Origin of the sequence: Pseudomonas sp. Irchel 3A7 (genome assembly GCF_900187565.1) — a bacterium.
Taxonomy (GTDB): domain Bacteria; phylum Pseudomonadota; class Gammaproteobacteria; order Pseudomonadales; family Pseudomonadaceae; genus Aquipseudomonas.
Window position 1 is genome coordinate 141398 of sequence record NZ_FYED01000003.1, and the last position, 57671, is coordinate 199068.

Here is a 57671-nt window from a genome sequence, read left to right on the forward strand (position 1 = left end):
CCCTTACGGCGACTCACTTTTTTGACAAACGCCTCAAAAAAGTAAGCAAAAAAACGCTCGCCCCGGCGTCCGGCCCCTCGCCAAGGCTCGGGGTTCCTTCGCTCCGGCATTCATCCGGGGGCATCGCCCTCCGGTTGGCTTCGCTGGCACCTACATGCGATGGGTTCGACTGCGTCGAACGGCGCTGCGCGCCAATCCCCGGATGAACGCCTCCACTCAGCCTCCCGAAGGGGCGGGTGGATCAAGATCAAAAGCTGAAGGCGAGCTAACGCTCGACCTGATGAGTGGTGAAGAGCGGGGCGGGTGTTCACCGATTTGCTTTTGCTCTTCTGTGGGAGCGGGCTTGCCCGCGATGGCGGCCTGACAGCCGACCAATATCTCTCGGACATTCGCCGGATCCAACTGTGGGAGCGAGCCTGCTCGCGAAAGCGATCTACCTGATTGCATAGATGTTGAATGTGAAATCGCCTTCGCGACAGGCTCGTTCCCACAAGGGCTCAGACAATCAATTCGCCACCCGCGCCCCCGCCAGGCTGCCGCTCAGTTCGTAAGCCGCCAATTCCGCCTGATGCGCCGCCAACAGCTCCGGCAACGATCCACGCAGGTATTCCACCCAGGTCTTGATTTTCGCATCCAGGTACTGGCGCGACGGGTAGATCGCGTACAGGTTCAGCTCCTGCGAGCGGTATTTGGGCATGACGCGCACCAGCGAGCCGTTGCGCAGGCCGTCAATCGCCGCATACAGCGGCAGTACGCCAACGCCCATGCCGCTGGTGATCGCGGTTTTCATCGCGTCGGCCGAGTTCACCAGGAACGGTGAGCTGTTGATGGTGACCATTTCCTGGCCATCGGGGCCGTCGAAGGCCCATTTTTCCAGGGGGATGACGGGGCTGACCAGGCGCAGGCAGGCGTGGTTGAGCAGGTCGCTGGGTTTTTGTGCGCAGCCGTTGGCTTTGACGTAGGCGGGGGAGGCGCAAACGATGCTGTAGGTGATGCCAAGGCGTTGGGAAACGAAGCCCGAGTCCGGCAGTTCGCTGGCGAGCACGATGGAAACGTCGTAACCCTCGTCCAGCAGGTCCGGCACGCGGTTGGCCATGGTCAGGTCAAAGGTCACGTCCGGGTGGGTCTTGCGGTAGCGGGCGATGGCGTCGATCACGAAGTGCTGGCCGATGCCGGTCATGGTGTGCACTTTCAGCTGGCCGGCCGGCCGCGCATGGGCGTCGCTGGCTTCGGCCTCGGCTTCTTCGACATAAGCCAGGATTTGCTCGCAGCGCAGCAGGTAGCGTTTGCCGGCTTCGGTCAGGGCAATGCGTCGGGTCGTTCGGTTGAGCAGACGGGTTTGCAGGTGGGCTTCCAGGTTGGAGACCGCGCGCGAGACGTTGGCCGTGGTGGTGTCCAGTTGCACGGCGGCAGCGGTGAAGCTGCCGGCCTCGGCCACGTAACTGAAGGCGCGCATGTTTTGCAAAGTGTCCATGGGGTGCTCTCGGGTTCGATGGCAAATTGTGACACGAAGTTTCAGGATCTGAGACCCCAGACTTAAGGATTATCGCGTTAACGGTAACAAAGATTCACAGGAATCCCAGCTTATCGCCATTCCGGTCGCCCCATAGAATTGCGCCGATCGTTGTACCTCCCCTCCTCAGGAATCTTCAGCAGTGCCGCGTCGCATCAGCAGAGCGCTTGAGCCGCTCAGTATTCTGGCTTTAACCCTGGTCATCAGCGGCTGCATCGGAACCGGAGGTATTGCCCCGCAGGGCAAGACGCTGGAGGCCGATTCCCTGGCCACCGACGAGGCCATCCAGAGCGCCGCGCAGGATGCTCATTGGCCCACCGCCCAATGGTGGCAGGCTTATGGCGACCCGCAACTGAACCATTGGATCGAACTCGCCGTGCAAGGCAGCCCGTCCCTGGCCATGGCCGCTGCGCGGGTACGGCAGGCCAAGGCCATGGCCGGTGTCGCCAAAGCGGCCGAAGCGTTGCAGATCAACGGTCAATCCACGCTCAAGCGCCACAACTGGCCCACCGATCAGTTCTATGGTCCGGGTGATCTGGCCAACAGCACCACCTGGGATAACAACGCCGCGCTGGGTTTCAGTTACGCCCTCGATCTCTGGGGGCGCGAAAGCAACACCACCGAACGCGCCGTGGACATGGCCCACATGACCGTCGCCGAAGCGCGCCAGGCGCAGCTCGAATTGCAGAACAACATCGTGCGCGTCTACATCGAGCTCTCGCTGCATTACGCGCAGCGGGACATTGTCGAGGCGACCCTCAAGCAGCAACAGCAGATCCTTGATCTGGCGCAAAAACGCTTGAACGGCGGCATCGGCACCCATTTCGAGGTCAGCCAGGCCGAAACGCCTTTACCGGAAACCCACCGGCAGATCGATGCACTGGATGAAGAAATTGCCTTGAGCCGCAATCAGCTGGCTGCGCTTGCGGGCAAGGGACCGGGGGAGGGCGCGAAATTGCAGCGGCCGACGCTGTCGCTGGGCGCGGCGCTGAAGCTGCCGTCGTCATTGCCGGCGCAGTTGCTCGGTCAACGGCCGGACGTGGTCGCCAGCCGCTGGCAAGTGGCGGCCCAGGCCCGGGGCATCGATGTGGCGCATGCCGGTTTCTACCCCAATGTCGACCTGGTCGGCAGCCTCGGCTACATGGCCACCGGCGGCGGGGCATTGGAGTTTTTGACTGGCAGGAAACTCAACTACAGCGTGGGACCGGCGATTTCCCTGCCGATTTTCGACGGCGGCCGGTTGCGTGCGCAGCTGGGCGAAGCCTCGGCCGGTTATGACATCGCGGTGGCCAGGTACAACCAGACCCTGATCAATGCGCTGAAAGACATCTCCGATCAGTTGATCCGTCGCGAGTCCATGGACAAGCAGCAAACCTTCGCGGCCGAGTCGGTGGCTACCGCGCAGAAAACCTATGACATCGCGATGATCGCCTACCAGCGCGGGCTCACCGATTACCTCAACGTACTCAACGCCCAGAACCTGCTGTTCAAGCAGCAGCAAGTTCAGCAGCAGGTCCAGGCCGCGCGGCTGAGTGCCCATGCCGGGCTGGTGACGGCGCTCGGTGGCGGGCTCGGTGCAGGCTACGACGTGCCCGAAGACCGCCAGACCGCAGCACCGAAAACCCCGGTTCTTTTACGTTGAACACAATCCCTGTGGGAGCGAGCCTGCTCGCGAAGAGGCCTTATCAGTCAATGATGATGTCGCCTGGCACGCCGCTTTCGCGAGCAGGCTCGCTCCCACAAGGTCCAATTCGTCGCACACTTTTCGACCAATGAGCAGGATTTCATGATGCCCTTGCCCGCACCTTTGCGCTGGCTGTATTCCCTTGAATGGCGCCGGGGTTTCTTCGACTGGACGCGCAGCGACGGCGTGACCTGGGTGTACATTTTCAAGGTACTGATTGCGGCGTTCCTCACGCTCTGGCTGGCCATGCGCCTGGAGTTGCCGCAACCGCGCACGGCGATGATCACCGTGTTCATCGTCATGCAGCCGCAAAGCGGCCAGGTGTTCGCCAAGAGTTTCTATCGCTTCCTTGGCACCCTGGCCGGCTCAGCGGTGATGGTGGCGCTGATTGCCTTGTTCGCGCAGAACACCGAGCTGTTTCTCGGCTCGCTGGCGATCTGGGTCGGCATTTGCTCGGCGGGCGCGGCGCGCAGTCGCAACTTCCGCGCCTACGGTTTTGTACTGGCCGGTTACACCGCGGCGATGGTCGGATTGCCGGCGCTGGCGCATCCCGATGGCGCGTTCATGATGGCGGTCTGGCGGGTGCTGGAAATCTCCCTGGGGATTCTCTGCTCGACCCTGGTCAGCGCCGCGATCCTGCCGCAAACCGCCAGTGCCGCGATGCGCAACGCTTTGTACCAGCGCTTCGGTGTGTTCGCCTTGTTCGTGACGGACGGCTTGCGCGGCCGCAGTAAACGCGAGGCATTCGAAGCCAGCAACGTGCGCTTCATCGCTGAGACGGTGGGTCTGGAAAGCTTGCGCAGTGTCACCGTGTTTGAAGACCCGCATATGCGTCGACGCAACGGTCGGCTCAGTCGCCTTAACAGCGAGTTCATGGGCATTACCACCCGCTTTAATGCCTTGCATCAGTTGCTCGAGCGCCTGCGCAGCAACGGTGCCGATCACGTGGAGGGTGCGATCAAACCGGGTTTGCAGGATCTGGCCGAGTTGCTCGACGGCTACAGCGGTCGTGCCCTCACCAGCGCCGATGCAGCACGACTGGTCACGGCCCTGACGGCCTACAAGCAAGGTTTGCCGGCGCGGGTGCGCAGTCTGCGGGCGGTTTTCCAGGAGAACAATCCGAGCGACGCTGAGCAACTGGATTTTCACACCGCCTACGAATTGCTCTATCGCTTCGTCGACGACTTGCACAGTTATGCACAGACCCACGCGTCCCTGGCGGATCACAGCCATGAGCGCGAGCGTTGGGACGAACCGTTCACCCCGCAAACCAACTGGCTGGCGGCCGCGGCGTCGGGGATTCGTGCGTCTTTCATTCTGCTGGTGCTGGGCAGCTACTGGGTGGCCACGGCGTGGCCGAGCGGGGCGACCATGACCCTGATCGCCGCCGCCACCGTGGGCCTGTCCGCCGCGACGCCGAATCCCAAGCGCATGGCGTTCCAGATGGCTTGCGGCACCTTGCTCGGGGCCGTGATCGGTTTCGTCGAGATGTTCTTCATCTTCCCGTGGATCGACGGCTTCCCCTTGCTGTGTGTGATGCTCGCGCCGGTCTTCGTGCTCGGCGCGTTTCTCGCATCGCGCCCGCAATATGCCGGGGTCGGGGTGGGCTTGCTGATCTTCTTCAGTATCGGTTCGGTGCCGGACAATCTCACGGTCTACAACCCCTACACCTTTATCAACGACTACATCGCCATGGTGCTGGGCATGCTGGTGTGCGCGGCGGCGGGGGCGATCATTCTGCCGCCCAACAGCCGCTGGTTATGGCGGCGGCTGGAGCAGGACCTGCGCGGCCAGGTGGTGTATGCCATCAGCGGCAAACTCAAGGGCCTGGCGTCGAGTTTCGAAAGCCGCACCCGCGACCTGGTGCATCAGGCCTACGGCTTCGCGGCGGGGCAGCCGCAGGTGCAGCGTGATCTGCTGCGCTGGATGTTCGTGGTGCTGGAAGTCGGCCACGCCATCATCGAGTTGCGCAAGGAACAAGCGATTCTGCCGGTGCACCCTGCCTATGCCCAATCCCAGCCATGGCGCCAGTCGATCCGCGTCATGGGCCGCGCGCTGGTGCGGCTGTTTCTGCAGCCGGGACAGAGCAATCTGGAACGCGCATTGATCGCGGTCGACCACGCGATCAGCCGTGTGCAGGCCACCGACGAACCCTTTGCCCCGCACTTCGATACTTCGGCATTGCGTCGGGTGAAAAGCTATCTGCACTTCATCCGCACCTCGCTGCTGGACCCGCAGTCGCCGTTGTCCAGCTATGCCCCCGTCACCGCCCGGCCCCAAGGACTTGACCATGCCCCGTGAAATCGCCTTCCACGGCGTGTACATGCCCACCATGACCCTGATGTTTCTGATAGCCGCGGCACTGGCCTGGGCGCTTGACCGGTTTTTCTCCGGGTTCGACCTGTACCGCTTCTTCTGGCACCCGGCACTGCTTCGCCTGAGTCTGTTTACCTGTCTGTTCGGCGCTTTGGCGCTGACTGTCTACCACTGAGAATGCCCTGATGAAAAAGCTTTTCAGCCTGCTCGCCACCCTGCTGGTATTGGCCCTGGCGATATGGATCGGCCGCACCCTCTGGGTGCATTACATGCAGACGCCGTGGACCCGTGACGGTCGGGTACGCGCCGATATCATCAACGTCGCCGCCGACGTCACCGGCGAAGTGGTAAACGTGCCGGTGCGTGACAACCAGTTGGTGAAGAAGGGCGACCTGTTGATGCAGATCGACCCCGAGCACTACCGCCTCGCGGTCAAACAGGCACAGTCGCTGGTGGCCTCGCGCAAGGCCACATGGGAGATGCGCAAGGTCAACGCCCATCGCCGCGCGGACCTGGACAATCTGGTGATCTCCAAAGAAAACCGCGACGACGCCAGCAACATCGCCGACTCGGCGCTGGCCGATTACCAACAGGCCCAGGCGCAACTCGAAGCCGCCGAACTCAACCTCAGGCGCACTGAAGTCCGTGCGGCGGTGGACGGTTACGTGACCAACCTCAACGTCCATCGCGGCGACTATGCACGTATCGGCGAAGCGAAAATGGCCGTGGTCGACATGAATTCGTTCTGGGTCTACGGCTTCTTCGAAGAAACCAAACTGCCCTACGTGCGCGTCGGCGACAAGGCTGACATGCAACTGATGAGCGGCGAAGTGCTCAAGGGGCATGTGGAAAGCATTTCACGGGGGATCTACGACCGTGACAATCCAGAAAGCCGCGAACTGATCGCCGACGTGAATCCGACGTTCAACTGGGTGCGTCTGGCGCAGCGGGTGCCGGTGCGGATTCACATTGATGAAGTGCCGGAAGGCGTGCTCCTGGCGGCGGGGATCACATGTACGGTGGTGGTCAAGACTGCGGCTGGCGAGTAGAGAATGCTCTTGTTCTGCCCACGTCAACAGACACCTCTATCCGGGCGGATAGAGGTGTTTTTCGTGGGGGCTCAGCGTGGATAGGCCACGAGATTTGGAAGGGTGCGCAATGCGGGGTCCTGCCCCGCTGCCAACGGATAGAGAAGTTGAATGGAGACATTCAAATCCTTGCCTGGCTCCAGCAGATACCGGTCACCTGCTGGTGTGTACAGTTCAATCACGCCTTCGGAACCGTCATGCGCCACCTCCAGCCAGGGATTGGCATGAATTTTCGTGCCCAACGGCAAACCGGCGCAGGAAAATTTCCACTGAGTGAACGGATGCCTGGTTGCCCTGAGGACAACGTCATAACTGTAAATCCAGGCTCCGGTCAGATGATCCTGCCACTCACCCTTGAACACCTGGGAGGCTTGAATATCCTGCTCCTCAATGTTCATTGCCAGGACCGGGCAGTAGAAGTCTTCCTCATAGGTGGGTTGGTAATAAACAATCCCGCATAAATCTGCGATCGATGATCCGGGCAGGTTTTTATCGGACGTCAATGTCACCGTACGTTCAGGATTCCATCCCTGTGTTTGTGCCTGCGTAATTGTCAGGGTGCTGAACCCTGAATGGGGGGGCTTGATCATTTGCGCTCCACTGACCGGCATGGAGGCGTGCAGCAGGGTCACATCCGCATAGGTCCGGAATTGCAGGCGTGATCCGACGGGAGGTGGAGCACCATCGGTTTCAAGGGTGAAGCCGAGCGTCACAGGCACACCTTTCTTGATCCCGTTTACAACGTTGTGCATTTTGATATTCAGAAGTTTCGTCATTTCAAATTCCTTTTGAAAAAGAACTGATCCCATGTTCGCTGCCGGGACCGATCAACCCCGATAGCCGTAAACATGACCGACCGCACCACCCACTCCCAGCGTGTTGCCTGCCAGCAGTACCCGCCTGTTGGCCTGTATCTGAAGCTGGGCCGGAGTCGTGACCAGTTCGGCGTCTTCCACGATGGCGCCGTATTGGCCGAAACTGCGGTCGATCAAACCGTCGGCCTGATAGCGTGCGGCGTAAAGGCGCTTGGAGCCTCCGGCAGCGAGAATTTTTCCGTCGACCTGTCGATGGCCACAGACCCATTCGTTGCCATGTTCAGGATCGAATAACGTCAGCACCGGCCGGCCACTATTGAATGCCGGGTGTGGATTTCCGGTAGATTCCAGACCCACCAACAGCCCCCAGTTTCTTTGTGCGGTGCTGGCCTGCCCAACGCCGACGACCTTGCCTTCGCCAGTGTCGATCAGATCATGAACGATCACCGTGCCAGTCGGAATTGTCAGCGTCGAGAAACCTGGAGTCTCCAGGCTGCCGTAGTTGCTATCAAGTTCGCCTGTGTGCGAATAACGTGCGATATAACCAAGTGTTTCGCAAGTTGCTGAGCGTGCACTTCCAGCGACCAGAATAGCGTCCTGCTGCACTAGCAGAGCATTGGCCGAGGTCTCGGAAAAAGATGGGTGTTTAATTTGCAGCCTGCCACTTTCGTTGAAGCTTTTATCGAGGTTGCCCTTGCTGTCCACGAGTATTATCTCGCCGGTTGAAGTCTCTCCATTGTGGTAAGTGGCGCTGACAAGCATTTTACCGCCCTCGAGTAATTGCAGGTTACTGGAGTCGCTGACCAGTTCGCCCAGGGAACTGTTGTCGATAATTACGCATCCCTGCCCGCCAAAGCTTTGGTCAATCGTGCCCTGCTGGTCGAAGCGGATGATCACCAGGCGCTTGGGGCTGAAGACGTCTGTTTTTCGTGACCAACCCAGCATCAGGATGGATCCGTCGGCCTGTATCGCCAGCTTGCCACCGGCTGAGTCGTAGCCATTGGGGAAGTTGCCATGTACCAGACCGTTGTCTGCGAAGGAGGTGTCAAGGCTGCCATCCGGGTTGAATCGTGCCAGGCCATAAAGGCCCTTCAAGTCACGGGCGAGCCATGCGCCGACCAGTATTTTGTCGTCTGCGAGCACATGAATGCCTTTTACATGCCGATCGTGGTCAAGTTCGTGGTCAAGTTTATATAAGTTGATGACACCGTTTTCGCCAAACGCGGGGTCACGATCTCCAGGCACTGAAAAAGAGAATTGGTTGTGAGTGATAACGTCCATATTGTTGCCTTTCTATAATTTGGTAGTCAGAAAGTTCAAGCCCATTTCTTTATGGGCTGGCAGGCAAGTTATAGGGCAGGTAATGGCTTGGCGAGAGGCGGGTGGGCATTGAATATTTGAGCATGTTTCTATTGCCCTGTAAGGGAGCGACATACAAAGTTAATCTTACAGGGCAGGGAAAACTTTAAAGGTTGGCGGCTTTGGGGGTGGGGACATTCAGCTGCAGAAAGTCTCCTGCAAATGCCGCCAAAGCACCTTGCCATCCGCCTGCTTCTCGAACACCACGGTCGAGCGGCGGTCCGAATGCAACCCCGTGGCGTCGGTCTGTTGTTCCCGATAACTGACCGTCGCGCCGCCGTTGTGCAATGCGAGGCCGCGTAACTCGCTGAGTTGGATGCGAAACCCGAGCTTCTTGCCGCCGGCCAGCATGAACAGCTGTTCAAGCGCGTCGAAGTCCAGCACCCGGCCCAGGGGCGAGACCATGGAAAACTGCGGCGAAAAACGGGTCAGCAGGCGCTCGAGTTCGGATGCATCCTGCTCCTCGGCCAGCCATTTTTCGATGGCTACGTGGGCCTGGATCACTTCGTCAAAGTATTCGCTGAAGTCGGTCATGTTGTTTCCTGAAATTCAGTAGTGCCTGTTTCGACGCCTTCGCGAGCAGGCTCGCTCCCACATTGGAAATGCGCTTCCCTGTGGGAATGAGCCTGCTCGCGAAGGTGTCGACTCGGTCTCAAAGTTGCCCTCGCAACCCGAACCGCTTCATCAATGCCGATTCCAGCAAGCCTTTAGGCAACAACCCCGCCATCAACGGCAACGCCCGACTGCCATTACCCAACCGTACCAGCCGCGGCGGCTTGCTCTGCTGCACGGCCTTGAGCAGAGCGGCGGCGAATTCGCTGGCCGGGGTCGGGTTGTCCTGGGACGCCTTGGCCCGCGCGCGAATGCCTTCACGCAGCGCAAACCACGGCGACTGTTCGCTGATCAGCTGCTCGGCCTCAAAGCCGGCGTTCTTGGCGAAACTGGAGGCAATCGCGCCGGGCTGAACTTCCATGACCCGCACGCCAAACGGCGCCAGTTCCATGCGCAAGGCATCGCTCAAGGCATGCACGGCGGCTTTGGACGCGCAGTAGGCGCCAGCGAACGGCGTGACCAGCACCCCCGACACGCTGCCGATGTTTACCACGATCCCTTTGGCCCGGCGCAGCACCGGAAACAACGCGCGGGTCACGCCAACGATGGAAAAGACATTGGTTTCGAACTGGCGCTGCATCGCCTGCACGCCACCATCGAGCAACGGCCCCATGGCGCCGTAACCGGCGTTGTTGATCAGCACATCGAGGCCACCAAGCTGCTGGCTGATCCGTTCGCTCAACTGTTCAAGGGCCTGGCCGTCGTTGACGTCAAGTCGCACGCCGGTGAAGCCGGCAGCGCTCAGCACCGCCACGTCTTCAGCCTTGCGCGCAGTGGCCCAGACCTCGTATCCAGCGCTTTTGAATGCCTCGGCGAGGGCGCGGCCGATGCCGCTGGAACATCCGGTAATCAATGCAACAGGCATGGCGCGGTCCTTGTGCAATCAGTGGGAAAAGCGGGTTGGGGAAAGCTCAGTCAGAAAAACTACCCTGTAAACGCTCGGCGCGAAACTCCAGGGTTTCCGGGCGGTAGCCAGGGCGTAGCGGCGGTAGCGGCAAGCAGTCTTCCCAGCTGCCACCAGCCAGCAATTCGCCCGGTCCACGGTAGCGGGGGGCAGCGTATTGATTGTCGGCGAGGTTGACCGTATCGCCGGGCGCATAAGCGGCTACCCGCCAACGCAATTCGGTCAGCGGTACGTCGTTGCCGTTGTTCATGGTCAATTGCAGCGGGCGGTCGGCGGGGCAGTGTTGCGGCGCGTAGCTGATGCGCAGCTCCAGGCGTTGGAGTTGCTTGAGTTCGCGGTGGTCCATCCAGATGACCCAGGTGGCGACGATGCCCAGCCCCACGGCGGCGGCCATGGACACGGGCAGGGCTTTGGCCGGATAGCGCAGCAACAGGATCAGCCAGGTGATGACCAGCAGGACGCCGATGAACATGACGCGCAAACCTCGGGAATGGAAGGACCATCGTACCTAAGCGCGGGGCAGGTTGGCGATGGGCGAGAGTTTGTGGCGAATGTTATGGCCCCTTCGCGAGCAGGCTCGCTCCCACAGTTGATCTGTGGCGTTCACAAAACCACTGTGGGAGCGAGCCTGCTCGCGAAGGGGCCAGCCGAAGCAACACAAAACTCAGACAAAAAAAGCCCCCGACCACCCCACTGCGGATAGGGAACGCAGCGGGCTGGGCGGGGGCTTTTGTTTTGCTTGAGGCTTACTGCGCGATGGTCTTCACCGAAACCCCACGTTCGATTGGCGTCGTACGCCCGTAGATATCCTCGAACCGCTCGATATCGTCCTCACCCAGGTAGCTGCCCGATTGCACTTCGATGATCTCGAGTGGAATCTTGCCCGGGTTGCGCAAGCGGTGAACCGAAGCAATCGGAATGTAGGTCGACTGGTTTTCGGTCAGCAGGAACACGTTCTCGTCGCAGGTCACTTCGGCGGTGCCGCTGACGACGATCCAGTGCTCGGCACGGTGGTGGTGCATCTGCAGCGACAGGCACGCGCCCGGTTTGACCGAGATGTGCTTGACCTGGAAGCGCCCGCCCATGTCCACCGAGTCGTAGGAGCCCCACGGACGATAGACTTCGCAATGGTTCTGGGTTTCGCTGCGACCCTGTTCGTTGAGGGTGTTGACCATCTGTTTCACGCCTTGGACCTTATCCTTGTGCGCAATCATCATGGCGTCCTTGGTTTCGACGACGACGATGTTTTCCAGGCCGATCACCGATACCAGTTTGCCGTTGCCGTGGATCATGCAGTTGCGGCTGTCCTGGACCACCACATCGCCTTTGGTGACGTTGCCGTTGGCGTCTTTTTCATTCACTTCCCACAGCGAGGACCAGCAGCCGACGTCGCTCCAGCCCGCGGTCAGCGGCACCACGCAGGCGCGCCGGGTTTTTTCCATCACCGAATAGTCGATGGAGTTGTCCGGGCAGCAGGCGAAGGTGGCTTCGTCGATGCTGACGCTGTCGGCATCTTGCTGGCTGCGTTCCAGGGTCAGCAGGCAGGTGTCGTAGATGTCCGGATCGTGCTTTTTCAGTTCTTCGAGGAAGCGGCTGGCGCGGAACAGGAACATGCCGCTGTTCCAGAAGTAGCCGCCGGACTGGACGAACTCGGTGGCACGTTTCACGTCGGGTTTTTCGACGAAGTGCGAGACACGGCTGACGCCTTCAGGCAACAGCGAATCGTTGGTCGACTTGATGTAGCCGTAGCCGGTTTCCGGTTTGGTGGCCGGTACGCCGAACAACACCATTTCACCGTTTTCGGCGGCAACGGTGGCCAGGGCCAGGGCACGTTGCAGGGCTTTCTGGTCTTCCAGCACGTGGTCGGCCGGCAGTACCAGCATCAACTCGTCGCGACCTTCATTGACCAGCATCATCGCGGTCAGGGCCACGGCCGGCGCGGTGTTGCGGCCGAACGGTTCCATCAGGATGCGCTGGGTTTCCAGCTTGCGGGCGGTCAGTTGTTCGTTGACGATGAAACGGTGGTCCTTGTTGCAGACCACGATCGGGGTGTCCATGCCTTCGAAGACCAGGCGCTCCAGGGTTTGCTGGAACAGCGTGTGCTCGCCGGTCAGGGCCAGGAACTGCTTAGGGAACTGCTTGCGGGAAAGCGGCCAAAGACGTGAGCCGCTACCACCTGACAAGATCACCGGAATCATGTTGTTACTCCTTGAAAATCGTTTGGTTAGAGCTACGAACGCTGTGTCGTTTCACTCTTGTTTTTGTTCCGTGTCCGGACTGACGACCCGGTCCTTGTGGGAGCTGGCTTGCCTGCGATGGCGGTCTCAAGGGCCTCATCGCGGGCAAGCCCGCTCCCACAGGGATAGGGGTCAATCAGGTAAATGTGTTAGCGCGTCGACACCGGGCGTTTCACCCAGACTGGCGACAGGCTGCTGCCGTTACCGGTGACGTACAGCACCGCCGCTTCACCGCGCTCCAGGGCGACCGGCTTCACGTCGCCGACTTTCTTGTCGCCATCGTATAGCGCCAGGCTGACTTTCACCGGGTTGATTTCACGTTCGCCACGGCCCTTGGCGGCCACGTTCGGCACTACGTCGGTCTTGCCATCGGCGGTCTTCAGGGTCAGTGCCTTGTCGCTGAGGTTCTGCACGCGGACCAGGGATTTCTGTTTGTTCTTGAACGGCGGCTCTTCGATCAGTTGCGGCGCGCCGCCGGCGTTGTTGACCAGGGTGTAATAGTGATCGCCGGCCAGTTTCACCGGCAGGGTCTGGCTGCCGACCTTGGCGCTGTAGTCGCCGCCCGGCATGAAGCTGAAGTCAGTGCTGGACAGTGGCGCGACTTCGCTCAGGTTGGTGCTGCCGACGGTGGCGCTGACTTCAGCGTTGGCGGCGTTGTAGACACGCACGAAGGTCGAGCCTTTCGGGGCGGTCGGGCCGTACAGCGCGGAGTCGCCAGCGGCGAAGGCCTGCATCGAGAGCACACTCATACCAGCAACCAGTGCAAAGGTCTTGGCGAGACGACGAGGAGTAGTAGTGAAAGTCATGGTAGTACCTCTCTCTTTCAGTTTTGCGCCCGGTCGGGCGTCTCGGATTTAGTGTTTGCGGCTACGTTTTGTTGGCGGGCGCCGGCTTGTTTAAGCTCTGCGACCCACTGCGGGTCGGCGTCGCCGATTTCGTTGTTCACAGGCAGATAGCGTTCAGGAAACTCCCAGATCAGCACCTGTGGCGGGCTGTTCTTGAAAGCGTCGCTTTTGAGGTAGCTGAGCATCGGCAGTACCGGGCCGTGGCCGTCTTCGGCGTAACTGACCACGTCACTGCGCAGGGCTTGTTTCAGCGCGCCCACAAAATTCCAGTTGGGGTTGGCGCTGTAGCTGGTGCCGATCAGCGCGACCGGCACTTCGGTGTTGGCGAACAGCGCGTCGTCACCGGCCGGTTGGTCACCAGCGGCTATGGTGTTGCGCTTTTGCAGTGGCTCTTGCGCCGGCATCAGGTTTTCGAACAGCGGGTCCAGCGGCAGGAACAGACGCAGGTCGCCCTTGTGGGTAATTTTTTCCGCAGGTTCGGTGACGAAGTCTTGCGGGTCACCGCTCAAGGGGAACTTGTCGGCAATGGTCTTGGCCAGGCGATTGGCGGCGATCTCGGCACCTTCCGGAGTCCAGTGGGTGTCGGTGCGCAGGAACACTTGCTTGCCGTCGCGTTTGGCCGCTTGCAATGGCCCCAGCAAATCAGGAGCAGGAATCCGGTCGGCGGCCAGGCGCTGGTGGAAATCCTTGTAGAGGTTGGCGTGGATGCTGGCCGGTTTAACCTCGCCCAGGTGTTCCGGGTACAGGCGTACCTTGGCCGGCACCACTGCCATCACCAGTTGCACGCCTTGCTTTTTCAGGGTCTGGCGCACGCCTTCGACCAGCGCGTAATTGCCTTGCAGGTTCAGCTCTTCGTTGACGATCGGGTGGAACTCTTCATCGCTGTACAACCATTGGTCGCGACCGAGCACCACGCCCGGACGACCTTCGTTGAACAGTTTGAAGTCCAGCGCCGCCCAGAGGTTGGTGCCCAGGCGCTTGATCGGGAACTCGTCGTCGTAGTGCGTTTCCACGGCCTTGGTCCAGCGGCCGTTAAGCACCGTCGCATCGGCGTTGGTACTGAAGCCCAGGAAGCTGCGAACCGACCACAGGCCCAGGGCCAGCAGGGTCACCAGGAACAGGGCGATGTAGAAGATGCGTAATGAGCGGGTCATGGTCAGATCCCTCAGAACTGGAAGTAAAGGAACGGCGAGAAGCTTTGCGCCGAGAGTTTGAGAATCGAGGCGATGAACAACAGCAGGACCAGGGCGCGCATCACGTAGCGCGACCAGTCAGCGGTCCAGTAGGCCGGTTGCACCTGGGCTTCGACGCCGACGGTGTAGCCAGGCTGGTGGATGCTGGCCGGGTTATCCCCAGGCACGGCCTTGATCGTTCCGGCTGTTGCGGCAGCCGGGCCATCCGCATCGACATTCACCGCAGGCTTGGTCTTCTCTGGCTGTTGATTGCTGTAGAAGTCGCGCAGGCCGAAGAACGCCAGGGTCACGTAGGCCACGATCAGCGTCGCCACTTGCAGGCCAGTGAGGCTGGCCTGGTTGAGTTCCGACAGCGACCAGTCGCCGAAGCTGAACATCGCGCCGTACATGCGACCGGCCACGTGCAGGTTTTCCGCACGGAAAATCACCCAGCCCATGACCACCAGCAGGAAGGTCAGCGCCCAGCGGATCGGGTTGAAGCTGCGCGGCGAAGTGTTCAGACCGATGGCTTTCTCAATGGCCAGCCACATGCCGTGCCACGCACCCCAGACGATGTAGGTGATGTTCGCACCGTGCCACAGGCCACCGAGCAGCATGGTCAGGAACAGGTTGCGATAGGTCGTCAGCGTGCCTTTGCGGTTGCCGCCCAGGGTGATGTACAGGTAGTCGCGCAGCCAGGTCGACAGGCTGATGTGCCAGCGCCGCCAGAACTCGGTGATCGACTGGCTGATGTACGGCTGCTTGAAGTTTTCCATGAAGCGGAAACCCATCATCAAGCCCAGGCCGATGGCCATGTCGCTGTAGCCGGAGAAGTCGAAGTACAGCTGCGCGGTGTACGCCAGTGCGCCAAGCCAGGCATCGCCCGTGGTCGGGTTTTGCAGGGCGAAGCAATGGTCGGCCACCACCGCGAGGGTGTCGGCGATGAACACCTTCTTGATGAAACCCTGCATGAACCGTGTGCAGCCCTCGGAGAATTTGTCGAGGGTGTGGGTACGGTTGTTGAACTGATCGGCGAGGTCGCGAAAACGCAACACGGGGCCGGCGATCAGGTGCGGGAAGATCGCCACGAACGCCGCGAAATCGATCAGGTTGCGGGTCGCCGGGGTGTCACCACGGTAGACGTCGATGATGTAGCTGATGGACTCGAAGATGTAGAACGAGATCCCGATCGGCAACAGCACGTGGGTCAGGATGAACGGCTCCAGGCCCACCGAGGTCATCATGGCGTTGATGCTGTCGACACCGAAGTTGGCGTACTTGAAGTAGCCGAGGATGCACAGGTCGACGACCACGCCGAGCAGCAGCCAGCGCTGGGCCGGTTTGGTCCTGACCCCGGCGGCGCCGACTTTCAGGCCGATCCAGTAGTTCCACAGCGTGACGGCGGCGAACAGCGCCAGGAAGTCCACACGCCACCAGGCGTAGAACATGTAGCTGGCGATCAGCAGCAGCAAATTGCGATAGCGTTGCCCGCTCAGGTAGTACAAGCCGAGAAAGATCGGCAAGAACAAAAACAGGAACACGTTGGACGAAAAAACCATCCCGATCTCTCCTTGTTTGAATCAACAGTCAAGGGCCAACGGCCCCCCCAAACCCCCCACAGTAATCTGGAGGGCAAACATCACTTCACTGTGGGAGCGAGCCTGCTCGCGAAAGCGTTGTGCCAGTCGACATTTTTGGTGAATGACAGACCGCATTCGCGAGCAGGCTCGCTCCCACAAGGGATTGCATTTGTCTTACGAGCCTTTGCCTTTTTCGTTTGCCGGGTCGTAGACCTTGGTCAGGTCACCCCCGAGGCGGAAGGTCTTGAACGGTTGCATCTCGTGCTTCTTCTCCAGCACCTGCGGCGAGCAGGTGTAGAGCGTGCAGAACGGTTCGAGCCAGGCAAATTTGGAGTCGACCTTCAGGTCGGTCATGTCCTGTTCCTTGCCGTTCTTCTTCTCGAACGCGTCCGGGTCTTTCACCCCCGCCAGCACGCGATCACCCAGGCGCTTGAGGGCGCCGTTGTTTTCCTGGCGCAGATCCACACCGTTGACCTGGGCGAAACTGGCGATCATCGCCAGCGGTGGCAGGGCGTAGTTGTGGTAGGCGAGGGCGCGTTGCTGACGCTTGAGTTCGTTGGGCAAGAAGCCCTGGGCGTCGACCTGATTGACGCCGACCTTGTATTCCTTCACCGCCCAATCGAACAGGTCGCGGCGGTTAGTGGCGATGGACGTTGCCATCACCGACCAGGCAGCCCAGTACGAATGGTTGTTGGTTTTGTCCAGCGGCAGGTTGTCCCAGTCGCTGACCACCTGATCGGCCATCTTGCTGAACCAGGCTTCGATCAGTTGCGACTCCTGCTGATGGTTGGCCAGCGGATGGGAGTCGGAGAACTTCAGGCGAATGTACGACGACGCCATGCTGCCCAACGCCCATTTGCGCATGGACTTGCCGGTGTGGTTGAAGTCCTTGGACATCAACGCATCGGCCTTGGCCCAGGCGGTCAGCCAATTCAAGGTGCACTCCAGCTGTTCCGGACGACCGTCACGCATGAACTGCATCACGCGCTTGCTGGTGCCGCGCTCGATTTTGGTGATGTCGGCGGTGCTGTCGCGGAAGGCTTTTTCCGATTGCACGTTCAGTGTCGAACGGGCCTTGTCCGAGCCTTCGTACTTGCTGCGAAACTGCAGCGAACCGGTGTACGGCGTCGGCATGGCATCACAGCCTTCGCTCTTGTCGCCGGTTTTGACTTTCTCGATCGGCGCGAAGTAGCCCTGAGGCGGACGCAATGGCGCGGCCGCTTGAGTCGCGCCGGCGAACATCGCCAGGCTCAAAAGCGTCAGTGTTGCAAGTTTCGGATTTCGCATAGCAGACCTCATTGCCCGGCTGAAGCGGTACGTTGCTCAGCGCCCGGGAATACGTTGCGTTTGCAGATTTTCGCTTCGACTTTCTGCGGCGCGGCACCTGCTTTTTCAGGTCCCTGGATTTCGACGGCCAGCAGATTCTGCGAGGCCCAGTCTTCGTCCGTGCGCAACTCGAAGGCGAAACGCCCGTCGGTGTCGGAGGTTTCCGGTTTGTCGATCTTGATGTCCTCGTGGCGCCCGTTCATGTACCAGAGGGTGGCTTGCAGGGTTTTCACCGAGGTATCGGCGAAGCGGATGTCGACCTGGTGACTGCTGTTACGCAGGTCGAGGTTTTTGCTGTTGACCATCAATTCGTTTTTGCCCGGTTTCAAGGTGGTGCTGCCGGACATCTGTGCGGCCTTGCCTTCGCAACCGTTGTCCAGCAGCGCCATCATCTGGCGGTAGATGGTTTCCTGGTCGAGGCGATAGAGCGGCGAGAATTCCCAGATGAGAATTTTCGGCGGGTTCTTCTGGAACTCGTCGCTGCCCAGGTATTGCAGCATCGAACCTTCCAGGCCGCCGCCGGGGAACGCCACGTTGAGAATGTCGGCGCCGATGGCCTCTTCGAGGAAACCGGCGAAGTTGTAGTTCTTGCCGCTGTGGCTGGTGCCGACCAGGGTGATTTCCGGATTGCCGGAATCGCCGAACAGATCGCCATCGCCCGCTTCGCCCTTGGGCTCGGTGGTGAATTGATCCATGTACTGGATCGCGTAGCTGGTGCCACAGAGTTGACCGGCCATGTTGTGCAATGTTCCGGTCTTGCCCATGCGACCCGACTTATGGGTCTCGAATTCGCGCTTGGGAATGTCGGCGAAGGCCGGGATCTGCTTGACCTTTTCGGCGACGACTTTTGCCGTGCGCTGGGCGCCATACGGAGTCCAGTGCTGGTCGCCGCGGAAGTAGAAGTCGTGGGCGGGCAGGGTCTCAGGCAGTTGTTCGTTGGTCAGCGGCGACAGGTCCGGCACTACATAACCCATCTGCGCGAAACGGCCGAGCATGGTCTTGTAGTTCTTCAGAGCCTTGTCGAAATCGAAGCTGGCCTTTTCGGCCGGGTTGAGCTTGTTGCGGTTCACCAGGCCACGGGTCGGCTGGTAGACGATCACCAGTTCCACGCCTTTGCTCTTGAACGCATCGTGCAATTGCTTCATGCGTTTGTAGCCGGCGGGGGTGGTGTCGAACTCGGTGCGCAAGTCCTCTTGCGTACGGAACAGCCAGTCACCCTGAGCCTGCACCAGCGTGGTGAAGTTCTGCTGGTAGCGGGTGGTGTAATTCTTCGGGTCGTGGGCGGCCGGGCACAGGCTGCAGCACGGTTCGGCCGAGAATTTCGGCGCCTGGGGTTCATCGGCACGCGCGCCGGTGCTGGCGGCGAGAATGCCGGCCGTCAGGGCCGACAGGCTGAGTAATTTGATCAAGTGTGGGTGCATAAAATTATCCTCAGTCCCGCATTTCGGTCTGGCGTTCGACAGGGTCGATCAGCACGGCTTTCTGCTGGCGCACCAGCAGGTCGAGAATTTCATCCTGGCGCTCGCCGAGAATTCCCGAGAAGCTGATGCCGCTGGATTTGGTCGGCGCGAGCATGGACACGCGATACAGCTCGACACTCAGTGGCGAGTCGATGGACAGCGGGCCGCTGCCGTTGGCCGCGAGTTCACCACCGACCACGATCAGCGACACCTGGGCGTCGAACGGATCGAGCTTGATGTCGCGGTCGGTATTGGTCAGGTCCTTGATGTGGCCGTAGACACCGGTCAGGCCGTTGGCCATGGCGACGTTTTCGTAGAGGCGAATGTTCACGCTGTTACGAATGCGGATACCGTGGCGACGGTTGCTGAGCACCTTGTTGCCCCACAACAGGTTGTCGGCACTCTCGTAGAGGGTGATGCCGTCGGTGTGGTTCTGGTAGATCTCGTTGTAGGCAATGATGTTGTTGACGCTGTTACGGTCGATCACGATGCCGGACAACTTGTTGTCGTAGCTGCGGTTGTTGAAGATGAAGCTGTCGTTGACCTCACGGGAAATAATGATCCCGTGCTTCTTCTTGGTACCAAACACCGTGTTGTCGGCGATGACCAGGCCATGGGAGCGGTCATGGGGGTCGATGCCGTAGACGATGTTGTCTTTGTAGGTGTTGCCCTTGACCACGAAGTCGCGGGTTTCGTAGCAGTAGAAGCCGTACCACATGTCCGAGAATTCGGAGCCGACGATCCAGCCGGTCGGTTCAGGACGCTTGAGCACCTTGGCCATGTTCGGCGTGTACTGGGAAATACTCACGCCGTAGGACTTACTGTTGGCGTAGCCGAAGCTGGCCATCTTGCTGTTGGCGATGTAGGTCTGGGTACCGCCCCAGGCCAGCAGGAACGGACGGAATTCATTCGGCGAACGAAAGGTTGCAGGACCGTTGTCCTTCTCGCGCCAGCCGGTGATTTTGGTGTCGCGCACAAACAACTGGCCATCGTTGACCAGGAACGAACCGGCCTCCTGGGACAGACGCAGTTCCTGGGTCTGCTTGTCGATTTCCAGGATGCCTTTCTCACCTACTACGATCGGCAATTTGGCAAGGAACACCCCCGGCGAGGTTTCGCTGAAATACTGCTTGGGCAGTTTTTTCGCCAGGTCCTTGAGGTTCATGTAGCCGTCGTCGATGAAGATCGCCTGCGGGATGCCGTGCTGACGCACCACCCACTCGGCCATCTTGTTGTCGCCGCCGATGAAGTCCTTCAGGGCGTTCTCTTGCATCATCCGGCGCACACTGATTTTGCCGGCCTTGCTGCGCACGATTTTCGCGGCGACGGCCTCGGCGGTGTAGCCCGAGACGTCCGGCAGTTTTGGCTGGGCCAGCTCCAGCGGCGCTGTCGGTGCGCTGCTGACGGTGTAGGTCTTGGCCTGTTGCAGTTCTTTGGCCATGGTTGCCGGCTTGCCCTGTTGAGGGGCAGCCGGCTCCACATTGGCGAAGGCGCTCGCGCTGGCCAGCAGCATCGCGCCGGCCAACAGGCTGATCGAGCCTTTTCGGGCTTGATGATTCATCTGGGAGACTCCCTTCGCAATGTGCATCAGAAGCGCCAGATCACGTCGATGAACGCGCGGTGCATATACGAATCGACTTCCTTGCCGTAGGCATCGCCCGGCTTGAACACACCACCACGCAAACGCACCAGGGCGGAAGGCTCGTCGATCGACTGGCTCAACCCTGCCGGCAACAGGCCTTGCTTGAAGTACTTGGTGACCACCAGGTCCATTTCCTGACCCATGTCTTTTTCGCCATCGGCCAGCGGCAGCGAGGTGCTGGACAGCACGGCACCGGTGATGTCGTCGGTGTCGTTCTGCACGGCATCGATGCCGTTGCTGCCGACTGGCTTGTTGCCGTCGACACGCCAGAATTTGTGGTAGATCAGGCTGGCGTCGTATTCGTCGTTGAGCATCCACGAACCGAACAAGGTCGCGGTTTGCAAGTTGTTCATTTCGCCGCGGAAGGCCTCGCCGAAACGGTGTACCCGCGAGCGTGTACCGGTGAAGTTCGAGCGGTTGCTTTCCAGGCCGTTCTGTTCGTAATCGGCGCTGGCACGGGCGTACGCCGCACCGACTTGCCATTGCGGATCGAGGCGCAGGCGCACGCCCAGGTCAGTGGCCCAGCCGTCGACATCACCGCTGCGCTTGGCTTGTGCGGGCGCGGTGCCATCGGCGTTCAGCGGGTTGACCGTGTCGCGGTCGCCGCTCATGCCGGTGATGCTGCCCCAGTAGTTGAGGGTATTGGTGTTGCGCCAGTTGTAGGCATCGCTGTCGGCGGTAAGGCCGAGCCAGCTGATGTCGCCGTTCTGTTTCTTGTCCAGCGAGTCGCCGGGTTCACCCGGCGTCGGGTAATCGAGCTTGCCGTCATCGTGGGTGTGATGACCCCGAATGCCGACCCAGTTGCCTGGCGTCCACTGATACGCGGTATCGGCGTAGACGTGCAGGCGATCCTTGTCTTTCGGCGCCAGTTCTTTGAGGTCGGTGCGGTACTCGCTGAAGCGTTCGGCGATACCGGCGTTGGCCCGCAGCAGGGTGGTGTCGAAGGTCCAGTTCAAGGCTTCGATGTTGGTATCGCGCCATTGGCCGTCGTCGTTGCGCAGGCGCTGGCGACCGAACTTCAGGATCTCGCCGGGGTAGGGCGTGAAGCCGCTGTAGCCGACCCAGAACTCGCGCATCGCCAGGTAGTTTTTCTTGGTCTTGCGATCACCGTTGTCGGTGGTCTGGGTACCGTCGTTATCGGACTCCTGCAGCGTGTCGGTCTCGATGATGTCGGTGGACGTCACGGCCTGCCCCATGGCGTAGGCACTCCACGCGCCGCTCTCGCCATAGACCCACGGACGCAGGTCGAGACCCAGGCCATTGACGTCGCCACCGCTCTGGGTGCCCAGGTCACGGTCGTCTTCGGACTGGCCGGTGATTTTCACGTCCAGGCCGTAGTTCTTGGTTTCTTCAGTCATCGCCGCCAGTGTCGGGCACGACCAGATAAGCGCGAACGTCAGGCCGATGCCGGCCTTCATGAATGGATTCAATTTCATAGGGATTCCTCGCCGTCTTCTTGCAGGGCCTGCAGTTGCGGAGTGTTCTGGCTCAAGGCACCACGGGTCGCCTGTTCCTGTTTCAACAGACGCTGGGCCTCGGCCAGCTGCGCAGGCGGCAGTTGGGCTTCGAGTGTTTGCGCAAGCTCGGTGGCTTGCGGGGTGTTCTGGGCTTTGGCGAGCTGGCTGAACACGTACGCGTTGAGCGGGTCAGGCTTGGTGCCTTTGCCTTGGGAAAACAGTTGGGCGATGGCGAAGTCGGCGCTGTTCTGGCCGTTGCGCGCAGCGGTCAGCAGATGGTCGAGAGCCTTCTGTGGATAGACCTTGCCCAGGTAGCCACGGCGATAGATCTGGCCGAGGTAGTAATCGGCGGCGACTTCGCGGCCGACGGCTTTCTGGAAATGCTCTTCGGCGACCTTGGCGTCCGCCGGGACCATCTTGCCTTCGTAGTACAGCTTGCCCAGCAGCAGTTCCGCGCGCGGCTGGTCGGCGGCGCGGCCGTTGTCCAGGTACTCCATCATCTGGTCGACGTCGCCCAGTTCGGGGAAGTCGTAGATCAGCTGTGCGAGGGTGACCCACGACGCCGGGTAGCCCGGGGCGATGGGTTCGAGCAGCGACTGCGCGGTTTTTTCGTCGGTCTGTCCCAGGGTCGAATCGGCCAGTACGCGGGCGACGCTGTCGACTCGCTGAGCCGAGACGGTGCCGCGAGCGTGCGCTGCCTGCATCTGCTTGATCAGCTCGGCCTGTTGTTCCGGCTGGGCCTTTTTCTGATAGACCGTGGCCAGTTCGACATAGCAGATGTCGGTGGTGTTGAGCGCGGCCTTGCAGACCTTTTCCACGTCATCCAGATGCTGGTCGTAGGTGCCCTGGGTGCGGTACAGCAGCACTTGCGCCAGACCCGCTTCCGCCTTGCCTTCGGCGCGCCATTGGCTGATCTGCTGTTGCGCGTTGACGTTGGGGAAGCTGTGCGGGTATTGCAGGTACAGCATCGCCAACGGGATCAGGGTGTTGCCTTCACCGGCGGCGGAGGCTTTTTTCAGCAGACCTTCGGCTTCTTGATGTTCGGCTTCGGTGGCACCGGGCTTGGCCACCAGCAGACGACCGAGACGCGCCTGGGCACGAGGCGAAACACTCGCCGCTGCACGGTAGGTGGCTTCGGCTTGTTTCATCTGCGCCGGGTCGCGGCTGTCGACCTGAAGGTCGGCCAGACCAACCTGGGCTTCGCTGTAGCCCAGGTCCGCCAGTTGCTGATAGTTCGCGGCGGCGGTGGCGGTGTCACCACGCTTGAGGGCTTCGTTGGCCAGGCGCTGATCGGGCAAGCCGGCGCAACCGGCGAGGCTGACTGCCAATGCCACTGCACACAGAGACCCCATGTGGGAGCGAGCCTGCTCGCGAAGCAGGCGGCGCGGTGCATCAGACAAACCGAGTTGACCGCTTCGCGAGCAGGCTCGCACCCACAGGGGCGGCGGTGTATTGAGGGTAGGAATACTCACAGGCATGTCCTCCGGTTACAGACCAGCTGCCATGGCTTTTTCGATCAGCCAGTTCAGGTTCGGGCCGCGGTCGCTGTTTACTTCCACCGGGCGACCGGCGAGGGTACTGTCCAGTGCTTCGTCCGGCTGGATCAGCACGCGGATGTCGGACGACAGGTCGGCGCTTTTCAGGCTGGTGCTGCTGACGATCTTGCCGGTGCGGGTCTTGTCTTCACCGGCGATCTGGAAGCGCACGGCGGTGCCTGGCAGCACGTCGCCAAACTGGCGGTAGGAGAAGCGGGCTTCGACATTGGCTTCGGTGTTGCGCGGCACCAGTTGGAAGATCACATCGCCCTTGCTGGCGTATTGGCCGTCGGCAACCATTTGCTGCGACACGGTGCAATCGCATGGCGAAGTCAGGGTGCCGGTCATTTGCTTGCCGAACAGTTCTTCAACCTTGGCCGGTGCCAGTTGATCGTCTTCCAGATGGCCCTTGAGCACGTCGAGCATGCTGGTGCTGAAGGTCGCCAGCGGCGCGCCTTTGGCAGCCACGCCGTCGGCTTTCACCAGGCTTTGTACGGTGCCGTCGCGGGGCATGGTGATGTTCACGCCTGGCACGCTGACCAGGCCGGCCTGGGCGTGGCTCACGAAGTACATGCCGTACACCGACTTGAAAATGAACCCGAATGCGGCCAGGCCGACGACGAAAATCCCCAGGCTGAAGGTCACGGCTTTCAGGCGCCCGAATGGGGTCATGCCATGGCCGCCGTCCTTGTTCTTGCGCGCCTTGGTGAAGTTGTCGCGCTGCAGGGTCGCCAGCACTTCGCCGATGCTGACGATGTCGCCGGCCAGGTGAGAGGTGATCAAGTGACGCAGGGTCGAGATGTCCTGCGGTTCCAGGTTCTGGAACTGGCAGCCGGCACGACCGGTCTGGCGATCGTAGGAGCGCACCAGCAGCTCCACGTCCATGGCCAGGCCAAGGTTGTCGATGACGAATTGCAGGCGAGCCTTGTACTTATCGCCGATATTCAGCGGCAGTTGCCCGGCGTTGAAGGCCAGGCCACCGGCGGAAAGGTCGATCACTCGCGCTTCGACCGGTGTCCGGTCGGGGCCGAAGAAACGCAGCTTGGCCGGGATTTTCACGCGGGCGTGCTGGCGCTGGGCTTCGGATTCATGCACTACGTTGGCGTTGACGGCGGTATTCATAAGGGCGGTTTCCTAGTTAATTCAGGCGAGTTCGGTCAGACCATCATCAACAGCACGGCGACGAAAATGCTGCCGGCGGAGAAGGTCATGGTCCGAGACGACCAGGTGTTGAACCAACGTTGAAAGCTGGCGAGATCACGGGATAGAGACGTGGGTTGGCGAGTCCAGGACTGTTGGTCGAGGCGGAAGAACACGTAGATCTTCACCAGCGCGCCGACGATCTGGTTGTAATAGAGAATCGCCGGGTAGGCCGGGCCGATCCGGTGGCCGGAGCACGACAGCAACAGGGTCAGGATCAGGCGGGTAATGCCGATCCACAGCAGGTACACCAGGATGAACGCGGTGCCGTACTTGAAGGTGGCGATCAACGCCACGGTCAGGCCCAGCAGGGAGGTCCACATCGACACGCGTTGATCGAACAGCACCACCGAGGTGAATGCACCGAGGCGCTTGATCCCCAGGCCCAGGGCGCGGGAGTTCTGCCGCAGGTTGTTGCCGTACCAGCGGAACATCAGCTTGCGACTGGCCTTGATGAAGCTCTTTTCCGGTGGATGCTCGACAGTGTTGATCGCTGCATCGGGCACGTAGAAGGTGTCATAGCCCAGACGCATCAGGCTGAACCAGCTGGACTTGTCGTCGCCGGTGAGGAACTTGAAACGACCCAGGCGCCAGTGTTGCAGCGAGTCGCTTTCCACGTCGGCGATGAATTCCGGGTTGGTGACCACGGTGGCACGGAACACCGACATCCGCCCGGTCATGGTCAGCACGCGCTTGGACAGGGCCATCGAGCACATGTTGATGTGACGCTGGGCGAAACGCAGCTTGTGCCATTCGCTCATGATGTAGCCGCCGCGCACTTCGCAGAATTCGTTGGTGGTCAGGCCGCCGACGTTGCCGAACAGTTGGAACCAGGGCACGGTCTTGCGCACAACGCCTTCGCCGAGCACGGTGTCGCCATCGATCACCGCCACCACGGCGCGGTCATCCGGCAGGTGACGGGAGATGGCACGGAAACCGAAGGCCAGGCCATCGCGTTTGCCGGTACCGGGAATGCGCACGAAGTCGAGCTTCACGTGGGCCGGTGGGTTCATCCGGCTCCACAGGCTTTTCACCAGCAGCTCATCGGACATTTCCACGATGGAGCAGACCACGGTGGTCGGCAGGCCGCACTCCATGGCTTCGCGGATCACCGAGCTGTAGACCTGCGCGGTGGTCAGCGCATCGATACGGAAACTGGTGACCATCAGAAACACGTGGGACGGGTCCGCCGCCTTGCCCAGCTTGCGCACTTTGCGCCGCAGGTGCGGGTAGACCACGTACAGAAACAGCATGCCGCGCAGAAAGTGCGTGGCACCCATCGAGTAACGCCAGATACCGACGATACCGATCAGGAAAATGAAGTCCTTCGACTCGGAGTCGAACGTGGACACAGGCAACGCCATGGCGATGCCCATCAGTAAACTTAAATAAAACAGCCAACCGGCGGCCTGAAGTAGGCCGTGCTTTAGCCTGTGCATAATCGGAATCCTGAAGTCAGTTGCCTGAAGGCAGCTGCTAGCTTCAAGCCGCAAGCTGCAAGTGAAGAGCGGTTTACTTGCAGCTTGAAGCTTGAAGCTTGAAGCTTGTTGCTGCTTTACCAGCAGATCCCTTCAGCGCGGCCAGCCGTGCTGGTGGCCTTGGACATGAAGCCAACCAGGTCGATCACCTGCTTGCCGTGTGGAACGTCCTTGACCAGTGCACGGAATTTCTCATCACGGTTGCCGAGGATGATCACGTCGGAGTTGTTGATCACGTCGTCGAAGTCAGCGTTGAGCAAGGACGAGACGTGGGGGATCTTCGACTCGATGTAGTCCTTGTTCGCACCGTGGACACGGGCGTATTCGACGTTGCTGTCGTAGATTTTCAGGTCGAAACCCTTGCCGATCAGCATTTCCGCCAGATCAACCAGCGGGCTTTCGCGCAGGTCATCGGTACCGGCCTTGAAGCTCAGGCCCAGCAGGGCGACTTTGCGTTTCTCGTGGCTGGAGACGATGTCGAAGGCGTTCTGCACCTGGGATTCGTTGCTGCGCATCAGCGAGTTGAGCAGCGGCGCTTCCACGTCCAGGGAACCGGCGCGATAGGTCAGGGCACGCACGTCTTTTGGCAGGCAGGAACCGCCGAAGGCGAAGCCTGGGCGCATGTAGTACTGGGACAGGTTCAGGGTTTTGTCCTGGCAGACCACGTCCATCACTTCACGACCGTCGACGCCGACCGCCTTGGCGATGTTGCCGATCTCGTTGGCGAAGGTCACCTTGGTGGCGTGCCACACGTTGCAGGTGTACTTGATCATCTCGGCGACAGCGATGTCCTTGCGGATGATTGGTGCGTCAAGCTCTTCGTACAGCGATTGCAGGACATCGCCCGATGCCTTGTCGAATTCGCCGATGACCGTCATGGGTGGCTGGTCGTAGTCGGCGATGGCCGTACTTTCGCGCAGGAACTCAGGGTTTACGGCAACGCCGAAATCGACACCGGCCTTCTTGCCGGAGCAGTCTTCGAGAATCGGGATGACAACGTTTGCGACAGTGCCCGGCAGAACGGTACTGCGCACCACGATGGTGTGGCGGGTGGATTTGTCACGCAGGACAAAACCGATCTCGCGGCACACGGCTTCGATGTAGTTCAGTTCCAGGTCGCCGTTCTTTTTGCTCGGCGTGCCGACACAGATCATCGACAGATCGGTGTCGCGAATCGCCTCGGCGAAGTTGGTGGTACCGCGCAGGCGGCCCGTCTGAATACCTTGCGCCAGAAGTTCGCCCAGGCCCGGTTCAACGATGGGCGATTTACCTGCGTTGATCATATCGATCTTGTCTTTGGCAACATCAACGCCAACGACGTCATGGCCCCGTGCAGACAGGCAACCGGCACATACAGCGCCAACGTAACCCAAACCAAATATGCTGATGCGCATCGCAAATTACCTCTGTGTTTATCAAGCCATTAGATGGCCGGAGTTAATGGTGTTCAGCGGTGATAGTGCACTCGCAAGTGCGCCTGACAGGCGCAGCAATACCTTGTGCTGGCATTAAAGTTCCGAGTGTCTAAATAAGTGCACTCAAGGTGTGCGCAACTTGGGCTTGTTGTTGTGACTTGCCCTGTTATGCAGCCGATCCTCTGTTCCGAAGATATTCGTGCAATGTTCCTGCGCGCCCGATTTCAGGCCGTAAGCCCGTGGATCAAGCGGTTGAGTGCTCGGGTGAGCACGTTATAGGGGCGCTGCCTTGGCCCTGTAGGGGATAGTTCTCATCGGTTATCTCCTGTCCTTACTATGTTGCCCAAATCAGGGATTAGTCCGCGAAAGTTGATGTGACAACTTTGCTACTTGGATCTCTGTTCTGCGTAAGTCATCTCCTACAAGATCTGTGAGAATCGTTACCGGTGGTATGAGCGGTGCATTCGATTGAAGTTCCGGCCCGCCCATCGCGATTTCTGAAATTTCTTGAAATATTGAAAAAGATGGCACTGCTCTCATATTGATAGCACTTGCCGTTTCGCCCTTTATATATAGGCGGATTATTGAAAGGGATAGTTTTTTGCCACTACCGATAAAAATTTTCAGTGCCACTACTGAAAAAAAAGATCGAAGTCGAATGAAACTAAAGTTAAAAACTCGAATGATGTATTTTTGGCGCCATAAAAATGGCGATGTGGGCGGGAAAAGTGGCGTCAATCAATGGTCGGCGCAGGCGGGATTTGCATGCCATGCGCCGACCGGGTGGATCACTCGGGGGCGTGATCGCGCAGGAACACCAGATTGTCCGGTTTAGACTGCTCGGCGCTGTAGCGATAGCCCTGGACGTCGAACTGTTTCAGGGCAGCAGGATCGTTGATGCGCTCCTCGATGACGAAGCGACTCATCATGCCCCGGGCTTTTTTCGCGTAGAAGCTGATGATCTTGTACTGACCGTTCTTCAGGTCCTTGAACTCGGTATTGATGATGCGTGCGTTCAGGGCATTGCGCTTGACCGCCGAGAAGTACTCATTGGAGGCCAGGTTCAGCAGCACGTCATCGCCCTGATCGGCCAGGGCTTCGTTCAGCCATTCGCTGATGCGCGAGCCCCAGAACGCATACAGGTCCTTGCCCCGCGCGTTGGCCAGTTTGGTGCCCATTTCCAGGCGGTAGGGTTGCATCAGGTCCAGCGGACGCAGCAGGCCGTAGAGGCCCGAGAGCATGCGCAAGTGTTGCTGGGCGTAATCGAAGTCGGCTTCGCTGAAGGTTTGCGCGTTCAGCCCGGTGTACACGTCACCCTTGAATGCCAGCAAGGCCTGTTTGGCATTTTCCGGAGTGAATGCCGGGGTCCAGCTACCGAAGCGCGCGGCATTGAGGCCGCCGATCTTGTCGGAGACGTGCATCAACTCACTGATCTGTGCCGGCGTCAGGTCACGCAATTGCAGGATCAGCTCCTGGGAATGGTCGAGGTACTGCGGCTGGGTAAAGCGCTGGGTCGCCGGCGGTGTTTCGTAATCGAGGGTCTTGGCGGGTGAAATCACCATCAGCATGAAGTCGTCTCCTTTAATCGTGGGGGCGATTCTAGGGGGTTGTCCGTGTTGACTCCAGCTATAGGGGTAATAGGTGATCGGTGGCTATCCACAATTCCCCTGTGGGAGCGAGCCTGCTCGCGAAAGCGGCCTGCCTGTTGGCATTGTTGGGGGCTGACGCACCGCATTCGCGAGCAGGCTCGCTCCCACAGGACTTTGGTGCGGCTGCGGTAATAAGGGTTGGATCGGCTATAGTGCCGCGCGGGTTTTGTTATGGAGACATCCCATTGCGTATCGTTCTTTTATTCTCTGTGTGGCTTCTGAGCTTTGGCGCCATGGCGGCGCCGGGCGACGTGGCGACGCTTGATCGCGGCACCTGGCCGGAAAAGCTCAACAACCCGACGCTGTTCGACGTGGCATCACGCGCCGAAATCCTCATGTTCGCCCGGGTGCTGCTGGCCAGCGAATCCCTGGATGAGCGCGCGCTGGCTCAGCGCCTGGGCCTGCGCACAGTCAATATGGAATCGGTCAACCGCGTTCGCCAGCGCATGTGGCAACGCTTGCTGGCCAACTTCGAATTCGCCCAACAGAGTTGCGATCAGGATGCGTCCTTCTGTTTTCTGGTAGAGGACATGCCCACCTTGCGTGAGCAGGCCGGAAAATTCCAGATCAGCGAGGACAGCTACTACATCAAGTGGGCCGAACCGGGCCGGCTGTTTCATGCCCAGTACCTGGACGAGCAGTTGCGCAAGGCTGCGCTGTTTCCGCAAGCCAGCAGCGAAGTCGATCATTTTGGCGACTACGAACGCAATGGTGACGCCATGCATGACCGGCTGTTTCTGCTGACCTTCGACAGCGCCGCCAATGCCGTCCCTGACAACACGACCTGGATCACCGAGTACCTGCGCAAGGCGAACATGAGCGGCACCTTCTTCGTCCTTGGCAAGGACATCCAGGCGCGACTGGCGCAAGGTCCGGTCGCCAGTCTGCAATCGACCTATTCAAGTCAGTGCATCGGCGTGCAAGGCTGGGAGTTCCGCTCGCACAGTCACTGGCAGGACTGGCAGGATTCGGTACGGCGCAGCGTCGATCTGGTCAAAAGCAAATTACCGGAAAACTACGTGCCGTTGTTCCGTCCGCCCGATGGCCAGCGACGGTCGGATGCCGAAGCCTTTTTCAAGTCCCAGGGCTTACAGGTGGCGCTGTGGGACATCGATGCCCAGGACGGTGCCGGCAAGCTCAAGGCCAGCCAGAGCGCGCAGCGGGTATTGACCCTGATGCTGCTGTGGCGTCATGGCGTGATCAATTTCAATGTGAAGCAGGAGGGGGTTAAAACGGCGCTGCCCTGGCTGATGACGCAAACATCACAGAGCGGAATCGGTTGGGAGGATTGTCAGAACGGTTTTCGATGAAAGTGCCGAAAGCCCATGAACATTGGGCGAAGAGCGATTTTTGGAGGGTTTTTGCTGCAGGTTGATCTCCGACTGTAAACGGGTGATGGCAGTCCGCCAAGGGCTTTTCGTCACTCTGCAAAATAAACTTCAAAAAAGCGTCAAAGTACTTTTTTCTGTCACACGTTTTGGAGTATTAGGAAGACAGACCGCCGAAACCTGCAACACAGGTGGCGTCTTCCAAGACCCGTTTGTTTGCAGTCACTTAAGTCTCCGTAGGTGAGATCGGCGGCCACTTCGAGGCGCAGCACCGCCAAGGTATTGCGTCCACTGGCTCTGACAAAGGTGACCGAGTATGGATGATCACGGACGTAGCTCTTCTTCCAACCAGCCAATCCTTTATGTACTCGATACCAACGTATTGATTCACGATCCAAACGCGCTGCTCAACTTCGAAGAACACCACGTCGCCATTCCGATGACCGTGCTGGAAGAGCTCGACAAGCTCAAGGGCGGGCATCACAGCGTTGCCGCCGAATGTCGTCAAGCCATTCGCCTGATCGACAAGACCCTGGGCGATGCCTCTCCCGAGGACGTTGAGCAGGGCGTGCCGATCCAGCGCGGCAAGAGTGGGCCGAAAGGTTTGCTGTCAATTTTGATGAGCAAGCAGGCTGAGCCTCACCTCGTTCTGCCCGAACATCTGAACGACAACAAAATCATCAATCAGTTGATCGACCTGCACACCCGCGATCCGAAGAAGCCAGTAGTGCTGGTCACCAAAGACATCAATATGCGCCTCAAGGCCCGCGCTTGTGGGATCGCGGCCGAGGACTACAGCACCGACCAACTGGTCGACGACGTATCGCTGCTGCCCAATGGCTACCACGAGATGAAGGGCTCGTTCTGGGACCTCGTGAGCAAGGTCGAGACCCGTCAGGGTCATGGTCGCACCTGGCATCAGGTGAAGTTGATAGACAACTTGCCGGCGGTGCACATCAACGAGTTCATCATCGACGAACAGGGCTTCGTCGGCTGGATCAAAGAGATCGAGAACGACCAGCTGCTGATCCTCGACCTGCACCAGGAACCGCTGCTGCATCAGGAAGCCTGGGGTCTGAAGCCGCGTGACATCTATCAGAGCCTGGCGTTGTTTGCCTTGCTCGATCCGGACATCCACCTGGTCAACCTCTCCGGTGCCGCCGGTTCCGGTAAAACCATCCTGGCCCTGGCGGCGGCCATTGAACAAACCATGGTCAGCAAACGCTACCGGCGGATCATCGCTACCCGCAGCGTGCAGGGTCTGGATCAGGAAATCGGCTTCCTGCCCGGCACTGAAGCGGAAAAAATGGAGCCTTGGCTGGGCGCCATCACCGACAACCTCGAAGCCTTGCACATGGATGACGAAAGCACCCATGGCAGCGTCGACTACATCCTCAGCAAAGTGCCGTTGCAGTTCAAATCCCTCAACTACATCCGGGGCCGCAGCTTCCAGCAGAGCCTGATCCTGATCGATGAATGCCAGAACCTGACACCGCACCAGATGAAAACCATCATCACCCGTGCCGGTGCCGGCTCCAAAGTGGTGTGCCTGGGCAACCTGGCACAGATCGACACTCCCTACCTGTCCGCAACCAGCTCGGGACTTACGTACCTGACCGAACGCTTCAAGGATTTCCCCAACGGCGTGCACATCACCCTGCAAGGGGTGCCACGGTCGATTCTGGCCGAATACGCCGAATCGCATCTGTAAACCTTCACCCAAACCGGGCGGCCTCACAACCGCCCGGTTTTTTCATGCCTGACCCTTAACCCCCTGTGGGAGCGAGCCTGCTCGCGAATGCGGTATGCCAGTAACGGTGATATTGGCTGGCACACCGCTTTCGCGAGCAGGCTCGCTCCCACAGGGGAATGTGCTGATCGGATAATCTTGCGTGCGGAAAATTGACCCGCAGGTTTACAATCGATGCTCCTGATCAGGAGTAATCCCGTGCTGACACATCTCGATTCCCAAGGTCGCGCCAACATGGTCGACGTTACCGAAAAAGCCGTGACGTTTCGTGAGGCGACGGCCCAAGCGCTGGTGCGCATGCTGCCCGAAACCCTGCAGATGATTGTCAGCGGCGGTCACCCCAAGGGTGATGTGTTTGCCGTGGCACGTATTGCCGGCATTCAGGCGGCGAAGAAAACCAGTGATCTGATTCCGCTGTGCCATCCGCTGATGCTCACGGGCGTCAAGGTCGAACTCAGTGCCGAAGGCGACGACAGCGTGCGCATTGTGGCGCGCTGCAAATTGTCCGGGCAGACCGGTGTGGAAATGGAAGCGCTGACCGCCGCCAGTGTCGCCGCGCTGACCATCTACGACATGTGCAAGGCTGTCGATCGCGGCATGACCATTGAAAGCGTACGGCTGCTGGAAAAGGTCGGCGGCAAGAGCGGTCATTTCCAGGCGGATCAACCATGAATGTCACCGTAAAGTTTTTTGCCCGTTATCGTGAAGCGCTGGGTGTGGATTCGGTGAAGGTCGAAGGCCAATTCGCCACCGTCGACGACGTGCGGGCGTTGCTGGCGCAACGTGAGGGGGCTGACGTGCTCCGCGAACAGAACCTGATGTGCGCGCGCAACGAAGACCTGTGCCAACTCGACGAGCCGGTGAGCGATGGCGATGAAGTGGCGTTTTTTCCGACCGTGACCGGGGGCTGATCATGGCGATTCGCGTGCAGTCCACGGCGTTCGATCCGGGTGCCGAAGTCAACGCCATGCACGCCGCCAATGTCGGTGTCGGTGCGGTGGTGAGTTTTGTCGGCTACGTGCGTGATTTCAATGACGGGCTCGACGTGGCCGGGATGTTCCTCGAGCACTATCCGGGCATGACCGAAAAGGCTCTTGGCAAAATTGCCACCGAGGCCGAGCAGCGCTGGCCGCTGCTCAAGCTGGAAGTGTTGCATCGTATCGGTGCGCTGGAGCCCGGCGAACCGATCGTCTTCGTTGGCGCCGCCAGCGCCCACCGCCAGGCAGCGTTCGATGCCTGCGCCTTTGTCATGGACTACCTGAAAACCCGCGCACCGTTCTGGAAAAAGGAAAATACCGCCGATGGCCCGCGTTGGGTCGAGGGGCGGGACAGCGATCATGCGGCGGCGGATCGCTGGAAACAGTAATTTCTGCATTGCTCACGAGTACGCCATCGCGGGCAAGCCTGCGATGGCGTCAAACCAACAATCTTGTTGACTCACCTCCCGACCATTGGCTGGGCACAATCCCCTTTGCCCGATTGACGATCTATACATAAAAGTCCAGTATGGAATTATAAGTACAAAAAAGGCTTTCCCCGTTTCTGCTTTTTCTTCTGTCTTGCCAAACCAACAACAAACCCGCGAGAGAACGAATATGAAGAAGTTCCCCCTCATCACCGGTCTGGCCCTGAGCCTGTTGGCGTGCAGTAGCCTGTTTGCCGCCGAGAAAACCTTGCGCATCGGTATCGAGGCGGCTTATCCGCCATTTGCCTCCAAAACCGAAAAAGGCGAGATCGTCGGTTTCGACTATGACATCGGCAACGCGTTGTGCGCGCAGATGCAAGTCAAGTGTGTGTGGGTCGAAAGTGAATTCGACGGTCTGATTCCTTCCCTGAAAGTGAAGAAAATCGACATGGCGCTGTCGTCCATGACGATCAACGAAGACCGCAAGAAGTCGGTGGATTTCACCCACAAGTACTACTTCACCTCATCGCGCCTGGTGATGAAGGAAGGCGCGGTGGTGGATGACCAGTACGCCAGCCTCAAGGGCAAGACCATAGGCGTGCAGCGTGCGACCACCACCGACCGTTATGCCACTGAGGTGTTCGAACCCAAGGGTATCAACGTCAAGCGTTACGGTAACAATGAAGAGATCTACATGGACCTGGCGGCCGGTCGCCTGGACGCGATTTTTGCTGACACCATTCCGCTCAATGACTTCCTGTCGATGCCGCGCGGCAAAGGCTATGCGTTTGTCGGACCGGAATTGAAGGATCCGAAATACGTGGGCGAGGGTGCCGGGATTGCCGTGCGCAAAGGCAACACCGAGTTGGTCAGCCAGTTGAATTCGGCCATCGATGGCATTCGTGCCAGTGGTGAGTACCAGAAGATTTCCGAGAAGTACTTCAAGTCGGACATCTACGGCGACTGATATACCGCCTTCGCGAGCAGGCTCGCTCCCACAGGGGAATGCATTTAACTGTGGGAGCGAGCCTGCTCGCGAAGAGGCCGGATCAGCCAATGCAACATCTGAAGGCTCAGTCCTTCAATTCCTTCAAATGCTTGTACACCGTCGCCCGCCCCATGTTCAGCACATTGGCCACATAGTTCGATGCGCTCTTGCCTTTGAATGCGCCCTCGGCGTGCAGCGCCAACACCAGTTCGCGTTTGTGATCGCGGGTCAGCAGGTTCAGGCTCAGCTGGCGCTCGCGCAGCCAGGCGTGGAGGAAGGTGTTGATCCGCTCCTGCCAGTCATCGCGGAACAGTGAATCCGGTTGCGGGATCAATTTGGTCGGCGACAGGAACAGATCCAGCGCAGCCTTGGCATTCTCGAACAGCGAAATATTCAGATTGATGCACAGCACACCCAGCGGATGACCTTCGCTGTCGCGCAGCACGGTGCTTACGCTGCGAATATTCTGACCATCCCAATTGAGTTTTTCGTACGGCCCGATATTTCGTTCGCTGACATCTTCGCTGAGCATGTCTTCCAGCGACGAGTCATCGCCGATCTCCCGTTTCGACAGGTTGTTGGCGATGTAGTCGACCTTTTGCGTGCGCAGGTCATGCAGCACCACCTCAGCGTGAGGGAAGAACAGCGTAGCGATGGCATCGGCGATCGCCCGAAAGTTATCCAGGGAGGCGTCGTTTTGGGCCGGGTCTTTTTCGGGGGCATTCATACAGTGGGGCTATTCATACGGTGGGGCTCCGGGGCGGCTTCAGTGCCCCGTAGAACGGGGCTCTGAAAGTGTGACGCAATCGTGGAGGCGCGTCACCTGAAGACAATGTCAGCCCAGGCGGGCAGGGGAGAGCATGTCGGCGCTCAGGCCGAAGCGGGTGAGTTGCTCGGGCAGTGCCTCGCCGCGTACCAGGGCGGCGCTGGCCTGACCCATGGCCGGCGACGTCTGGATGCCGTAGCCGCCCTGTGCCGCAACCCAGAACAGTCCCGGCACCTGTGGATCGAAGCCGGACAGCAAGTCGCCGTCGCTGACGAAACTGCGCAGGCCGGCCCAGGTACGGGTCGGGCGGCGGATGGTCAGGGTCGTGGCTTCTTCGATCTGGTAAATGCCCATGGCGATGTCCAGCTCTTCGGGCTGCACGTCGTGGGGTTCCACCGGGTCGGCGTTGGCGGGCGAGCCGAGGAACATCCCGGCGTCGGGTTTCATATAGAAGGATTCGTCGAGGCTGACCAGCATCGGCCAGTGATGGATGTCCACGTCTTCGGGGCCGGCGAAAATGAAGGCCGCGCGACGCTTGGGTTGCAGGCCCAATGGTTTGGCGCCGGCCAGCTCACCGATCTTGTCGGCCCAGGCGCCCGCGGCATTGATGACGACCGGCGCCTTGAAGGTCTGCGTGTTGGTCTGTACCTGCCAGATACCTTCGGCGTCACGGCTCAGGCCCTGTACTTCGCAGTCGGTGTGCACTTCGCCTTTGTTGCGGCGGATGCCGCGCAGGTAGCCCTGGTGCAGGGCGTCGGTATCGATGTCGCTGGCGGTCGGGTCGTAGATCGCGCCGTGGACTTTCTCCCGGCGCAGAATCGGCAGGCGGGCGCAGGCTTCTTCGGCGCTGAGCAGTTGCATCTCTGGCACTGTGGCTTTCGCGCTCAGGTATTGGTTTTGTAATTCAGCCGGGTCGCCGCTGAAGTCCACAGTCATCTCGCCACGCGGGGTCAGCAACGGGTGTTCGCAGAATCCACTTGGCGGGGCGTCGAAAAAATCGCGGCTGGCCTGGGTCAGGGCGCGAACCTGAGGCGTGCCATAGGCGGCGGTGAACAGCGCGGCTGAGCGTCCGGTGGAGTGATAGGCCGGATGGGATTCGCGTTCGAGCACGATCACGCGCCCATGCTGCGACAGCCAGAAACCGGTGGAAGCGCCGGCAATCCCGCCGCCGATGATGATGAAGTCTGCCTGGCTCATGAACGTCTCCTGATCAAGCGAAAATACCAATGTCTTAGAGATTTTCTGTGGGAGCGAGCCTGCTCGCGAAAGCGTCGGATCAGTCACTATCTATGTTGAATGAAAGATCGTATTCGCGAGCAGGCTCGCTCCCACAGGTGAATTGAGGTGTTAGTGCTGCAGGCGATAGATGGCATTGGCCAGCGCAATGTCTTCCAGGCCCAGGCCGATGGAGCGGAAGAACACGTGGCGGTTGTAGTCGGGGCGCTGCACCTTGTTGCTGAGCAGGTCCGGCAGGTCGCCGACGATCGCGTTTTTATTCCAGCCATGTTGTTCGCCAGCGATCAGCATTTCGCCGGCCGAACCCGGGGTGGTCTGACGATAATCGCAGAACACCTGCATGTCGTTGAGGCTCTGGGGTGGCACTTCGTGGGCGCGCGGGGCGTTGGTGCTGATGGAGGTGATCAGCGCCGGTTTGCTCAAGTCAGACGGGTCGATCACGGGACCTGCGGACGAGGTGCAAAGCATGATCACATCGGCGTCAGCAATGGCCGCTTCGCGAGTGTTCGCCAGGGTCAGGCGCGGGTCGAGGCTTTTCAGCAGGTTTGCGGTTTGCGCATCTTCGCTCAGGCTTGGCGAGTACAGGCTGATGCTCTGCCAGTCGCGCAGGTTTTTCACGTAATGCAAGTGCGCCTGGGCCACTTTGCCGCTGCCGATGATCGCCAGGCGAGTCGCTTTCAGCGGGGCGAGTGCATCGACGGCCACGGCGGTGGTCGCGGCGGTGCGTGCCGTTGTCAGCTCACCGGCATCACAGAGCAGCAGCGGTTGGCCGGTCTGCATCGACATCAGCAAGGTCCAGGCGGTCACCAGCGGCCCTTGTTCGCGCACAATATACGGCGAAGTCTTGACCCCGTACACGCCATCTTCGGCCAGCACACCCAGGTAGTTGATGAAATCGCCGGCCCCCTGTGGAAACTCCACCAGCTGTTGCGCCGGTTGTACCGCTTGCCCGGCAGCCAGGTCGCGGAACAGTTTGCGCAGGATCTGCGGCACGTCGACTTGCGTCAGCAGCTCGCGGGCCTGGGGTTGGGTGATCACGTAAGGGGTGCTGGACATGGTCGGCTCCGGGAGGGGCAGGTAAACTATTTTGTCTATTATGGACTTTTAGATATGTCTAGCAAGCTCTTCACGACGAAAAGACAGACGAAAAAAAAGCGCAGTCCGTTTCCGGCTGCGCCTCTTTCTGCACATCGTCAGTTAGTGACGTTTGCGCTCTACCGCCCGCAATAGATGCGTCGGTGGTGTTTCGCAGCTGATTTTGCGACCCAGCAACGCCTCGATGGACGGTAGCTGGTAGGAGTCGTCTTCGCCGGCGAAACTGATGGACACGCCATCGGCGCCGGCGCGACCGGTACGACCAATGCGGTGCACGTAATCGTCCGGGACTTCCGGCAGGGTGAAGTTGATCACATGGCTGATGCCGTCGATGTGGATGCCGCGACCGGCGACATCGGTGGCCACCAGCACGCGGATCTTGCCTTCGCGGAAACCTTCCAGGGTCTTGATGCGCTTGTGCTGCGGCACGTCGCCGGACAGCTGCGCGGCGTTGATGCCATCGCGCACCAGGCGTTCTTCGATGCGTCGCACTTCATCCTTGCGGTTGGCAAAGACGATGACCCGCTCCCAGCCGTTGTCGTTGACCAGGTTGTAGAGCAGTTTGTATTTGTCGGCACCGGCCACCGCGTAGATGTGCTGCTCGACGTTTTCGCTGGCCACGTTGGTGACTTCGATTTCGACGATCGCCGGGTCAGTGGTCCATTGCTTGGCCAGGTTCATCACGTCTTCGGTGAAAGTCGCGGAGAACAGCAGCGTTTGGCGCTCGCTCTTGGGCGGGGTCTGGCGAATGATCTGGCGCACCTGCGGGATGAATCCCATGTCGAGCATGCGGTCGGCTTCGTCCAGCACCATGACTTCGACCATGTCCAGGTGCACATCGCCGCGCTGGTTGAAGTCCAGCAGGCGGCCGGGGGTGGCCACAAGGATGTCGCAGTGACGGGCTTCGAGGTGTTTGAGCTGCTTGTCGAAGTCCATGCCGCCCACGAACGTCATGACGTTGAGGCCGGTGTATTTGGTCAGGTCCGCCGCATCCTTGGCGATCTGCACCACCAACTCGCGGGTCGGCGCGATGATCAATGCCCGGGGCTCGCCCATGTAGCGCTCTTTCGGCGGCGGGGTTTGCAGCAACTGGGTGATAATCGAAATCAGGAACGCCGCGGTTTTGCCGGTGCCTGTCTGGGCGCGGCCGATGGCGTCTTTGCCGGCGAGGGTGAAGCCCAGCACCTGCGCCTGGATCGGCGTGCAATACGGAAAGCCCAGGTCCTGGATGGCGTGCATCAGTTCCGGAGCAAGTTTGAAATCGTGGAAACGGGTTTTGCCTTCCTGGGGTTCGACGACGAAGTCTTCGAGTTTCCATGGAATGACCGGCGCCTTGGGCTTGGGTTCGCGACGCGGTTTGGCGGGTTTGGGTGCTTCACTGCGCACAGGTTCGGCAACGGTAACGGCGGCAGAAACAGGTTTGGGTTCATGTTTCGGGGCGGCTGCGGGAACGTGGCGGTCGGCCTGGCTGGCGTCGCTGCGATGGCCGTGGGAGTGCGACGGCGCGCTGGGGACTGGCGCGAGTTGCTCAGTCTCGCTTTTACCGAACATTTTCTTGAGTGCTTTGAGCACGGTCATCTCATCAATTGGTTAAGGAATATACGCCGGCCAGTGTAATGCAAGAATCGGGCGCGGCGTAGAGGGATGGATCAAAGGGCGCTTTTAAACAAAAAGAGCAACATAAAGGCTTAACGCAAACGTTCGGCCAGCCAGACCCCGATGTCGCGAATTTCCTCGGGTAACACTTCGTGGCCCATTGGGTATTCCTGCCATGTCACGGTGACACCATGCTGCTTCAGATACTCGTAGGCGGTACGGCCCATCGAATTCTGCACCACGTCATCGTACTGGCCATGCAACGACAGCACAGGAATGCGCTGCTGGCTGGCGGACAATTCAAGTTCATCGCTGAAGGTCGGTGCGTAGGTCGAGAGGGCAAGTACGCCACCCAACGGTCCCTGCCATTTCACAAACGCGGCGTGTAGAGCCACTGCGCCACCCTGGGAAAAACCTGCCAGGAAAATCCGCGAGGCGTCTATTCCAACGGCTCGCTGCACATCGATCAAATGAATGATCCTCTGTGCCGACTCTTCCAGTTGATCGCGGTTGATCGCGCGCGCCGGGCTCATGGCCAATATGTCGTACCAGCTGGGCATCTCGTAGCCACCGTTGATGGTAACGGCGCAGGTCGGGGCCTGAGGCAGAACGAAGCGGGTGGACAACAGCGTTTCCTGCAGTGCCTCGGCGACCGGCAGGAAGTCATATCGATCGGCGCCGAGGCCATGCAGCCAGATGACGCAGGCGTCTGCGGGCTTGACGGGTTCTAGAATCAGGGGCTCGGTCATGGCTGCTCCAAATGTGTGCGTGCGCGCTCATTGAGTGCGGGGCGTGAGTGCGCGTCTGGTTGATCAGTTACGAAGATGTCGCAAGGTTACAAGTTTTGCTATTGACCTGTCGCTTAACTGCTTTGGAAGCCAGTGTGGTACGGGCTTTGCTATAGGGAAGCTGGTACGAAAATCCCACATCTGTCGGTAACACTATCAGGCCATTTTTGGCGGTGGGATAGCAAAAAATCCGGTGATGGATGTTCGCCAGTGGCCGCTACGGGCTTCGCGAACTTGAAAGGGCTACAGCCCGTTCGGCCGATTGGTGAGAAGTGAGTTGTCCATTTTGTGGATTTTCTCCTACTAGACTCATAGCTACGGTCTCTACGTCGGTTGACCCTAAAACAAGCCAACTCGGGTCGACAACGCCTCAAAAGGGTGCGACGGGACTCACGCTCCGACACAACAAGAGCAAAACTGGAGGTTTGAATGAAGATGTTGAAATCCACTCTGGCAATCGTGACTGCAGCCGCAGTTCTCGGTGTCAGCGGGTTCGCTCAGGCGGGTGCAACCCTGGATGGAGTGAAGAAGAAAGGTTTCGTGCAGTGTGGCGTCAGCGATGGCCTGCCAGGCTTCTCGGTTCCGGATTCCACCGGCAAGATCGTGGGTATCGATGCTGACTTCTGCCGCGCCGTCGCCGCTGCCGTGTTCGGCGATGCGACCAAGGTCAAGTTCAGTCAGTTGAACGCCAAGGAGCGTTTCACCGCTCTGCAGTCGGGCGAAATCGACATCCTGTCGCGCAACACCACCATGACCAGCTCCCGTGACGCCGGCATGGGCCTCAAGTTCCCAGGCTTCATTACCTACTACGATGGCATCGGCTTCCTGGTAAACAACAAGCTCGGCGTTAAAAGCGCCAAAGAGCTGGATGGCGCGACCATCTGCATCCAGGCCGGTACCACCACCGAGCTGAACGTTTCCGACTACTTCCGCGGTAACGGTCTGAAATACACCCCGATCACTTTCGACACCTCCGATGAAAGCGCCAAGTCGCTGGAATCCGGTCGTTGCGACGTGCTGACCTCCGACAAGTCCCAACTGTTCGCCCAGCGCAGCAAGCTGGCTTCGCCGAAGGACTACGTGGTTCTGCCGGAAACCATTTCCAAGGAGCCTCTGGGTCCGGTCGTACGTAACGGCGACGACGAGTGGCTGGCCGTGGTGCGCTGGACTGGCTACGCGCTGCTCAACACCGAAGAAGCGGGTATCAGCTCGAAGAACGTCGAAGCCGAAGCCAAGGCCACCAAGAACCCGGATGTCGCTCGTATGCTCGGCGCTGACGGCGAATACGGCAAGGACCTGAAACTGCCGAAAGACTGGGTCGTGCAGATCGTCAAGCAAGTCGGTAACTACGGCGAAATCTTCGAGAAAAACCTCGGCAAGAGCACTCCGCTGGAAATCGACCGCGGGCTGAACGCTCTGTGGAACGCTGGCGGCATTCAATACGCACCACCAGTGCGCTGATGGTTCTATCACCCGGTAGGCCAACTGCCGGGTGATGTTCTGTTCCATTATTTCCGGGGCACTTCATGCAAAATTCAATCGGCGCACCAAAGCAGAGGCTCAGCCTCAGCGATCCAAAAGTGCGTGCGTGGCTCTTCCAGATCATCACCATTGTCGCGGTGGTCTCGATGGGCTGGTACCTGTTCGACAACACGCAGACCAACCTTCAGCACCGGGGCATTACCTCCGGTTTCGACTTTCTGGAGCGCAGTGCCGGATTCGGCATCGCTCAACACCTGATCTCCTACACCGAAGCGGACAGTTATGCCCGTGTGTTCGTGATCGGCCTGCTCAACACGTTGCTGGTGACCTTCATCGGCGTGATCCTGGCGACCATCCTCGGCTTCATCGTCGGCGTGGCCCGACTGTCGAAGAACTGGATCATCGCCAAACTGGCGACGGTGTACGTGGAGGTTTTCCGTAACATCCCGCCACTGTTGCAGATCCTGTTCTGGTACTTCGCGGTGTTCCTGACCATGCCGGGGCCGCGCAACAGCCATAACTTCGGCGACACCTTCTTCGTCAGCAGCCGTGGCCTGAACATGCCGGCCGCGCTGATGGCCGATGGGTTCTGGCCGTTTGTGATCAGCATCGTCGTGGCCATCGTCGCCATCGTGCTGATGACCCGCTGGGCCAACAAGCGTTTCGAAGAAACCGGCGAGCCGTTCCACAAGTTCTGGGTCGGCCTGGCGTTGTTCCTGGTGATCCCGGCGCTGTGCGCCTTGATTTTCGGTGCACCTGTGCACTGGGAAATGCCGCAGCTCAAGGGTTTCAACTTCGTCGGTGGCTGGGTCCTGATCCCGGAACTGCTGGCCCTGACCCTGGCGCTGACGGTGTACACCGCGGCGTTCATCGCCGAGATCGTGCGTTCGGGCATCAAGTCGGTCAGCCATGGCCAGACCGAAGCGGCCCACTCGCTCGGCCTGCGCAACGGCCCGACCCTGCGCAAGGTGATCATCCCGCAAGCTTTGCGCGTGATCATTCCGCCGCTGACCAGCCAATACCTGAACCTGGCGAAAAACTCTTCGCTGGCGGCCGGTATCGGTTACCCGGAAATGGTTTCGTTGTTTGCCGGCACCGTGCTGAACCAGACCGGCCAGGCGATCGAGGTGATTGCGATCACCATGAGTGTGTACCTGGCAATCAGTATCAGCATTTCCCTGCTGATGAACTGGTACAACAAGCGCATTGCGCTGATCGAGCGGTAAGGAAAAGCGCATGAGTACTCATACATTCAAACCCGACATGCCCCCACCGAGCCGCAGCATCGGCGTCGTGGCGTGGATGCGCGCGAACATGTTCTCCAGCTGGCTCAATACCCTGCTGACCCTGTTTGCGTTCTACCTCATCTATCTGGTGGTTCCGCCGATCCTGCAGTGGGCGATCCTCGACGCCAACTGGGTCGGCACCTCCCAGGCCGACTGCACCAAGGACGGCGCTTGCTGGGTGTTCATCCAGCAGCGTTTCGGCCAGTTCATGTACGGCTATTACCCGGTGGACATGCGCTGGCGCGTGGACTTGACCGTGTGGCTGGCGGTCATTGGCGTGGCACCCTTGTTCATCTCGCGCTTCCAGCGCAAAGCCGTTTACGGGCTGAGCTTCCTGGTGCTGTACCCGATCATTGCCTGGTGCCTGCTGCATGGCGGCGTTTTCGGCCTGACCCAGGTGTCGACCAGCCAATGGGGCGGCCTGATGCTGACCCTGGTGATCGCCACCGTCGGCATTGCCGGTGCGCTGCCCCTGGGGATTGTCCTGGCCCTGGGCCGTCGTTCGAACATGCCGGCGATTCGTGTGGTCTGCGTGACCTTCATCGAATTCTGGCGCGGCGTGCCGTTGATCACGGTGCTGTTCATGTCCTCGGTGATGCTGCCGCTGTTCCTGCCAGAAGGCATGAACTTCGACAAGCTGCTGCGGGCGCTGATCGGCGTGATCCTGTTCCAGTCGGCCTACGTGGCCGAAGTGGTGCGCGGCGGTCTGCAAGCGATTCCCAAAGGTCAGTACGAAGCGGCCGCGGCGATGGGCCTGGGTTACTGGCGCAGCATGGGCCTGGTGATTCTGCCGCAAGCCCTGAAGCTGGTGATCCCCGGCATCGTCAACACCTTCATTGCGCTGTTCAAGGACACGAGCCTGGTGATCATCATCGGCCTGTTCGACTTGCTCAACAGCGTCAAGCAAGCCGCCGCCGACCCGAAATGGCTGGGCATGGCCACCGAAGGCTATGTGTTCGCCGCCCTGGTGTTCTGGATTTTCTGTTTTGGTATGTCCCGCTATTCCATGCATTTGGAACGCAAGCTGGACACAGGCCACAAGCGCTAAGTCGCTACCTAATTTAGGAAGTTCTCTGATGAGCGAAGCAATCAAACAGCCTGTGAGCCCTGAAGGCATTATTCAGATGCAGGGCGTGAACAAGTGGTACGGCCAGTTCCACGTGTTGAAAGACATCAATCTGAACGTCAAGCAGGGCGAGCGTATCGTGCTGTGCGGCCCGTCGGGTTCCGGCAAGTCCACCACCATTCGTTGCCTCAACCGTCTGGAAGAGCACCAGCAGGGCCGCATCGTGGTCGATGGCGTGGAGCTGACCAACGACCTCAAGCAGATCGAAGCGATCCGCCGTGAAGTCGGCATGGTGTTCCAGCACTTCAACCTGTTCCCGCACCTGACCATCTTGCAGAACTGCACCCTGGCGCCGATGTGGGTGCGCAAGATGCCCAAGCGCAAGGCCGAGGAAATCGCCATGCATTACCTGGAGCGCGTACGCATTCCAGAGCAGGCGCACAAGTACCCGGGGCAACTGTCCGGTGGTCAGCAACAGCGTGTGGCGATTGCCCGTGCGCTGTGCATGAAGCCGAAAATCATGCTGTTCGACGAACCGACGTCGGCACTCGACCCGGAGATGGTGAAAGAAGTACTCGACACCATGATCGGCCTGGCCGAAGACGGCATGACCATGCTCTGCGTGACCCACGAAATGGGCTTCGCCCGCACCGTGGCCAACCGCGTGATCTTCATGGACAAGGGTGAAATCGTCGAACAGGCTGCGCCGAACGACTTCTTTGACAACCCGCAGAATGATCGGACCAAGTTGTTCCTGAGCCAGATTTTGCATTGATGCCAGGCTGACTCGTAAAAACAAACCCGGCCTTGTGCCGGGTTTGTTTTTATACTTTCGGGGGCTTAGGAAACCGTGACCGTTTCATAATCCTTGTGCTCGGTATATTTGAACCCGCCCCGCAAATCCGCACCTTCGCCCAGGACTTTCGCATCGGCAAGCAAATGCGGATAGCGATCGAGCAGGCGCATCAGCAGCATCAACGCCTTCGGCGGAAGTACTTCACCGCGTTCGTACCGTGAAAACGCGTTGTGCCCGCCACCTGACAGGAGTTGCACCGTTTCTTTTTGCGTAAGGTGCAGCTTGCGACGGATGCGTTTCATCTCGGCGCCGATCATTTGCCTGGCAGCGATGACCAGCGCATCACCTGCTTCGCCATAACGCTCTGCGCTATCGGGGTCCCACTCGACTTCCCCGCACTGCTGGCATTCCCAGCCAGAAAGATCATCGACACGGCGCTCCATGCCTTTGACACTCAAGGTTTCGCCGCGCCCCTCGAAATGCCTCATTCCCTCACGTGCACCGCAGCTGAAACATTGCTGGGTTTTCATGGGTTTTTCTCCTTGAAGGATATTACCGGTGGGCCGCCGGCAGGGCGGTATGTCACCTTGATGTAAATCTCCAGATCTTGTGAGTTTATGTGATACACGTCCTGCCACACTCGATGATCCTCATAGGTGGTCATAGATTTGTACAACATCTTTTTCTGCAACTCGAAGACGATCTCTTGCATCTCTTTGAGACTGAAGCCCAGATCCAGTCCGGTTTTCTCTGCGCTCTTGGTGAATGCTTTTCTTCCAAGCCGCCTGACATCTGCCTTGATCAGTGCCAAGTCATAATGGGGTGTGTTCTTTTCCGTAAGAAACCCTGACCCTATCCATGAAATTACCCTTAAAGGGTAATTTTGACTAATCGAAAATCCCGCTCCTTTCCCTCCCACTGACCGTAGGCGGTTGCTGTCCTACATGGATCTGACTAACATGTCAGAAAATTCATCCTATGATTGGATGAAAGGGCGAATCCTATGTCAGACATTTCTCCATTAGTGAAACGATCCCTGGTCGATCAGGCCCTGGATCAGTTGCGTCAGCGCATTAATCAGGGCGTTTGGGCGGTTGGCCAACGCTTGCCTACCGAACCCGAGCTGTCCGCCGAACTGGGCATCAGCCGCAATACCGTGCGTGAAGCCATGCGGGTACTGGCGTTTTCCGGGTTGATCGAGATCCGCCAGGGCGATGGCAGTTACCTGCGGGCGGTGGTCGATCCGCTGGACACCCTGAAGGTGTTGTCGCAGTGCTCCCTTGAACAGGCCCGCGAAACCCGTCACATCCTCGAGGTTGAAGCCATTGGCCTGGCCGCTTTGCGCCGTACCGATGAAGACCTGGTGGTTTTGCGCGAGGCATTGGGTGTCAGCGGCAGCCACTATCATGGCGACCTCGACACCTATATCGCTTGCGATCTGGTGTTCCACCGGCGCCTGGTGGACGCCGCGCACAACCCGACCCTCAGCGAGTTATATCGCTATTTCTCCAGTGTCGTCGGCGCTCAGCTGCGGCACTGCCTGAACATCACCCCGCGCCGCCAGGAAGTGTTCGACCTGCATATCGAACTGCTCGAAGCGGTCGAGCAGCGCGACCCGGAACGGGCCAAAGCTATATCGAGGCAGTTGATCAATGAACCTTGAAACCGATAACGCCAGCCGTCACCTTCCACAATCCAAACGCGCGGCGGAGCTTGAAGAGCTACTGATTGATGCCGAGGCCGATGACGAACAGGTCCAGCAAAGCCATCCGATCCTGCGCCGTCCATGGTTGCTGCTGCTGGGCCTGATTCTGGTCGCGCTGAACCTGCGTCCAGCGTTGTCGAGCATGGCGCCAATGCTCAGCGAGGTGTCGAAAAGCCTCGGATTATCGGCGTCGCAGGCCGGGTTGCTGACGACTCTGCCGGTGCTTTGCCTCGGTTTGTTTGCGCCATTGGCACCGATTCTGGCGCGGCGCTTCGGTGCCGAGCGAGTAGTACTGGGCATCCTGCTGACACTGGCGGGCGGGATCATCCTGCGCAGCTCATTCGGTGAGATTGGTCTGTTCGCCGGCAGTGTGCTGGCCGGTGCCAGCATCGGTGTAATCGGTGTGTTGCTGCCGGGGATCGTCAAACGCGACTTTCCGAAACAGGCCGGGACCATGACCGGCGTCTACACCATGGCCCTGTGTCTGGGCGCGGCGATGGCGGCGGGTGCAACCGTGCCGTTGAGCGAACATTTCGACAAGAGCTGGGCATTGGGCCTCGGTTTCTGGGTGATTCCGGCGCTGGTCGCGGCGCTATTCTGGCTGCCACAAGTCGGTCAGAAACACGGCGCGCATAACGTCGCCTATCGCGTCCGGGGATTGCTGCGCGACCCGTTGGCCTGGCAAGTGACCTTGTACATGGGCCTGCAATCGTCCCTGGCCTACATCGTGTTCGGCTGGTTGCCTTCGATCCTGATCGGTCGTGGACTGACTCCGACCCAGGCGGGCCTGGTGCTGTCGGGTTCGGTGATCGTTCAACTGATCAGTTCCCTGGCGGCACCCTGGCTTGCCACCCGTGGCAAGGACCAGCGCCCGGCGATCGTGATCGTCATGGTGATGACCCTCGGTGGTCTGTTCGGTTGCCTCTACGCCCCGATTGAAGGCCTGTGGGGTTGGGCGATCCTGCTTGGTCTGGGGCAGGGCGCGACCTTCAGCCTGGCGCTGACCCTGATCGTACTGCGCTCGCGGGACTCGCATGTCGCGGCCAACCTGTCGAGCATGGCCCAGGGTTTCGGTTACACCCTGGCGTCCATGGGGCCGTTCGCGGTGGGCATCGTGCATGACTTGACCGGCGGCTGGACCGCCGTGGGCTGGATCTTTGGCGTGATTGGCCTCGGCGCCATTGTTGCCGGCCTCGGTGCCGGACGTTCGCTGTACGTTCAGGTGCAAAGCGAAAAAATCTGAATCCTCGTACCACCGGCATTCGGCCCACGAATGCCGGTGGTCTTGTGTGCATTTGCAGACTATCGTGCAGGCAATCTTTCGATGCCGATTTGCACAACAGGGAGTCTGCCCATGAGTGAAGCCCACAGCGCCTTGATCACCCGGTTCTACCAGGCCTTTCAGCGGCTCGATGCCGAGGCCATGAGCGCTTGCTATACCGATGACGTGGTATTCAGTGATCCGGCGTTTGGCGAGCTTCGCGGCCGTGATGCCGGCGATATGTGGCGCATGCTCACCACCCGCGCCAAGGATTTCTCCCTGACCTTCGACAACGTGCGCAGCGACGAGCGCACCGGTGGCGCCCATTGGATCGCGACTTATCTGTTCAGTCAGACCGGCAACACCGTGGTCAACGACATCCAGGCTCGCTTCGTTTTCCGCGACGGCAAGATTTGCGAACATCATGACAGTTTCGATCTGTGGAAGTGGTCCCGACAGGCGCTGGGTTTCAAAGGCTTGCTGCTGGGCTGGACGCCGTTGGTGCGCAAAGCCGTTCGCGGGCAAGCTCTGAAGGGGCTGAAGGCATTTCAGGCCAGTCGCTGATAAGATTGCGGCTTGTTTCCCTTCAAGCCTTGATCGATCCGTGACCACCCACAGCGAAAATCCTGTCGACGCTGACTCTCCCGTGAGCAAGCTCTGGTTCGTCTACCTCGTGCGCGCGGCCAATGGTTCGCTCTACTGCGGGATCAGCGATGATCCCGTGCGCCGCTTCGCCAAGCACCAAAGCGGCAAAGGCGCGCGCTTCTTTCTCTCCAGCCCGGCCATGGCGCTGGTCTATACCGAAGCCTGCCGCGACAAAAGCGAAGCGTTGCGTCAGGAACGGTTGATCAAAAAACTCAAGAAGAGCGCCAAGGAGTGTCTGGTGGCCAGTGCTGCTGCCGGCTTATCAATCTGACTGATCGGTTCCCATCAGGCGGATCTGTAGGCTGCCAACCGATTGCGCGCTAAGCTGGAGGCTCATTTTGAGTGCGGCGGAGCCGAGCATGTCCGAGTTGATTCTTCATCATTACCCGACGTCCCCCTTCGCCGAAAAGACCCGACTGTTGTTGGGATTCAAAGGGCTGTCCTGGCGCTCGGTGAAAGTCTCGCCAGTGATGCCAAAACCCGATCTCACGGCCCTGACCGGTGGCTACCGCAAGACCCCGGTGTTGCAGATCGGCGCGGATATTTATTGCGATACGGCGTTGATCGCCCGTCGTCTTGATCAGGAAAAAGCCCTCCCGGCATTCTTCCCGGAAGGCCAGGAAATGATCGCCGCAACCTTCGCTGCCTGGGCCGATTCGGTGGTGTTCCAGCATGCGGTCAGCCTGGTGTTTCAACCGGAATCGATCGCTGTTCGTTTTGGCAATTTGCCGCAGGAAGCGATCAAGGCATTTCTGGCAGATCGCGCGGGTTTTTTCAGCGGAGGCAGCGCTACAAAGTTGACGGCCGGGCAAGCGCGGCATCAATGGCCGACGATCATGGTGCGCCTGGAGCAACAGTTACAGCGCGAGGAAGGTGATTACCTGTTTGGCGAGCCGTCGATTGCCGACTTCGCCATGGCGCATCCACTGTGGTTCCTCAAGGCAACACCGGTGACGGCGCCGCTTGTGGATAACTATCCGGCCGTGTCGGCCTGGTTGGCACGGGTGCTGGGTTTCGGCCATGGGGCGCCGAGCGAGATGACTTCGGAAGAGGCGCTGGCAATAGCACGCAACACTACGCCTGCTGCTTTACCGGATGAGCAGTTCATCGATCCGAACGGGTTCGAGGTTGGCCAGCAGGTGGTGATCGCGGCGACTGACTATGGCATCGATCCGGTGGCGGGGGAGTTGATGTTTGCCGGTAGCGAGGAGTTGATCGTGCGTCGCGAGGATGAACGTGGTGGTTGGGTGCATGTGCACTTTCCGCGGCTGGGCTTCCGCATCGAAACTCACTGATTCACCTACAGACACACACACCTGTGGCGAGGGAGCTTGCTCCCGTTGGGCAGCGGAGCGGCCCCAAAAAAGAGGGACTGCTGCGCACTCCAACGGGAGCAAGCTCCCTCGCCACAAGGATTGTGTAAACCTGATTAATTATTTCAGCGCAGCCAGAATCGCATCCGGGTCATACCCGCGAATCAGCGTCCCGTTCACATCAATGAACGGAATCCCGCCACCGCCCAGCGCCTCGTAAGCCTTGCGTGCCTCGGCATCTTTCTCGATATCGAATTCCTTGTACGGAATGCCTTTCTGATCGAGAAAGCGCCGGGTCAGTTTGCAGTAGCCGCACCATTCGGTGGTGTAGAGCACCACATTGGCCGTGGCCTGGGTCTGCTCGGACACCACTTGCGAGGGATTGAACAGCCGCTCGATCTTGCCCCAGTTCTGATAAACCACCACCACCAGCAGGATCAGCAGAACTTTCTTCAGCACGTTACCCAGCATCAGTTGCGGCGCTTGAGCTGGTCGGTGAGCGAGGTCGGCAAGCCCTTGATGATCAGGGTGCCAGCTTCTTCGTCGTACTCGATCTTCGAGCCCAGCAAATGCGCTTCGAAGCTGATCGACAGACCTTCGGCGCGACCGGTGAAGCGGCGGAACTGGTTCAGGGTGCGTTTATCGGCCGGGATCTCCGGCGACAGGCCGTAGTCCTTGTTGCGGATGTGATCGTAGAAGGCTTTCGGACGATCCTCGTCGATCAGTTCCGACAGCTCCTCCAGGCCCATGGGCTCGCCGAGCTTGGCCTGGCTGCTGGCGTAATCCACCAGGGTCTTGGTTTTTTCCCGGGCGGAGTCTTCCGGCAGGTCTTCGCTTTCGACGAAGTCACTGAAGGCCTTGAGCAGGGTGCGGGTTTCGCCCGGGCCATCGACGCCTTCCTGGCAGCCGATGAAGTCGCGGAAGTACTCAGAGACTTTCTTGCCGTTCTTGCCCTTGATGAAGGAAATGTACTGCTTCGATTGCTTGTTGTTCTGCCATTCCGAGACGTTGATGCGCGCCGCCAGATGCAGCTGGCCCAGGTCCAGGTGACGGGACGGGGTTACGTCCAGTTGCTCGGTCACCGCCACGCCTTCGCTGTGGTGCAGCAGGGCGATCGCCAGATAGTCGGTCATGCCTTGCTGATAGTGCGCGAACAGTACGTGGCCACCGACCGAGAGGTTGGATTCTTCCATCAGCTTTTGCAGGTGTTCCACCGCCACGCGGCTGAATGCGGTGAAGTCCTGGCCGCCATCAAGGTATTCCTTCAGCCAGCCGCTGAATGGAAAGGCGCCGGACTCCGGGTGAAACAGACCCCAGGCTTTGCCTTGTTTGGCGTTGTAGCTTTCATTGAGGTCGGCAAGCATGTTCTCGATGGCTGCGGACTCGGCCAATTCAGAGTCGCGAGCGTGGAGAACTGCAGGAGTGCCGTCGGGTTTTTTGTCGATCAGGTGGACGATGCAATGACGGATCGGCATGGGCTTCTCGGCTGGTTGGAGAGAGCGGGGCGGGCTCTCCGAAAAAGCGCTCAGTGTACCGCAACCGCTGCTTTTGGCGCGGTACGAAGGGCAATTGCACGGGGCCCGACAGTGCTTATGCGTTTTTTTGCCGATTTAGAGCAATAAAGCTGACCAAATGGGTAGCTAGAGGCGGATATTTCCCCGTCTCTGTGCTAGTTTTGCCCGGTCTTACGCGAAGTCACTGCGTTAAGCGTGCAGTCAGCAATTGTCAGGTCGAACCAAACCCTGATTTCGGCATCTATAACCCGACTCGTCGCGGTTATCGCCGAGGGTGCCAGATCCAGAAGATCGGGCTCGATGGCTGACACTGCACTCTGCAATCCATATGAATTTGATAGGGAAGGAACACTACATGGCTCTTACTAAAGACCAACTGATCGCCGACATCGCTGAAGCTATCGACGCGCCAAAAACCACCGCGCGTAACGCTCTGGACCAACTGGGCCAAATCGTTGCCGATCAGCTGGAAAACGGCGGCGAAATCACTTTGCCAGGCATCGGCAAACTGAAAGTGACTGAGCGTCCTGCCCGTACCGGTCGTAACCCTTCGACTGGCGCAGCCATCGAAATCCCTGCCAAGAAAGTGATCAAGCTGGTTGTGGCCAAAGGCCTGACCGACGCTGTGAACAAGTAAGACGCAGCGATAAAAAAAACCGTGCGCCGGAGTAATCCGGGCACGGTTTTTTTGTGTCTGCGATTTGGCGATATTCTGCAAGCACCCCTGAACTACTTATGGGAGCGAGCCTGCTCGCGAAGGCGGAGTGTCAGTCACTAAAGAAATCGGCTGATCCACCGCTTTCGCGAGCAGGCTCGCTCCCACAGGGGAGGCTGTGTCGGCTACTAAGCTTTAGCGCGTCCAGCGTTCGCGGCGCCAGATCTGCTGTTCGGACTTGGTCTGGAAGGTCCAGGCAACGAAGCGACTCTGTTTCTGTCCTTGCGACATCTCCACGACCTGGCTTTCCAGTACGCCCGCCTTTTTCAGTGCGGTCTCGATGGCCGGCAGGTTCGAGGCTTTCGACACCAAGGTACTGAACCACAGCACCTTATGCTGGAAGTTCGCGCTTTCGGCGATCAGTTGCGTCACGAAACGCGCTTCACCCCCTTCACACCACAATTCCGCCGACTGACCGCCGAAGTTCAGCACCGGCAGTTTGCGTTTCGGGTCGGCGCGGCCCAGTGCGCGCCATTTGCGTTCGCTGCCCTTGGTGGCTTCGGCCATCGAGGCGTGGAAGGGTGGGTTACACATGGTCAGGTCAAAGCGCTCACCCGGCTCCAGCAAACCGATCAGGATGTGCTTGGGATTGGTTTGCTGGCGCAACTGGATGGCTTTGTTCAAACCGTTGGACTGGACGATGGCTTTAGCCGAGGCCACCGCCGTCGGGTCGATTTCGGAGCCTAGAAAGTGCCAGCGGTAGTCACTGTATCCGATCAACGGATAAACGCAGTTGGCGCCCATACCGATATCGAGGACATTGACCTGCGCACCGCGCGGGATTTTGCCGTCGTTCATGCTGGCCAGCAGGTCAGCCAGGAAGTGCACGTAATCGGCACGGCCCGGCACCGGTGGGCACAGGTAGTCCGTTGGGATGTCCCAATGGGCGATGCCGTAGAAAGCCTTGAGCAGCGCCCGGTTGAACACGCGTACCGCATCCGGGCTGGCGAAGTCGATGCTTTCCTTGCCATACGGATTGATGATCACGAACTTCGCCAGTTCCGGTGTGCTTTTGATCAGCGCCGGGAAGTCGTAGCGACCCTGATGGCGATTGCGCGGATGCAGGCTGGCCTTTTCACGCGGCTCGACGGCTTTGGTCGGGGTCGCGGTTTCAGGCTTCTTGCGCGCAGGTTTGGGTGTGCGGGGGGCGTTCATGGGCGTGGTCGATTCGGGTATGGCTGAAAGTGGCGAGCATTGTCCCACATCCTGCCGTTGTGAACCCCATTGTGAAAATCACTGCATCACCCTGTGGGAGCGAGCCTGCTCGCGAAAGCGGTTTGTCATTCAACATTGATGTTGGCTGATGTGGCCTCTTCGCGAGCAGGCTCGCTCCCACAGGAGGGTGTGGTGTTTTGGGGAAAGGTACGGGCACAAAAAAGGGAGGCCTTTGCGGGCCTCCCTCTTTCATTGCGATTTGCCGTTACAAGCTGGCAATCCGCGCATGCTGCTCCGCCAGTTTGCCCAAGGCTTGTTCAGCCTCGGCCAGTTTGGCGCGTTCCTTGTCGATGACTTCAGCCGGCGCCTTGTCCACGAAGCCAGCGTTGGACAGCTTGCCGCCGACACGCTGCACTTCGCCTTGCAGGCGCTGGATTTCCTTGTCCAGACGCGCCAGTTCCGCACCTTTGTCGATCAGGCCGGCCATCGGCACCAGCACTTGCATCTCGCCAACCAGCGCGGTCGCCGACAGTGGTGCTTCTTCGCCGGTTGCCAGGACGGTGATCGATTCGAGGCGCGCCAGTTTTTTCAGCAGTGCCTCGTTTTCGCTCAGGCGACGTTGATCCTCGGCGCTGACGTTCTTCAGGAACAGCGGCAACGGTTTGCCCGGGCCGATGTTCATTTCGCCACGGATGTTACGCGTGCCGAGCATCAGGCCCTTGAGCCATTCGATGTCATCTTCGGCGGCTTGATCAATGCGCTCTTCGTTGGCCACTGGCCAAGGCTGAAGCATGATCGTCTTGCCTTCGATGCCGGCCAGCGGCGCGATGCGCTGCCAGATTTCTTCGGTGATGAACGGCATGAACGGATGCGCCAGGCGCAGGGCCACTTCCAGCACGCGAACCAAAGTGCGACGGGTGCCGCGCTGGCGCTCAACCGGTGCGTTTTCGTCCCACAGCACAGGTTTGGAGAGCTCCAGGTACCAGTCGCAATACTGGTTCCAGATGAACTCATACAAAGCTTGTGCAGCCAGGTCGAAACGGAACTGGTCGAGCTGACGGGTCACTTCGGCTTCAGTGCGTTGCAGTTGCGAAATGATCCAGCGATCGGCCAGCGACAGCTCGTAGGCTTCGCCGTTCTGGCCGCAGTCTTCGCCCTTGTCCAGCACGTAGCGCGCGGCGTTCCAGATTTTATTGCAGAAGTTGCGATAGCCTTCGACGCGGCCCATGTCGAACTTGATGTCGCGACCGGTGGACGCCAGCGAGCAGAAGGTGAAACGCAGGGCGTCGGTGCCGTAGCTGGCGATGCCGTCGGCGAACTCGTCGCGGGTCTGCTTCTCGATCTTCTTCGCCAGTTTCGGCTGCATCATGCCGGAGGTGCGTTTCTGCACCAGCTCTTCCAGCTCGATGCCGTCGATGATGTCCAGCGGGTCCAGGACGTTGCCCTTGGACTTGGACATCTTCTGGCCCTGGCCATCACGTACCAGGCCGTGCACGTAGACGGTCTTGAACGGCACCTGCGGCGTACCATCCTCGTTCTTGATCAGGTGCATCGTCAACATGATCATCCGGGCAACCCAGAAGAAGATGATGTCGAAACCGGTGACCAGCACATCGGTGGAGTGGAATTTCTTCAGGAATTCGGTCTTTTCCGGCCAGCCCAGGGTGGAGAAGGTCCACAGGCCCGAGCTGAACCAGGTGTCCAGTACGTCGTTGTCCTGCTGCAGGGCGACATCCGGGCCGAGGTTGTGCTTGGCGCGCACTTCGGCTTCGTCGCGACCGACATAGACTTTGCCCGACTCGTCGTACCAGGCCGGAATCCGGTGGCCCCACCACAGCTGACGGCTGATGCACCAGTCCTGGATGTCGCGCATCCACGAGAAGTACATGTTTTCGTATTGCTTGGGGACGAACTGGATGCGGCCGTCTTCAACGGCGGCAATCGCAGGCTCGGCCAGCGGCTTGGTGGACACGTACCACTGGTCGGTCAGCCACGGCTCGATGATGGTGCCGGAGCGGTCGCCTTTCGGTACTTTCAGGGCGTGATCGTTGACGCTGACCAAGAGGTCGGCCGCATCGAACGCCGCCACGATTTGCTTGCGCGCTTCGAAACGGTCCAGGCCGGCATATTCAGCCGGGATCTTGCCGTCGATGCTTTCATTCAGCGTGCCGTCGAGGTTGAACGCCTGGGCGGCTGGCAGAACGATGGCGTTCTTGTCGAAAATGTTCAGCAGCGGCAGGTTGTGGCGCTTGCCGACTTCGTAGTCATTGAAGTCGTGGGCCGGGGTGATTTTCACGCAGCCTGTGCCGAATTCCGGATCGCAGTAATCGTCGGCGATGATCGGGATGCGGCGGCCGACCAGCGGCAGCTCGACAAATTTGCCGATCAGGGCTTTGTAGCGTTCGTCGTTCGGGTTAACGGCCACGGCGGAGTCGCCGAGCATGGTTTCCGGACGAGTCGTCGCGACGATCAGATAATCGTTGCCTTCAGCGGTCTTCGCGCCGTCGGCCAGCGGGTATTTCAGGTTCCACAGGAATCCTTTTTCGTCGTGGTTTTCCACTTCGAGGTCGGAAATCGCCGTGTGCAGCTTGGTGTCCCAGTTGACCAGACGCTTGCCGCGGTAGATCAAGCCGTCTTCGTGCAGGCGTACGAAGGCTTCCTTGACGGCTTCCGAGAGGCCGTCGTCCATGGTGAAGCGTTCACGGCTCCAGTCGACGGACGAGCCGAGGCGGCGGATCTGACGGCTGATGTTGCCGCCGGACTGATCCTTCCATTCCCAGACTTTCTCGAGGAACTTGTCGCGGCCCAGATCGTGGCGATTCTGACCCTGGGCTTCGAGTTGACGCTCCACCAGCATTTGCGTGGCGATACCGGCGTGGTCGGTGCCCGGCTGCCACAGGGTGTTGCGACCCTGCATGCGACGGAAACGGATCAGGGCGTCCATGATCGCGTTGTTGAAGCCATGCCCCATGTGCAGGCTGCCGGTGACGTTCGGCGGCGGGATCATGATGGTGTAGGACTCGCCCGCGCCTTGCGGGGCGAAGTAATTCTCGGACTCCCAGGTGTTGTACCAGGAGGTTTCAATGGCGTGCGGCTGGTAGGTCTTATCCATGCGCGGCGGGACCCTATTGGCATTTATTCAGGAAAAGCCGATGAGTATAGCGGGGATAAGCTGTTACGCGTAGAGCGAGAGGCCAATGGATAGGGGAAAATTCGCGACGGGCCGGGGGTATGTTTGGCCTGTCCCGACGCCTTCGCGAGCAGGCTCGCTCCCACAGAGGTGTGCAATCAGTGTGGGAGCGAGCCTGCTCGCGAAGGCAATCTATCAGGCAACCCGATTCAAATCGTTATGCCGCGTTTCCTTCAGGCATAGCACGGCAATCAAACTCAGCACCGCCGCCCCTGACACGTACCCGCCGACATAACTCAAACCACCCATTGCCACCAGTTTCTGCGCGAAGAACGGTGCCGCCGAAGCCCCGACAATCCCGCCCAGGTTATAAGCCGCCGATGCGCCGGTATAACGTACGTGGGTCGGAAACAGCTCCGGCAGCAGTGCGCCCATGGGAGCGAATGTCACGCCCATCAGAAACAGTTCGATGCACAGAAACAGCGCCACGCCCCAAGTCGAACCCTGGGTCAGCAGCGGTTCCATCAGAAACCCGGACAGGACCGCCAGCACGCCACCTATGATCAGTATCGGTTTTCGCCCGTACCGGTCACTGGCCCAGGCCGACAGTGGTGTGGCCGCGGCCATGAACAGGACGGCGAAGCACAGCAGGCCCAGGAAGGTTTCACGGCTGTAGCCGAGTGTCGACACGCCATAGCTCAGGGAGAACACCGTGGAGATATAGAACAGCGCGTAACACACCACCATCGCGCCCGCACCCAGCAGCACCGGCAGCCAGTATTGGCTGAACAGTTCGATCAGCGGGATCTTTACCCGTTCCTGGCGCGCCACGGCGTTGGCGAACACCGGTGTTTCGTGGAGCTTGAGGCGTACATACAGGCCGACCATCACCAGTGCGGCACTGAGCAGGAACGGAATGCGCCAGCCCCACGAGCGGAACTGTTCATCGTCCAGGACCATGGCCAGTGTCAGGAACAGGCCGTTGGCCGCGAGGAAGCCAATGGATGGGCCGAGCTGCGGGAACATGCCGAACCAGGCACGTTTGCCCTTGGGTGCGTTCTCCGTGGCCAGCAACGCCGCGCCGCCCCATTCGCCGCCCAATCCAAGGCCCTGGCCGAAACGCAGTACGCAGAGCAGGATCGGCGCCCAGGCTCCGATGCTGTCGTAACCCGGCAGCACGCCGATCAGCGTGGTGCACACGCCCATCAGCAGCAGGGAGGCCACCAGGGTCGATTTTCGGCCGATGCGGTCGCCAAAGTGACCGAACAGCGCCGAGCCCAGCGGGCGGGCGAGGAAGGCGATGCCGAAGGTGAGGAAGGCCGACAGCATCTGTGCCGTGCCGGAGGTCTGTGGAAAGAACACCG

Annotated in this window: 51 protein-coding genes (1 of these 51 cut by a window edge); 20 read left to right on the forward strand and 31 right to left on the reverse strand. The window is 59.7% G+C overall.

All coding sequences use genetic code 11. From position 1 onward, the window contains the following. Positions 1-505: 505 nt before the first annotated feature. The gene (locus CKW21_RS05575; protein WP_095193008.1) at positions 506-1474 is read right to left on the reverse strand and encodes a LysR family transcriptional regulator; all 969 of its coding nucleotides are present in this window, start codon (positions 1472-1474) and stop codon (positions 506-508) included. A gap of 181 nt (positions 1475-1655) precedes the next feature. Here CKW21_RS05575 and CKW21_RS05580 point away from each other — a divergent pair, with 181 nt between their 5' ends. From CKW21_RS05580 to CKW21_RS05595, 4 genes are all read left to right on the forward strand, one after another. Continuing rightward, complete coding sequence (locus CKW21_RS05580) at positions 1656-3155, forward strand: efflux transporter outer membrane subunit (RefSeq protein WP_095193009.1); 1500 nt, start codon at positions 1656-1658, stop codon at positions 3153-3155. A 144-nt stretch (positions 3156-3299) separates the two neighbouring features. Further along, the gene (locus tag CKW21_RS05585; protein ID WP_095193010.1) at positions 3300-5498 is read left to right on the forward strand and encodes an FUSC family protein; all 2199 of its coding nucleotides are present in this window, start codon (positions 3300-3302) and stop codon (positions 5496-5498) included. Continuing rightward, positions 5488-5688, forward strand: coding sequence for a DUF1656 domain-containing protein (locus CKW21_RS05590; RefSeq protein ID WP_095193011.1), 201 nt, complete (start codon positions 5488-5490; stop codon positions 5686-5688). The genes CKW21_RS05585 and CKW21_RS05590 overlap by 11 nt, the downstream gene beginning before the upstream one ends. A gap of 10 nt (positions 5689-5698) precedes the next feature. Continuing rightward, positions 5699-6562 (forward strand): HlyD family secretion protein, encoded by an 864-nt coding sequence (locus tag CKW21_RS05595; RefSeq protein WP_095193012.1) that lies wholly within the window; start codon positions 5699-5701, stop codon positions 6560-6562. A gap of 71 nt (positions 6563-6633) precedes the next feature. On the opposite strand, the gene CKW21_RS05600 is transcribed toward CKW21_RS05595, so the two are convergent. The 18 genes from CKW21_RS05600 to yaaA form a co-directional block, all read right to left on the reverse strand. Continuing rightward, a complete protein-coding gene (locus CKW21_RS05600; protein WP_095193013.1) occupies positions 6634-7377 on the reverse strand; it encodes a hypothetical protein in 744 nt (247 codons plus the stop codon). Between the two features lie 51 nt (positions 7378-7428). Then, entirely contained in the window at positions 7429-8697 is a 1269-nt protein-coding gene (locus CKW21_RS05605; RefSeq protein ID WP_095193014.1) for a hypothetical protein, read from the reverse strand. A gap of 216 nt (positions 8698-8913) precedes the next feature. Beyond that, positions 8914-9309: a DUF4440 domain-containing protein gene (locus tag CKW21_RS05610; protein WP_095193015.1), complete on the reverse strand. Its 396-nt coding sequence runs from the start codon at positions 9307-9309 to the stop codon at positions 8914-8916. A 118-nt stretch (positions 9310-9427) separates the two neighbouring features. Then, a complete protein-coding gene (locus CKW21_RS05615; protein ID WP_095193016.1) occupies positions 9428-10252 on the reverse strand; it encodes an SDR family oxidoreductase in 825 nt (274 codons plus the stop codon). 46 nt (positions 10253-10298) lie between these two features. After that, a complete protein-coding gene (locus CKW21_RS05620; protein ID WP_095193017.1) occupies positions 10299-10763 on the reverse strand; it encodes a multidrug transporter in 465 nt (154 codons plus the stop codon). Between the two features lie 274 nt (positions 10764-11037). Continuing rightward, on the reverse strand, positions 11038-12489 hold the full coding sequence (locus tag CKW21_RS05625) for a mannose-1-phosphate guanylyltransferase/mannose-6-phosphate isomerase (RefSeq protein ID WP_095193018.1): 1452 nt from the start codon (positions 12487-12489) through the stop codon (positions 11038-11040). A gap of 188 nt (positions 12490-12677) precedes the next feature. Continuing rightward, positions 12678-13334, reverse strand: a complete 657-nt coding sequence (locus CKW21_RS05630) for an alginate O-acetyltransferase AlgF (RefSeq protein WP_095193019.1) — start codon at positions 13332-13334, stop codon at positions 12678-12680. Positions 13335-13351: 17 nt separating this feature from the next. After that, the gene (locus tag CKW21_RS05635) at positions 13352-14527 is read right to left on the reverse strand and encodes an alginate O-acetyltransferase (protein ID WP_095193020.1); all 1176 of its coding nucleotides are present in this window, start codon (positions 14525-14527) and stop codon (positions 13352-13354) included. An 11-nt stretch (positions 14528-14538) separates the two neighbouring features. After that, positions 14539-16104: an MBOAT family protein gene (locus tag CKW21_RS05640; RefSeq protein ID WP_095193021.1), complete on the reverse strand. Its 1566-nt coding sequence runs from the start codon at positions 16102-16104 to the stop codon at positions 14539-14541. Positions 16105-16299: 195 nt separating this feature from the next. Then, positions 16300-17412: a mannuronate-specific alginate lyase gene (locus CKW21_RS05645; RefSeq protein ID WP_095193022.1), complete on the reverse strand. Its 1113-nt coding sequence runs from the start codon at positions 17410-17412 to the stop codon at positions 16300-16302. A gap of 8 nt (positions 17413-17420) precedes the next feature. Continuing rightward, a complete protein-coding gene (locus tag CKW21_RS05650; protein WP_095193023.1) occupies positions 17421-18872 on the reverse strand; it encodes an alginate O-acetyltransferase in 1452 nt (483 codons plus the stop codon). 10 nt (positions 18873-18882) lie between these two features. Beyond that, positions 18883-20472 carry a mannuronan 5-epimerase AlgG gene (algG, locus tag CKW21_RS05655; RefSeq protein ID WP_095193024.1) on the reverse strand — a complete coding sequence of 530 codons (1590 nt, stop codon included), beginning with the start codon at positions 20470-20472 and terminating at the stop codon, positions 18883-18885. Between the two features lie 26 nt (positions 20473-20498). Beyond that, positions 20499-21989, reverse strand: coding sequence for an alginate export family protein (locus tag CKW21_RS05660; RefSeq protein WP_095193025.1), 1491 nt, complete (start codon positions 21987-21989; stop codon positions 20499-20501). Further along, entirely contained in the window at positions 21986-23488 is a 1503-nt protein-coding gene (gene algK, locus CKW21_RS05665; RefSeq protein WP_371917508.1) for an alginate biosynthesis TPR repeat lipoprotein AlgK, read from the reverse strand. The genes CKW21_RS05660 and algK overlap by 4 nt, the downstream gene beginning before the upstream one ends. A gap of 9 nt (positions 23489-23497) precedes the next feature. Further along, positions 23498-24667, reverse strand: a complete 1170-nt coding sequence (locus CKW21_RS05670) for an alginate biosynthesis protein Alg44 (RefSeq protein WP_095193026.1) — start codon at positions 24665-24667, stop codon at positions 23498-23500. Positions 24668-24702: 35 nt separating this feature from the next. Next, positions 24703-26184, reverse strand: coding sequence for a mannuronan synthase (gene alg8, locus CKW21_RS05675; RefSeq protein ID WP_095193027.1), 1482 nt, complete (start codon positions 26182-26184; stop codon positions 24703-24705). Positions 26185-26300: 116 nt separating this feature from the next. Beyond that, entirely contained in the window at positions 26301-27617 is a 1317-nt protein-coding gene (locus CKW21_RS05680; protein ID WP_095193028.1) for a nucleotide sugar dehydrogenase, read from the reverse strand. A gap of 809 nt (positions 27618-28426) precedes the next feature. Next, on the reverse strand, positions 28427-29206 hold the full coding sequence (gene yaaA, locus CKW21_RS05685) for a peroxide stress protein YaaA (protein ID WP_095193029.1): 780 nt from the start codon (positions 29204-29206) through the stop codon (positions 28427-28429). Between the two features lie 266 nt (positions 29207-29472). Here yaaA and CKW21_RS05690 point away from each other — a divergent pair, with 266 nt between their 5' ends. The 6 genes from CKW21_RS05690 to CKW21_RS05715 all read left to right on the forward strand — a co-directional run bounded on the left by CKW21_RS05690 (position 29473) and on the right by CKW21_RS05715 (position 34737). Further along, positions 29473-30597: a polysaccharide deacetylase family protein gene (locus CKW21_RS05690; RefSeq protein ID WP_095193030.1), complete on the forward strand. Its 1125-nt coding sequence runs from the start codon at positions 29473-29475 to the stop codon at positions 30595-30597. 334 nt (positions 30598-30931) lie between these two features. Continuing rightward, positions 30932-32326, forward strand: coding sequence for a PhoH family protein (locus tag CKW21_RS05695; protein ID WP_095193031.1), 1395 nt, complete (start codon positions 30932-30934; stop codon positions 32324-32326). Positions 32327-32563: 237 nt separating this feature from the next. Beyond that, positions 32564-33037, forward strand: a complete 474-nt coding sequence (gene moaC / locus CKW21_RS05700) for a cyclic pyranopterin monophosphate synthase MoaC (RefSeq protein WP_034148967.1) — start codon at positions 32564-32566, stop codon at positions 33035-33037. Continuing rightward, complete coding sequence (moaD, locus tag CKW21_RS05705) at positions 33034-33276, forward strand: molybdopterin converting factor subunit 1 (protein WP_008060537.1); 243 nt, start codon at positions 33034-33036, stop codon at positions 33274-33276. The genes moaC and moaD overlap by 4 nt, the downstream gene beginning before the upstream one ends. A 2-nt stretch (positions 33277-33278) precedes the next feature. Next, on the forward strand, positions 33279-33731 hold the full coding sequence (gene moaE / locus CKW21_RS05710; protein ID WP_095193032.1) for a molybdopterin synthase catalytic subunit MoaE: 453 nt from the start codon (positions 33279-33281) through the stop codon (positions 33729-33731). 229 nt (positions 33732-33960) lie between these two features. Beyond that, on the forward strand, positions 33961-34737 hold the full coding sequence (locus CKW21_RS05715) for an ABC transporter substrate-binding protein (protein ID WP_095193033.1): 777 nt from the start codon (positions 33961-33963) through the stop codon (positions 34735-34737). A gap of 106 nt (positions 34738-34843) precedes the next feature. On the opposite strand, the gene CKW21_RS05720 is transcribed toward CKW21_RS05715, so the two are convergent. From CKW21_RS05720 to CKW21_RS05740, 5 genes are all read right to left on the reverse strand, one after another. Next, on the reverse strand, positions 34844-35485 hold the full coding sequence (locus tag CKW21_RS05720) for a transcriptional regulator (RefSeq protein ID WP_095193034.1): 642 nt from the start codon (positions 35483-35485) through the stop codon (positions 34844-34846). Between the two features lie 108 nt (positions 35486-35593). Further along, entirely contained in the window at positions 35594-36721 is a 1128-nt protein-coding gene (locus tag CKW21_RS05725) for an FAD-binding oxidoreductase (RefSeq protein ID WP_095193035.1), read from the reverse strand. A 150-nt stretch (positions 36722-36871) separates the two neighbouring features. Next, positions 36872-37816 carry an ornithine cyclodeaminase family protein gene (locus tag CKW21_RS05730; protein WP_095193036.1) on the reverse strand — a complete coding sequence of 315 codons (945 nt, stop codon included), beginning with the start codon at positions 37814-37816 and terminating at the stop codon, positions 36872-36874. Positions 37817-37957: 141 nt separating this feature from the next. Further along, the gene (gene rhlB / locus CKW21_RS05735; RefSeq protein ID WP_095193037.1) at positions 37958-39433 is read right to left on the reverse strand and encodes an ATP-dependent RNA helicase RhlB; all 1476 of its coding nucleotides are present in this window, start codon (positions 39431-39433) and stop codon (positions 37958-37960) included. A gap of 110 nt (positions 39434-39543) precedes the next feature. Continuing rightward, a complete protein-coding gene (locus tag CKW21_RS05740; protein WP_095193038.1) occupies positions 39544-40200 on the reverse strand; it encodes an alpha/beta hydrolase in 657 nt (218 codons plus the stop codon). Positions 40201-40668: 468 nt separating this feature from the next. Here CKW21_RS05740 and CKW21_RS05745 point away from each other — a divergent pair, with 468 nt between their 5' ends. The 4 genes from CKW21_RS05745 to CKW21_RS05760 all read left to right on the forward strand — a co-directional run bounded on the left by CKW21_RS05745 (position 40669) and on the right by CKW21_RS05760 (position 44848). Further along, positions 40669-41700 (forward strand): amino acid ABC transporter substrate-binding protein, encoded by a 1032-nt coding sequence (locus tag CKW21_RS05745; protein WP_095193039.1) that lies wholly within the window; start codon positions 40669-40671, stop codon positions 41698-41700. 65 nt (positions 41701-41765) lie between these two features. After that, a complete protein-coding gene (locus CKW21_RS05750) occupies positions 41766-42947 on the forward strand; it encodes an amino acid ABC transporter permease (protein ID WP_095193040.1) in 1182 nt (393 codons plus the stop codon). A gap of 10 nt (positions 42948-42957) precedes the next feature. Next, positions 42958-44055 (forward strand): amino acid ABC transporter permease, encoded by a 1098-nt coding sequence (locus CKW21_RS05755; protein WP_095193041.1) that lies wholly within the window; start codon positions 42958-42960, stop codon positions 44053-44055. 28 nt (positions 44056-44083) lie between these two features. Further along, a complete protein-coding gene (locus CKW21_RS05760; protein ID WP_003178331.1) occupies positions 44084-44848 on the forward strand; it encodes an amino acid ABC transporter ATP-binding protein in 765 nt (254 codons plus the stop codon). 65 nt (positions 44849-44913) lie between these two features. Here the strand turns inward: CKW21_RS05760 and CKW21_RS05765 are convergent, their stop codons facing one another. Together CKW21_RS05765 and CKW21_RS05770 are read right to left on the reverse strand one after the other, a co-directional pair. Next, positions 44914-45399 carry a type II toxin-antitoxin system MqsA family antitoxin gene (locus tag CKW21_RS05765; RefSeq protein WP_095193042.1) on the reverse strand — a complete coding sequence of 162 codons (486 nt, stop codon included), beginning with the start codon at positions 45397-45399 and terminating at the stop codon, positions 44914-44916. Continuing rightward, the gene (locus CKW21_RS05770) at positions 45396-45680 is read right to left on the reverse strand and encodes a type II toxin-antitoxin system MqsR family toxin (protein ID WP_256590138.1); all 285 of its coding nucleotides are present in this window, start codon (positions 45678-45680) and stop codon (positions 45396-45398) included. The genes CKW21_RS05765 and CKW21_RS05770 overlap by 4 nt, the downstream gene beginning before the upstream one ends. A 192-nt stretch (positions 45681-45872) precedes the next feature. Between CKW21_RS05770 and CKW21_RS05775 the strand changes: the two genes are divergently transcribed. The 5 genes from CKW21_RS05775 (at position 45873) to CKW21_RS05795 (ending at position 49775) form a co-directional block, all read left to right on the forward strand. After that, entirely contained in the window at positions 45873-46532 is a 660-nt protein-coding gene (locus CKW21_RS05775) for a FadR/GntR family transcriptional regulator (RefSeq protein WP_095193043.1), read from the forward strand. Then, entirely contained in the window at positions 46522-47817 is a 1296-nt protein-coding gene (locus tag CKW21_RS05780) for a CynX/NimT family MFS transporter (RefSeq protein WP_095193044.1), read from the forward strand. Before CKW21_RS05775 ends, CKW21_RS05780 begins: the two co-directional genes overlap by 11 nt. Before the next feature lie 111 nt (positions 47818-47928). Then, positions 47929-48399: a nuclear transport factor 2 family protein gene (locus tag CKW21_RS05785; RefSeq protein ID WP_095193045.1), complete on the forward strand. Its 471-nt coding sequence runs from the start codon at positions 47929-47931 to the stop codon at positions 48397-48399. A gap of 40 nt (positions 48400-48439) precedes the next feature. Further along, positions 48440-48751, forward strand: a complete 312-nt coding sequence (locus CKW21_RS05790; RefSeq protein WP_095193046.1) for a GIY-YIG nuclease family protein — start codon at positions 48440-48442, stop codon at positions 48749-48751. An 88-nt stretch (positions 48752-48839) separates the two neighbouring features. After that, positions 48840-49775 (forward strand): glutathione S-transferase family protein, encoded by a 936-nt coding sequence (locus CKW21_RS05795; protein WP_095193047.1) that lies wholly within the window; start codon positions 48840-48842, stop codon positions 49773-49775. A gap of 138 nt (positions 49776-49913) precedes the next feature. On the opposite strand, the gene CKW21_RS05800 is transcribed toward CKW21_RS05795, so the two are convergent. Together CKW21_RS05800 and yejK are read right to left on the reverse strand one after the other, a co-directional pair. Beyond that, the gene (locus CKW21_RS05800) at positions 49914-50264 is read right to left on the reverse strand and encodes a glutaredoxin family protein (protein ID WP_095193048.1); all 351 of its coding nucleotides are present in this window, start codon (positions 50262-50264) and stop codon (positions 49914-49916) included. Further along, a complete protein-coding gene (gene yejK / locus CKW21_RS05805; RefSeq protein WP_095193049.1) occupies positions 50264-51268 on the reverse strand; it encodes a nucleoid-associated protein YejK in 1005 nt (334 codons plus the stop codon). Before yejK ends, CKW21_RS05800 begins: the two co-directional genes overlap by 1 nt. 394 nt (positions 51269-51662) lie before the next feature. Between yejK and CKW21_RS05810 the strand changes: the two genes are divergently transcribed. After that, positions 51663-51944 (forward strand): HU family DNA-binding protein, encoded by a 282-nt coding sequence (locus tag CKW21_RS05810; protein ID WP_003221909.1) that lies wholly within the window; start codon positions 51663-51665, stop codon positions 51942-51944. A gap of 213 nt (positions 51945-52157) precedes the next feature. Here CKW21_RS05810 and rlmF read toward each other — a convergent pair whose 3' ends face one another. From rlmF to CKW21_RS05830, 3 genes are all read right to left on the reverse strand, one after another. Further along, complete coding sequence (rlmF, locus tag CKW21_RS05815; RefSeq protein ID WP_095193050.1) at positions 52158-53177, reverse strand: 23S rRNA (adenine(1618)-N(6))-methyltransferase RlmF; 1020 nt, start codon at positions 53175-53177, stop codon at positions 52158-52160. A 265-nt stretch (positions 53178-53442) separates the two neighbouring features. Next, the gene (locus tag CKW21_RS05825; protein WP_095193052.1) at positions 53443-56289 is read right to left on the reverse strand and encodes a valine--tRNA ligase; all 2847 of its coding nucleotides are present in this window, start codon (positions 56287-56289) and stop codon (positions 53443-53445) included. A 213-nt stretch (positions 56290-56502) separates the two neighbouring features. Beyond that, on the reverse strand, positions 56503-57671 hold the 3' portion of the coding sequence (locus CKW21_RS05830) for an MFS transporter (protein ID WP_095193053.1). The gene runs 148 nt beyond the window's last position; 1169 of the gene's 1317 nt are visible here — the last part of the coding sequence; its start codon lies beyond the right edge, outside the window; its stop codon occupies positions 56503-56505.

Coding starts and splice junctions, on each gene's coding strand:
- CKW21_RS05575 (WP_095193008.1), bottom strand. CDS start 1,474: ATGGACACTTTGCAAAACATGCGCGCCTTCAGTTACGTGGCCGAGGCC.
- CKW21_RS05585 (WP_095193010.1), top strand. CDS start 3,300: ATGATGCCCTTGCCCGCACCTTTGCGCTGGCTGTATTCCCTTGAATGG.
- CKW21_RS05590 (WP_095193011.1), top strand. CDS start 5,488: ATGCCCCGTGAAATCGCCTTCCACGGCGTGTACATGCCCACCATGACC.
- CKW21_RS05595 (WP_095193012.1), top strand. CDS start 5,699: ATGAAAAAGCTTTTCAGCCTGCTCGCCACCCTGCTGGTATTGGCCCTG.
- CKW21_RS05600 (WP_095193013.1), bottom strand. CDS start 7,377: ATGACGAAACTTCTGAATATCAAAATGCACAACGTTGTAAACGGGATC.
- CKW21_RS05605 (WP_095193014.1), bottom strand. CDS start 8,697: ATGGACGTTATCACTCACAACCAATTCTCTTTTTCAGTGCCTGGAGAT.
- CKW21_RS05610 (WP_095193015.1), bottom strand. CDS start 9,309: ATGACCGACTTCAGCGAATACTTTGACGAAGTGATCCAGGCCCACGTA.
- CKW21_RS05615 (WP_095193016.1), bottom strand. CDS start 10,252: ATGCCTGTTGCATTGATTACCGGATGTTCCAGCGGCATCGGCCGCGCC.
- CKW21_RS05620 (WP_095193017.1), bottom strand. CDS start 10,763: ATGTTCATCGGCGTCCTGCTGGTCATCACCTGGCTGATCCTGTTGCTG.
- CKW21_RS05625 (WP_095193018.1), bottom strand. CDS start 12,489: ATGATTCCGGTGATCTTGTCAGGTGGTAGCGGCTCACGTCTTTGGCCG.
- CKW21_RS05630 (WP_095193019.1), bottom strand. CDS start 13,334: ATGACTTTCACTACTACTCCTCGTCGTCTCGCCAAGACCTTTGCACTG.
- CKW21_RS05635 (WP_095193020.1), bottom strand. CDS start 14,527: ATGACCCGCTCATTACGCATCTTCTACATCGCCCTGTTCCTGGTGACC.
- CKW21_RS05640 (WP_095193021.1), bottom strand. CDS start 16,104: ATGGTTTTTTCGTCCAACGTGTTCCTGTTTTTGTTCTTGCCGATCTTT.
- CKW21_RS05645 (WP_095193022.1), bottom strand. CDS start 17,412: ATGCGAAATCCGAAACTTGCAACACTGACGCTTTTGAGCCTGGCGATG.
- CKW21_RS05650 (WP_095193023.1), bottom strand. CDS start 18,872: ATGCACCCACACTTGATCAAATTACTCAGCCTGTCGGCCCTGACGGCC.
- algG (WP_095193024.1), bottom strand. CDS start 20,472: ATGAATCATCAAGCCCGAAAAGGCTCGATCAGCCTGTTGGCCGGCGCG.
- CKW21_RS05660 (WP_095193025.1), bottom strand. CDS start 21,989: ATGAAATTGAATCCATTCATGAAGGCCGGCATCGGCCTGACGTTCGCG.
- algK (WP_371917508.1), bottom strand. CDS start 23,488: ATGCCTGTGAGTATTCCTACCCTCAATACACCGCCGCCCCTGTGGGTG.
- CKW21_RS05670 (WP_095193026.1), bottom strand. CDS start 24,667: ATGAATACCGCCGTCAACGCCAACGTAGTGCATGAATCCGAAGCCCAG.
- alg8 (WP_095193027.1), bottom strand. CDS start 26,184: ATGCACAGGCTAAAGCACGGCCTACTTCAGGCCGCCGGTTGGCTGTTT.
- CKW21_RS05680 (WP_095193028.1), bottom strand. CDS start 27,617: ATGCGCATCAGCATATTTGGTTTGGGTTACGTTGGCGCTGTATGTGCC.
- yaaA (WP_095193029.1), bottom strand. CDS start 29,206: ATGCTGATGGTGATTTCACCCGCCAAGACCCTCGATTACGAAACACCG.
- CKW21_RS05695 (WP_095193031.1), top strand. CDS start 30,932: ATGGATGATCACGGACGTAGCTCTTCTTCCAACCAGCCAATCCTTTAT.
- moaD (WP_008060537.1), top strand. CDS start 33,034: ATGAATGTCACCGTAAAGTTTTTTGCCCGTTATCGTGAAGCGCTGGGT.
- moaE (WP_095193032.1), top strand. CDS start 33,279: ATGGCGATTCGCGTGCAGTCCACGGCGTTCGATCCGGGTGCCGAAGTC.
- CKW21_RS05715 (WP_095193033.1), top strand. CDS start 33,961: ATGAAGAAGTTCCCCCTCATCACCGGTCTGGCCCTGAGCCTGTTGGCG.
- CKW21_RS05720 (WP_095193034.1), bottom strand. CDS start 35,485: ATGAATGCCCCCGAAAAAGACCCGGCCCAAAACGACGCCTCCCTGGAT.
- CKW21_RS05725 (WP_095193035.1), bottom strand. CDS start 36,721: ATGAGCCAGGCAGACTTCATCATCATCGGCGGCGGGATTGCCGGCGCT.
- CKW21_RS05730 (WP_095193036.1), bottom strand. CDS start 37,816: ATGTCCAGCACCCCTTACGTGATCACCCAACCCCAGGCCCGCGAGCTG.
- rhlB (WP_095193037.1), bottom strand. CDS start 39,433: ATGACCGTGCTCAAAGCACTCAAGAAAATGTTCGGTAAAAGCGAGACT.
- CKW21_RS05740 (WP_095193038.1), bottom strand. CDS start 40,200: ATGACCGAGCCCCTGATTCTAGAACCCGTCAAGCCCGCAGACGCCTGC.
- CKW21_RS05745 (WP_095193039.1), top strand. CDS start 40,669: ATGAAGATGTTGAAATCCACTCTGGCAATCGTGACTGCAGCCGCAGTT.
- CKW21_RS05750 (WP_095193040.1), top strand. CDS start 41,766: ATGCAAAATTCAATCGGCGCACCAAAGCAGAGGCTCAGCCTCAGCGAT.
- CKW21_RS05755 (WP_095193041.1), top strand. CDS start 42,958: ATGAGTACTCATACATTCAAACCCGACATGCCCCCACCGAGCCGCAGC.
- CKW21_RS05760 (WP_003178331.1), top strand. CDS start 44,084: ATGAGCGAAGCAATCAAACAGCCTGTGAGCCCTGAAGGCATTATTCAG.
- CKW21_RS05765 (WP_095193042.1), bottom strand. CDS start 45,399: ATGAAAACCCAGCAATGTTTCAGCTGCGGTGCACGTGAGGGAATGAGG.
- CKW21_RS05775 (WP_095193043.1), top strand. CDS start 45,873: ATGTCAGACATTTCTCCATTAGTGAAACGATCCCTGGTCGATCAGGCC.
- CKW21_RS05780 (WP_095193044.1), top strand. CDS start 46,522: ATGAACCTTGAAACCGATAACGCCAGCCGTCACCTTCCACAATCCAAA.
- CKW21_RS05785 (WP_095193045.1), top strand. CDS start 47,929: ATGAGTGAAGCCCACAGCGCCTTGATCACCCGGTTCTACCAGGCCTTT.
- CKW21_RS05795 (WP_095193047.1), top strand. CDS start 48,840: ATGTCCGAGTTGATTCTTCATCATTACCCGACGTCCCCCTTCGCCGAA.
- CKW21_RS05800 (WP_095193048.1), bottom strand. CDS start 50,264: ATGCTGGGTAACGTGCTGAAGAAAGTTCTGCTGATCCTGCTGGTGGTG.
- yejK (WP_095193049.1), bottom strand. CDS start 51,268: ATGCCGATCCGTCATTGCATCGTCCACCTGATCGACAAAAAACCCGAC.
- CKW21_RS05810 (WP_003221909.1), top strand. CDS start 51,663: ATGGCTCTTACTAAAGACCAACTGATCGCCGACATCGCTGAAGCTATC.
- rlmF (WP_095193050.1), bottom strand. CDS start 53,177: ATGAACGCCCCCCGCACACCCAAACCTGCGCGCAAGAAGCCTGAAACC.
- CKW21_RS05825 (WP_095193052.1), bottom strand. CDS start 56,289: ATGGATAAGACCTACCAGCCGCACGCCATTGAAACCTCCTGGTACAAC.